The sequence below is a fragment of the Streptomyces sp. NPDC002566 genome (genome assembly GCF_042889585.1).
GTDB lineage: Bacteria > Actinomycetota > Actinomycetes > Streptomycetales > Streptomycetaceae > Streptomyces.
Genome location: NZ_JBIARD010000004.1, coordinates 305,009 through 362,679, shown reverse-complemented (window position 1 = coordinate 362,679; position 57,671 = coordinate 305,009). Strand labels below are relative to the sequence as shown.

Annotated in this window: 39 protein-coding genes and 1 pseudogene (2 of these 40 running past the window's edge); 15 read left to right on the top strand and 25 right to left on the bottom strand. The window is 73.1% G+C overall.

The features are described 5' to 3' along the window. From ACFYXA_RS18765 to ACFYXA_RS18750, 4 genes are all read right to left on the bottom strand, one after another. A protein-coding gene (locus ACFYXA_RS18765) for an amino acid adenylation domain-containing protein (RefSeq protein ID WP_389034036.1) crosses the window boundary here: on the bottom strand, window positions 1-3,588 show its 5' portion. The gene continues 372 nt to the left of window position 1, outside the view; only the first 3,588 of its 3,960 coding nucleotides appear in the window; the start codon lies at window positions 3,586-3,588; its stop codon lies beyond the left edge, outside the window. 78 nt (window positions 3,589-3,666) lie between these two features. Then, entirely contained in the window at window positions 3,667-3,942 is a 276-nt protein-coding gene (locus ACFYXA_RS18760) for a chorismate mutase (RefSeq protein ID WP_351097881.1), read from the bottom strand. Between the two features lie 2 nt (window positions 3,943-3,944). Then, the gene (locus ACFYXA_RS18755; RefSeq protein ID WP_352246736.1) at window positions 3,945-4,151 is read right to left on the bottom strand and encodes a hypothetical protein; all 207 of its coding nucleotides are present in this window, start codon (window positions 4,149-4,151) and stop codon (window positions 3,945-3,947) included. A gap of 83 nt (window positions 4,152-4,234) precedes the next feature. Then, window positions 4,235-4,585 (bottom strand): hypothetical protein, encoded by a 351-nt coding sequence (locus ACFYXA_RS18750; protein ID WP_352246735.1) that lies wholly within the window; start codon window positions 4,583-4,585, stop codon window positions 4,235-4,237. A gap of 140 nt (window positions 4,586-4,725) precedes the next feature. Here ACFYXA_RS18750 and ACFYXA_RS18745 point away from each other — a divergent pair, with 140 nt between their 5' ends. Continuing rightward, a complete protein-coding gene (locus ACFYXA_RS18745) occupies window positions 4,726-5,799 on the top strand; it encodes a LuxR C-terminal-related transcriptional regulator (RefSeq protein ID WP_389034029.1) in 1,074 nt (357 codons plus the stop codon). A gap of 137 nt (window positions 5,800-5,936) precedes the next feature. Here ACFYXA_RS18745 and ACFYXA_RS18740 read toward each other — a convergent pair. The 12 genes and pseudogenes from ACFYXA_RS18740 to ACFYXA_RS18685 form a co-directional block, all read right to left on the bottom strand. Next, window positions 5,937-6,881, bottom strand: a pseudogene (locus ACFYXA_RS18740) (hydroxyacid dehydrogenase); the annotation flags it as partial. Beyond that, a complete protein-coding gene (locus ACFYXA_RS18735; RefSeq protein ID WP_389034026.1) occupies window positions 6,878-7,684 on the bottom strand; it encodes a 4'-phosphopantetheinyl transferase family protein in 807 nt (268 codons plus the stop codon). The gene ACFYXA_RS18735 and the pseudogene ACFYXA_RS18740, both read right to left, overlap by 4 nt. Then, window positions 7,681-8,433: a 3-oxoacyl-[acyl-carrier-protein] reductase gene (gene fabG, locus ACFYXA_RS18730; protein WP_352246732.1), complete on the bottom strand. Its 753-nt coding sequence runs from the start codon at window positions 8,431-8,433 to the stop codon at window positions 7,681-7,683. Before fabG ends, ACFYXA_RS18735 begins: the two co-directional genes overlap by 4 nt. Then, the gene (locus ACFYXA_RS18725) at window positions 8,430-9,503 is read right to left on the bottom strand and encodes a beta-ketoacyl synthase N-terminal-like domain-containing protein (protein WP_389034021.1); all 1,074 of its coding nucleotides are present in this window, start codon (window positions 9,501-9,503) and stop codon (window positions 8,430-8,432) included. The genes fabG and ACFYXA_RS18725 overlap by 4 nt, the downstream gene beginning before the upstream one ends. Then, a complete protein-coding gene (locus tag ACFYXA_RS18720; protein WP_389034018.1) occupies window positions 9,500-10,768 on the bottom strand; it encodes a beta-ketoacyl-[acyl-carrier-protein] synthase family protein in 1,269 nt (422 codons plus the stop codon). The genes ACFYXA_RS18725 and ACFYXA_RS18720 overlap by 4 nt, the downstream gene beginning before the upstream one ends. Further along, window positions 10,765-11,022 (bottom strand): acyl carrier protein, encoded by a 258-nt coding sequence (locus ACFYXA_RS18715; RefSeq protein WP_352246729.1) that lies wholly within the window; start codon window positions 11,020-11,022, stop codon window positions 10,765-10,767. Before ACFYXA_RS18715 ends, ACFYXA_RS18720 begins: the two co-directional genes overlap by 4 nt. A gap of 34 nt (window positions 11,023-11,056) precedes the next feature. After that, on the bottom strand, window positions 11,057-11,266 hold the full coding sequence (locus ACFYXA_RS18710; RefSeq protein WP_351097890.1) for an MbtH family protein: 210 nt from the start codon (window positions 11,264-11,266) through the stop codon (window positions 11,057-11,059). 151 nt (window positions 11,267-11,417) lie between these two features. Next, a complete protein-coding gene (locus ACFYXA_RS18705) occupies window positions 11,418-19,877 on the bottom strand; it encodes an amino acid adenylation domain-containing protein (RefSeq protein ID WP_389034013.1) in 8,460 nt (2,819 codons plus the stop codon). Further along, complete coding sequence (locus tag ACFYXA_RS18700; protein WP_389034010.1) at window positions 19,874-27,601, bottom strand: amino acid adenylation domain-containing protein; 7,728 nt, start codon at window positions 27,599-27,601, stop codon at window positions 19,874-19,876. The genes ACFYXA_RS18705 and ACFYXA_RS18700 overlap by 4 nt, the downstream gene beginning before the upstream one ends. Beyond that, complete coding sequence (sbnA, locus tag ACFYXA_RS18695; RefSeq protein ID WP_352246726.1) at window positions 27,598-28,578, bottom strand: 2,3-diaminopropionate biosynthesis protein SbnA; 981 nt, start codon at window positions 28,576-28,578, stop codon at window positions 27,598-27,600. The genes ACFYXA_RS18700 and sbnA overlap by 4 nt, the downstream gene beginning before the upstream one ends. 21 nt (window positions 28,579-28,599) lie before the next feature. Next, complete coding sequence (locus ACFYXA_RS18690) at window positions 28,600-29,403, bottom strand: ABC transporter permease (RefSeq protein ID WP_352246725.1); 804 nt, start codon at window positions 29,401-29,403, stop codon at window positions 28,600-28,602. Next, window positions 29,400-30,386, bottom strand: a complete 987-nt coding sequence (locus ACFYXA_RS18685) for an ATP-binding cassette domain-containing protein (protein ID WP_352246724.1) — start codon at window positions 30,384-30,386, stop codon at window positions 29,400-29,402. The genes ACFYXA_RS18690 and ACFYXA_RS18685 overlap by 4 nt, the downstream gene beginning before the upstream one ends. Window positions 30,387-30,757: 371 nt before the next feature. Here ACFYXA_RS18685 and ACFYXA_RS18680 point away from each other — a divergent pair, with 371 nt between their 5' ends. Then, complete coding sequence (locus tag ACFYXA_RS18680) at window positions 30,758-33,010, top strand: MMPL family transporter (RefSeq protein ID WP_389034004.1); 2,253 nt, start codon at window positions 30,758-30,760, stop codon at window positions 33,008-33,010. 84 nt (window positions 33,011-33,094) lie between these two features. Next, entirely contained in the window at window positions 33,095-34,102 is a 1,008-nt protein-coding gene (gene sbnB / locus ACFYXA_RS18675) for a 2,3-diaminopropionate biosynthesis protein SbnB (protein ID WP_389034001.1), read from the top strand. A gap of 128 nt (window positions 34,103-34,230) precedes the next feature. On the opposite strand, the gene ACFYXA_RS18670 is transcribed toward sbnB, so the two are convergent. Further along, window positions 34,231-36,171, bottom strand: a complete 1,941-nt coding sequence (locus ACFYXA_RS18670; RefSeq protein ID WP_389033998.1) for a serine hydrolase domain-containing protein — start codon at window positions 36,169-36,171, stop codon at window positions 34,231-34,233. A 176-nt stretch (window positions 36,172-36,347) separates the two neighbouring features. On the opposite strand from ACFYXA_RS18670, the gene ACFYXA_RS18665 reads away from it, so the two are divergent. The 3 genes from ACFYXA_RS18665 (at window position 36,348) to ACFYXA_RS18655 (ending at window position 38,474) form a co-directional block, all read left to right on the top strand. Then, a complete protein-coding gene (locus ACFYXA_RS18665; RefSeq protein WP_352246720.1) occupies window positions 36,348-37,595 on the top strand; it encodes a sensor domain-containing protein in 1,248 nt (415 codons plus the stop codon). After that, the gene (locus tag ACFYXA_RS18660; protein ID WP_130443895.1) at window positions 37,580-38,224 is read left to right on the top strand and encodes a response regulator transcription factor; all 645 of its coding nucleotides are present in this window, start codon (window positions 37,580-37,582) and stop codon (window positions 38,222-38,224) included. The genes ACFYXA_RS18665 and ACFYXA_RS18660 overlap by 16 nt, the downstream gene beginning before the upstream one ends. A gap of 61 nt (window positions 38,225-38,285) precedes the next feature. Next, window positions 38,286-38,474 (top strand): DUF397 domain-containing protein, encoded by a 189-nt coding sequence (locus tag ACFYXA_RS18655; protein WP_389033993.1) that lies wholly within the window; start codon window positions 38,286-38,288, stop codon window positions 38,472-38,474. Here ACFYXA_RS18655 and ACFYXA_RS18650 read toward each other — a convergent pair. Together ACFYXA_RS18650 and ACFYXA_RS18645 are read right to left on the bottom strand one after the other, a co-directional pair. Further along, entirely contained in the window at window positions 38,455-39,084 is a 630-nt protein-coding gene (locus tag ACFYXA_RS18650; protein ID WP_389033990.1) for a hypothetical protein, read from the bottom strand. The genes ACFYXA_RS18655 and ACFYXA_RS18650 overlap by 20 nt on opposite strands. 36 nt (window positions 39,085-39,120) lie before the next feature. Next, complete coding sequence (locus tag ACFYXA_RS18645) at window positions 39,121-39,708, bottom strand: Uma2 family endonuclease (RefSeq protein ID WP_389033987.1); 588 nt, start codon at window positions 39,706-39,708, stop codon at window positions 39,121-39,123. A 266-nt stretch (window positions 39,709-39,974) separates the two neighbouring features. Between ACFYXA_RS18645 and ACFYXA_RS18640 the strand changes: the two genes are divergently transcribed. From ACFYXA_RS18640 to ACFYXA_RS18630, 3 genes are all read left to right on the top strand, one after another. Beyond that, window positions 39,975-41,270 (top strand): DUF4190 domain-containing protein, encoded by a 1,296-nt coding sequence (locus ACFYXA_RS18640; protein WP_389033984.1) that lies wholly within the window; start codon window positions 39,975-39,977, stop codon window positions 41,268-41,270. Between the two features lie 147 nt (window positions 41,271-41,417). Beyond that, window positions 41,418-42,170: a GntR family transcriptional regulator gene (locus ACFYXA_RS18635; RefSeq protein ID WP_352246715.1), complete on the top strand. Its 753-nt coding sequence runs from the start codon at window positions 41,418-41,420 to the stop codon at window positions 42,168-42,170. A 360-nt stretch (window positions 42,171-42,530) separates the two neighbouring features. Further along, window positions 42,531-42,725 (top strand): SPOR domain-containing protein, encoded by a 195-nt coding sequence (locus tag ACFYXA_RS18630; RefSeq protein ID WP_352246714.1) that lies wholly within the window; start codon window positions 42,531-42,533, stop codon window positions 42,723-42,725. 25 nt (window positions 42,726-42,750) lie between these two features. Here the strand turns inward: ACFYXA_RS18630 and ACFYXA_RS18625 are convergent, their stop codons facing one another. Next, a complete protein-coding gene (locus ACFYXA_RS18625) occupies window positions 42,751-44,136 on the bottom strand; it encodes an MATE family efflux transporter (protein WP_389033979.1) in 1,386 nt (461 codons plus the stop codon). Window positions 44,137-44,248: 112 nt separating this feature from the next. Here ACFYXA_RS18625 and ACFYXA_RS18620 point away from each other — a divergent pair, with 112 nt between their 5' ends. The 5 genes from ACFYXA_RS18620 to ACFYXA_RS18600 all read left to right on the top strand — a co-directional run bounded on the left by ACFYXA_RS18620 (window position 44,249) and on the right by ACFYXA_RS18600 (window position 50,535). Then, the gene (locus ACFYXA_RS18620; protein WP_389033975.1) at window positions 44,249-44,773 is read left to right on the top strand and encodes a PadR family transcriptional regulator; all 525 of its coding nucleotides are present in this window, start codon (window positions 44,249-44,251) and stop codon (window positions 44,771-44,773) included. Between the two features lie 74 nt (window positions 44,774-44,847). After that, the gene (locus tag ACFYXA_RS18615; protein WP_389033972.1) at window positions 44,848-45,249 is read left to right on the top strand and encodes an NUDIX domain-containing protein; all 402 of its coding nucleotides are present in this window, start codon (window positions 44,848-44,850) and stop codon (window positions 45,247-45,249) included. 332 nt (window positions 45,250-45,581) lie between these two features. Continuing rightward, entirely contained in the window at window positions 45,582-45,989 is a 408-nt protein-coding gene (locus ACFYXA_RS18610) for an ATP-binding protein (protein WP_352246710.1), read from the top strand. 330 nt (window positions 45,990-46,319) lie between these two features. After that, window positions 46,320-49,193 (top strand): SpoIIE family protein phosphatase, encoded by a 2,874-nt coding sequence (locus tag ACFYXA_RS18605; RefSeq protein WP_389033967.1) that lies wholly within the window; start codon window positions 46,320-46,322, stop codon window positions 49,191-49,193. 142 nt (window positions 49,194-49,335) lie between these two features. Continuing rightward, complete coding sequence (locus tag ACFYXA_RS18600) at window positions 49,336-50,535, top strand: hypothetical protein (protein WP_389033964.1); 1,200 nt, start codon at window positions 49,336-49,338, stop codon at window positions 50,533-50,535. Between the two features lie 173 nt (window positions 50,536-50,708). Here ACFYXA_RS18600 and ACFYXA_RS18595 read toward each other — a convergent pair whose 3' ends face one another. The 5 genes from ACFYXA_RS18595 to ACFYXA_RS18575 all read right to left on the bottom strand — a co-directional run bounded on the left by ACFYXA_RS18595 (window position 50,709) and on the right by ACFYXA_RS18575 (window position 55,689). After that, the gene (locus ACFYXA_RS18595; protein WP_389033961.1) at window positions 50,709-51,665 is read right to left on the bottom strand and encodes an IS481 family transposase; all 957 of its coding nucleotides are present in this window, start codon (window positions 51,663-51,665) and stop codon (window positions 50,709-50,711) included. 120 nt (window positions 51,666-51,785) lie between these two features. Further along, window positions 51,786-52,553: a succinate dehydrogenase/fumarate reductase iron-sulfur subunit gene (locus ACFYXA_RS18590; protein WP_352246707.1), complete on the bottom strand. Its 768-nt coding sequence runs from the start codon at window positions 52,551-52,553 to the stop codon at window positions 51,786-51,788. Then, on the bottom strand, window positions 52,550-54,481 hold the full coding sequence (locus tag ACFYXA_RS18585) for a fumarate reductase/succinate dehydrogenase flavoprotein subunit (protein ID WP_389033956.1): 1,932 nt from the start codon (window positions 54,479-54,481) through the stop codon (window positions 52,550-52,552). Before ACFYXA_RS18585 ends, ACFYXA_RS18590 begins: the two co-directional genes overlap by 4 nt. A gap of 17 nt (window positions 54,482-54,498) precedes the next feature. Next, entirely contained in the window at window positions 54,499-55,317 is an 819-nt protein-coding gene (locus ACFYXA_RS18580) for a hypothetical protein (protein WP_389033953.1), read from the bottom strand. An 84-nt stretch (window positions 55,318-55,401) separates the two neighbouring features. After that, a complete protein-coding gene (locus tag ACFYXA_RS18575; RefSeq protein WP_352246704.1) occupies window positions 55,402-55,689 on the bottom strand; it encodes a hypothetical protein in 288 nt (95 codons plus the stop codon). A 331-nt stretch (window positions 55,690-56,020) separates the two neighbouring features. Here ACFYXA_RS18575 and ACFYXA_RS18570 point away from each other — a divergent pair, with 331 nt between their 5' ends. Beyond that, on the top strand, window positions 56,021-57,671 hold the 5' portion of the coding sequence (locus ACFYXA_RS18570) for an ABC transporter family substrate-binding protein (protein WP_389033948.1). Its footprint extends 473 nt past the window's final position; 1,651 of the gene's 2,124 nt are visible here — the first part of the coding sequence; the start codon lies at window positions 56,021-56,023; its stop codon lies beyond the right edge, outside the window.

The following is a 57,671-nucleotide window of genomic DNA, read 5'->3' as shown; positions in this document are numbered from 1 at the left end:
GTCCGCGGGCCAGTCCCGGGCGCGCTCCAGTTCCGGCACGGGAGCGGTGGACGGCAGCGCGGCGCCGATGAACACGGCGGCCGGCCGCCGGCCCTGCCGCTCCACGCGCTGCGCGACCGCGACGGCGAGGGCCGAGCCGGCGCAGTGGCCGTACACGGCGAAGGGGCCGTCGATCGCGTCGAGGATCTCCGCGGCGATGAGGTCGGCCGTCTCGTCCAGGCCGAGGAGGGGTTCGCCGGCGTGCGTCGGGTCGTGGCCGGGCAGCGCGGCGCTCCAGGTCGCGATCCCGGGGGCCAGTTCGGCGGCGAGGCGGTGGTAGGCCGCCGCGGTGCCGCCGCCGTAGGGGACGCAGACGAGGGTCGGGGTCCGCTCTGTCGTGGCGTCCCCGACTTTGGTCAGGGGCCGCAGGAGGCGTCGCCCTCCGGTGTCGTGGAGCTCCTGGACCCGGCGGGCCAGCCGCTGCGGCGTCGGGTGCTGGAAGACGTCGAGGACCTCGGTGCCCCGGCCGACGGCGCGGGCCACCCGTACGGCCTTGAAGGAGTCGCCGCCCAGGTCGAAGAAGTCGTCGCGGACCGAGAGGTCCGCCACCCCGAGGACGCTCCGGAAGGCGTCCAGGACGATCCGCTCGGTGGGTGTCGCCGCCGTGTCGTCCCGGCCGCCGGTGACGACCGGGTCCGGCAGGGCGCGCCGGTCGAGCTTCCCGTTGGAGGTGAGGGGGATCCGGTCGATCGCCGTCACGGTGGCCGGCACCATGTGGGAGGGGAGCCGGCGGGCGAGGCGGCGGCGCAGGCCGGCCGTGTCGGGATCCGCCGGACCGGTGGGCACGACGTACGCGGCGAGCACGCTGTCGCCGACCGCGTCCCTCCGGACGACGACGCGGCAGTCCGCGACCGCCGGGCAGGCCCGCAGCTCGGCCTCGATCTCGCCGAGCTCGATGCGGAAGCCGCGCACCTTCACCTGGTCGTCGGCGCGGCCCTCGTACCGCAGGAGGCCCTCGGCGGTGCGGCGGGCGAGGTCGCCGGACCGGTACATGCGGGAGCCCGGCGGCCCGAACGGGTCGGCGACGAAGCGCGCGGCGGTGAGCCCCGGGAGGTTCAGGTACCCGCGGGCGAGCTGCGCGCCGGCCACGTAGACCTCGCCCGTGACCCCGGGGGGAACGGGGCGCAGCCGCTCGTCGAGGACGTACAGCGCGAGGCCCGGCAGGCTGCGCCCGATCAGGCTCCCGGTCCGGCCGGCGGTGCGGGACCGGTCGAGCGCCAGATGGCTGGCGTGGACCGTGGTCTCGGTGATCCCGTACATGTTGACCAGCACCGGCTCGTCGCCTGGATGCAGCGCGTACCACTGCGCCGGCTGCCGGAAGTCGAGCGCCTCACCGCCGAAGACGACGTAGCGCAGAGCCAGTCGCCGGCCCAGCGGCGGATCGTCCGCGTACGCCTGGAGGAGCTGCCGGAACGCCGAGGGCGTCTGGCTCAGGACGGTGACGGCCTCGTCCACCAGGAGCCGGAGGAAGCGCTCCGGCGCGCGGCGGACGGCCGGGGGCACCAGGACGAGCCGGCCCCCGTGCAGGAGGGGACCCCACAGTTCCCAGACGGAGAAGTCGAAGGAGAAGGAGTGGGCCATCGACCACACGTCGTCCGCGCGCAGGTCGAAGAGTTCACGGCTCGCGGAGAACAGGTCGAGCACGTTGCCGTGCGGGACGACCACGCCCTTGGGGCGCCCGGTGGAGCCCGAGGTGTGGATGACGTAGGCGGCGTCGTCCCGGGTGAGGCGACGGCCGAGCTCCTCGGGGCGCAGGTCGTCCGGGGGGAGGGCGGCCAGGGTCGCGAGGGTGTCCCCGGCGTCGGTCGCCAGAACTGCCGGACCGGGGAGCGGTGTGGACGGTGCCGCGTGGGCGGTGGCGTCGATCAGCAGCGAGGGCTTCGCGTCCGCGAGCAGGGACTCGACGCGCTCCGGTGGGTACTCCGGGTCGACGGGAACGTACGCGGCGCCCGCCTTGAGGACGGCCAGGAGCGCCACCACGAGGCCGGCGGAGGGCGGCAGCCGGACGGCGACCAGCCGGTCGGGGCCGCAGCCGCGCCGCAGGAGCAGACGGGCCAGCCGGTTGGCCCGCGCGTTCAGCTCCCCGTACGTCAGGGCCTCGCCCTCGCACGTCACGGCGGTGGCGGCCGGGGCGAGGCGGGCCCGCTCCTCGAACGCGGCGACGAGGGTGGGGGGTCCGCCGGACGACTCCGGCCGGCGCGGGCGCACCCGCAGGAGGGCGCGCCGCTCCTCGTCGCCGAGGACGCCGATCTCGCCGAGGGGACGGCCGGCCCCCGTGAGGACCTGCCGGAGGAACGCGTCGAACCGCGTCCGGTGAGCGGCGAGTTCGGCGGTCTCGTAGAGGCCCGGGTTGGCGTCCAGGGTGAACGTCAGTTCTTCGGGCGTCGCGTACACGCCCAGCATGAAGTCCTCGATCGGGCCCGGCGCGAGGTTGCCCAGCCGGGCGGGGCATCCGTCGAACGACAGCGGCGTGCCGAGCGACATGACGTTGGCCGTGGGGCCGAAGACGCGGGCGGTCCCGCGCCGGGTGCGCAGGTCGCGCCGGATGTCCTCGAACCGGTGCCGGCGGTGGGCACGCGTCTCGTCGATCGTCGCGCTGACGCGGGCGAGCAGGTCCAGGAAGCTGTCCTGCGGGGAGCAGGCGACCCGCAGCGGGACGATGTTGGAGACCATGCCGGGGGTCGTCGCGGCCGCGTCCGTGTGCCGGTTGGAGACCGGGAGCCCCAGGACGGCCTCGGACGCGCCGGTGACCAGGGCGGTGTACGCGGCGAACGCGGCGACCATCGCGCGCGGCCACTTCACGCCGTGGGCGCGGGTGAAGGCGGCGAGCAGCTCCCGGAGCGCGGGGTCCGCGTACCAGGTCTCTCTGAGCGCGACGCCCGTCGGCGGCAGGGACGCGTCGGAGAACGCCGGTACGCGGTCGAGGTCGTCGAACACGCCGAGCCAGTAGCGGCGGTCCTCCTGGAAGCCGGCCGAGGCACGGTAGAGCCGGTCCTCCTCTACCAGGGCGGCGAGGGGACCGAAGGGGGTGGCGGCCGGTGCCCGGCCGGCGGCCAGCGCGCCGTGGACCTCCGCGGCGCGCCGGACCAGGAGCAGCGAGCCCACACCGTCGGAGACGATGTGGTGCAGCTGCCAGAACCACAGGTGCCGCTCCGGTGAGAGGCGGAGCACCGCGGTGCGCAGGACCTCGCCCCCGGCGGGGTCGAGCGGGGAGTGGACGCGTGCGCGCATCCACTTCCGCGCCGCCCGCCACGGGTCCGCCTCGTCGGTCAGGTCGACGAGCGGCACGGGATGGTCCGGTACGGCCCCGACCCGCTGCCACGGTCCGTCCGCGTCCTCGCCGAAGGACACCGACAGCGCCTCCGCCTCGGCGAAGGTCCTGCGGACGGCCTCCCGGAGGAGCTCCGGGTCGAGTGGCCCCTCGATGTCCAGGAACTCGGCGTAGGCGTAGGCGAGTTTCGAGGCGTCCAGCCGCTGGCCGTACCAGATCCCGGCCTGGCCTTCGGTGAGCGGAAGCCGGGACGGGAAGCCGGCGGGTGAACCAGACACGTCGGAGCCCTCTCGTGTGAGGAGGGCCGGACGACCCGGCCCTCCCGTGCGGTGCTGCTGCGTGTGGGGGGTGTACGGCTACCGGGAAGTGGCACCGGTGCCGCGACAGATCTCCAGAAGCGCCATCGCGATGGCCGTTCCCTGCCGTCCGTACGCCTCGGCGTAGGGGGAGATGACGCGCATCTCGCGGGTGAGGTCGGTACGGGTGCCGCCGGCGGCCTGGCGGATGCGCTGGATCTCGCGGGAGAGCTCGCGGCGGCGTTCCACCAGGGCTCGGATCTCCGCGTCCACGACGTCGAGGTCGGCGCGGAGGGCGGACACGTCCGCGAGTGCGGTCGACCGGGTCTGCGGCATGGTCAGTTGCCCCAGGTGTGGCCGAGAGGGCCGAGCAGGTTCACGACCGTCTCGGTCAGCTCCGCCGTGGCCGAGATCGTCCCGCCGGCGGGGGACTCCTCCGCGGCCGTGGCCGAGGGGGCCGCCGCGAGGGCCGCGAGAGCGACTAAGGCCACGGTGGCGGCTCTGCGGGTGGCCGGCTTGGCGGTGCTGCGGGTGATGATGCGCATGGGTGTCGTCTCCAACATTCATGTCGGTGGGGTGGTCGTTCTCGGTGATGCGATCCTCACACTCACCGCGAGTCCCGTCAGCACTACGCAATGTCAGGGTCCTGTGATGGCAACTCCCTGTCAGGCAACCTGTTTTGGGCACCCACGCCGAGCTCTTCCAGGGCGCTGACGAGTGGCCGGGCCGGCGCCCAGCCGAGCTGCGCGCCGACCGCCGTGGGCAGCGCCCTCGTCACCAGACGGGCGGCCGCCCGCTCGGTCTCCCCGCTGTCGGCATGGCCGAGGAACAGCGTCAGGTGCGTCCCGCCGTCGGGGGCGCGCAGTACGTGGACGTGCTCCAGATGGTCCTCGGGGCGTGCCACACGGCGGATCCGGTCGATGAGCGGGGGCTCGCCGGGCAGCGCTCCGGCGGGCACGGTCGTCGTCACCAGGTACATGAGTTGCCCCTCCGCGAATATTCCGTGAACCGACTCCTGTACCCCTGCGTAAGGTTGCCCTGACTCGGAGTGGGCTGGGATGATCGGGGGGACTGTGGTCTGCTTCGTGCAGTCGGCGGGGGAACTTCGGGGGGAGTCGAGTGACGGGACAATTGGGTCTTGATGCGGACGCCGAGGCGGTGTACCGCATCCTTCTGAAGCGGCCCAGGGCGGGCGTGGCGGAGATCGCCGAGGGGCTCGACTGGCCCGTGGAGCGCGCCGAGCGCACCTTGGACAGGCTGGCCGAGCTCACCCTCGTACGGAACTCCTCCGAGGAACTGGGCAAGGTCCGCCTGGTCAACCCGGAGTTCGGGCTCGCCGGCCTCCTGCAGCGGCAGGAGCGGGAGCTGGCCCAGCATCAGCAGGCCGTCGCCGCCACCCGTCTGGCCATCACTCAGATGCTCACCGAGTACGGCGACGACACCGAGGCGCAGACCGACGAGGTCCGCCGCTACACCGGCCTGGACGCCATCAACTCCCAGATCGAGCGGCTGTCGCAGGGCGCCGAGAGCAGCGTCGAGGTGTTCGCGCCCGGCGGCGCCCAGACGGAGGCCGCCCTGGAGGCCGCCCGGCCCCTCGACAAGGCCACCGTCGAGCGCGGCGTCCGGGTCCGCTACATCTACCTGGACTCGGTGCGCAACGACCCGGCCACGCTGAACTACGCGCGCTGGCTGAACGAGATCGGCGGGGAGGTGCGCGTGCTGCCCCAGCTGCCGCCCCGCATGATCATCTTCGACCGCCGGGCCGCCATCGTGCCCATCGATCCCGAGGCCGCCGCCCGCGGCGTGCTGATCCTGCGGGGCGCCGGCGTCGTCACCGCCCTGGTCTCGCTCTTCCACGAGACCTGGACGCGCGCCCAGCCGCTCTGCGGGAACCGGACGACCACGGCGGACCCGGACGGGCTCACCCGGCAGGAACAGGCCGTCCTCGACCTGCTCTTCGAGGGCCACACCGACGACGTCGTCGCCCGCAAGCTCGGCGTGTCCGTGCGCACCGGCCGCCGTATCACCGCCGACCTGATGGCCCGTCTGGGGGCGCGCAGCCGCTATCAGGCGGGAGCGCTGGCCATGGAGCGCGGCTGGCTCGGCAGGAGCGCCCGCACCGGCGAGATCCATGTCGGGGACGGCGGCGGGACGCCCGCCGCGACGGTCGCGGACACGCCCGCCGGCGACTGAGACCGCCCCGCGCGCGGCGCCGTTCGACGACCTCATCGCGTGTGCACGGGCGACGGGAGCGGAGCGTCGACCGCGTCGGGCACGCAGGACGTACGGGCGGTGTCGACCGGGTCGGGCACGCAGGGCGGACGGGGCGCGTTGACCGCGTCGGGCACGGGCATGCCGGTGAGCGCGAGCAGCACCGACTCGGCCGCCTGGGTGCCGGCCCGCTCCTGCGCCTCGGGCGTGCTCGCGCCCAGGTGCGGTGTGGCGATCACGTTGTCCAGCTCGAACAGCGGGGAGTCCGTGCAGGGTTCCTGCGCGTACACGTCCAGGGCGGCGCCGGCGATCCGGCCCTCCTTGAGCGCCGCGTACAGCTCCTGCTCGTCGACGATGCCGCCGCGCGCCGCGTTCACGATCCGCAGGTCGGGGCGGACGCGCTGGAGGGCGTCGAAGCCGATCAGCCCGGCCGTCGCCTCGGTCAGCGGCAGGTGGACCGTGAGGAACTGGGCCCGGGCGAGGAGCTCGTCAAGGCCGGTCAGCCGCACGCCGAGGGCCCGGGCGTGCTCCTCGTCCGCGTACGGGTCGTACGCGATCACCTCCATGTCGAACGCGGCGAACCGGCGCGCCACCAGCGAGCCGATCCGGCCGAGGCCCAGGACGCCGAGCGTCTTGCCCGCGAGCTCCACGCCCGTGAACGAACTCCGCGCCCAGCGGCCGTCCTTGAGCGCGGCGGACGCCTGCGGGACGTGCCGGGCGAGGGCCAGGAGCAGGGCGACGGCGTGCTCGGCGGCGCTGACGACGTTGGACGCGGGGGCGTTGGCGACGAGCACGCCTGCGGCGGTGGCCGCCGTGACGTCCACGTTGTCGAGGCCGACCCCGGCCCGGGCCACGACCTTGAGCCGCGGCGCCGCGGCGAGGGCCTCGGCGTCGATGCGGGTGGCGGAGCGCACCAGCACCGCGTCGGCCCCGGCGAGCGCGGCGAGCAGCGCCGGCCGGTCGGTGCCGTCGACGTGCCGCACCTCGACGGAGCCGTCCCGGGTGAGGACCTCCGCGGCCTGCGGGCTGAGCGCGTCGGCGATGAGGACGACGTACTGACTCATGGGGCGACCGGCCTTTCCGATGTGTGAGGAGTGAGGACACGGGGCGTCGCGGAGCCCTGTGCCGCCGCGACGGCCGCGGCGAGCAGCGCGGACCCGTCGTGCGCGGTCGGGCGCACCGGGGCGCCCACGGAGGCGAGCGCGGCCAGATGGCCGGCGCCGGCGTCCAGGTCGTACAGGTGCAGGGGGAACCCGGGCTGCTCCGGGCCCGACCAGGACAGCAGCAGGGGCCAGGCGTCGGGCCCGGTGACGTGCAGCAGCTCGGGGGATACGGAGAGCCCGTCGCCGGTCGCCTTGAGCAGGGCCTCCTTGCGCGTCCAGTAGCGCACGAAGCCGGCCGGGCGGCGGGGTTCGGGGAGCGCCGCGAGGACCGTGCGCTCCGGCCCGCGAAGCACCCGCTCCGCGGTCTCCGGGGCGTACGGGGCGATCCGCTCCACGTCCACGCCGACCTCTATGCCGAGCGTCACGGCGACCACCACCCGGTCGCCGGAGTGCGACCAGGACAGCCCGAGCGGCCCCGGCGGGCGGGGTTTCCCGTGCGGGCCGCCGCACCGCTTGCAGGTGGCGGTCAGTGTCAACTCACCGGCGGGAACGCCGAGATGGGCGGCGGCCACGGTGCGGGCGAGCGCGTGCGCGGTGACGTGGAGCGCCCGCGCGGCCGGCTGCCGCAGCCGGCGGGCGCGGGCGCGTCCGTCCTCGTCGAGGAGACCGCGCAGCGCCGGGTGGGCGTCGCGGGACGACGCCCACCACAGCTGGCAGACACCGGGCCGGAGCGCCGGCACCGGTTCCGCGGCCCCGGCCGTCACAGCCCGCCGTCCACGGGCAGCACCGCGCCGGTGACGTACGAGGCGCGGCCCGAGGCCAGGAAGGCCACGGCCTCGGCGACCTCCGCCGCGAGCCCGGTCCTGCCCAGCGCGGTGCGCTCGGCGACCTGCGCCCTGACCTGGTCGTCGAGCACGGCCGACATGTCGGTGTCGATCAGGCCCGGCGCCACCGCGTTGACGCGGATGCCGCGCCGGCCGACCTCCTTCGCGAGGGAGCGCGAGAAGGCGATGATCCCGGCCTTGGACGCCGCGTAGTTGGTCTGCCCCGCATTGCCGTACAGACCGGAGACGGAGGCGACGGTCACGATGCTGCCGGCCCGCCGCTTCATCATGGGGAAGACCACCGCCCGGCAGACGTGGTAGACGCCGTCCAGGTTGGTGTCCACGACCTCGTGCCAGTCGCTGTCGCCCATCATCAGCAGGGGCTTGTCCCGGGTGATGCCGGCCGAGGTGACGGCGACCGCCACCGGTCCGAAGTCCCGTTCGGTTGCCTCCACCCAGTCCCGCACGGACTGCGCGTCGGCGACGTCGACCCGCCGCGCCAGCGCCCGGGCGCCGAGGCCGTTCAGCTCCTTCTCCACGTTGGCGGCGGCCTGTTCGTCGCCGCGGAAGCAGAAGGAGACGTCGTACCCGTCCCGCGCCAGCCGCAGGGCGACGGCCCGGCCGATGCCGCGCGAGCCGCCGCTGATCAGGGCGACCGGCCGGTCGCCCGCCGTCCCCCCGCCGCTCACGCGTCCGCCCCGTCCGTCAGCAGCCGCAGCACCGCGCACCCCACGGGACCGTCCGGGTCCGTGGTGGTGACCAGGGCGACGCGGCCCGGCTCGCCCGGCTCCGACAGCAGCGCCGCGAGCTGGTACGCCCCGGTGGCCGCGGCCGTCTCGCCGAGCAGCGCGACGGACGCCGCGCGGCCGCGGACCCGTGCCGGGAACAGCTCCTCGTGCACCCGCAGCTCCTGCTCGCCCGCCGCACCGGGGGCCTGCGAGGGCACCGCCGCCCAGACCGCGCCGGCTGCGACGCCCGCCTCGGCGAGCGCGGCGCGCACCGCCGCCGTGAGCGCCCCGGCGAAGTCGCCGTCCGCCGCCACCCGGTGGTGGACCGCGAGCACCTCGGCCAGCGGCTCGCCGGTCGCGGCGTCGCCGGACTCCAGGAGCACCATGACGCAGCCCTCGCCCAGCACCACGTCGGCGCCGTGCGCGGCGTGCGTGAGGTGGGCGCGGGTCGCCGAGTACTCCTCGGCCGAACCGGCCAGTACCCGCTCCGCGCGCCCGTCGGCGAGGAGCCGGCGCGCCTGGTCCAGGGCGACGAGACCGGAGAGCCGGCCGGCCGCCACGGTGGTGTTGGGGCCCTTGAGGCGGTGGCGGATCGCGCTGGCCGAAGCGGCCCTGTTCATCGCCATGTTGGGGATCTTCGACGGTGACACGTCGATGGGGCTGGCCCCTTCGAGGGAGGACTTGGTGAACTCCATGAACCCCTGGACGCTTCCGGAGCCGATGCCGAGCACCAGACCGGTGCCGAGCTCGGCGTGCTCGCCGTCCGGGCCGGTGCCGGACAGCAGCTCCCGGACGGTCACCGCGGTGAGGCCCGTCAGCCGGTCCATGCCCCGGGTGCCGGCCTTCCCCAGCGCGTCGCGGACCTCGAAGCCGGGCACGACACGGGCGGTCGCCCCCGGGTCCGCGGTCCACTCCTCGGGCCCGGCGGACGCGGGCGCCTCGGTGCGGGCGCGCAGCCCCGCCGCGAGCGGGTCGCGGCCCGTGCCGTACGGCGACACGGCCGACCATGCGGTGATGACCGCGGTACTCATCGGACGTACTCCCCTCGGGGGCTCTCGTGGCGGCCGAGCAGGACGACGGCGTTGTTGCCGCCGAACGCGAGGCCGTTGTTCTGCACGATCCGCACGTCGGCGTCGACGGACGTGTTCGGCACCACGTCGACGGGGCAGTCCGGGTCGGTGGTGCGGTGGTTGGCCGTCGGCGGGACGAAGCCGTGCCGGACGGCGAGCGCGGACGCGATGGCGCCCAGGGCGCTGGCGGCCCCCATGGTGTGCCCGATCATCGCCTTGACGCCGACGGTGCGCGGCGGCCGGTCCCCGTAGACCTGGCGGATGGCCGCGACCTCGGTGGTGTCGTTGGTCGGCGTGCCGGTGCCGTGCGCGGAGATCAGGTCGACCTCCTCCGGCTTGACGGAGGCGTTCTCCAGGGCGAGGCGGATGCAGCGGGCGACGCTGTCCTCTTCGGGCGCGGTGGGGTGCGAGGCGTCGCAGTTGACGCCGTAGCCGAGGACCTCGGCGTAGATCTCCGCGCCGCGGGCGAGCGCGGACTCCTCGCTTTCCAGCAGCAGCAGGCCCGCGCCCTCGCCGGTGAGCAGGCCCGTCCGCCCGGTGTCGAACGGACGGCACTCGTCGGGCGCGATGAGGCCGAGCCGGGCGAAGCCCGCGAAGGTCTTCCGGTTCAACGCGTCCGCCCCGCCGACCAGGGCCCATTCGGAGCGGCCGCTGCGGATGGCGTCGAACCCGGCGCCGATCGCGTAGTTGCCGGCGGCGCAGGCGGTGGCGACCGTGGAGGTCTCCACGTCGGACAGGCCCAGTTCGCGGACGACGCCGAGCGCGAGGCCGCCGGTGGCGGTCCGGCCCAGGCTCGCGCCGGTGAAGGCGGCGAGCCCGAGGGTGAGCGCGGACTCGGTCAGCAGGTCGAGCTCGCCGACCTCGCCGTCGGTGGTGCCGACGACGACGGTGCCGCGCCGCTCGCGCAGCCAGGCCTCGTCGAGGCCGGCGTCGTCGAGCGCCATCCGGGCGGCGGCGGCCGCGAACCGCGTCGCCCTGCCGGTCGCTTCGGGCGGCACCCGGCGGAGCACGGCGGCGGCGTCGAAGTCGCGCACCTGGTGGCCGCGGCCGCTGGGGAAGCCGGTGGTGTCGAAGACGGTGATGTCCCCGGTGCCGACCCGGCCGGCCCGCAGGCCCTCGGTGAACTCGGCGATCCCGTTGCCGATGCTGGACAGTGCGCCGCAGCCGGTGAGGACGACGCGGCGCGGCCGCGCGGCGGGGCCGTCCGTTCTCCGGGGGGCGCTCACGGCCGGCGCCTTTCCGCGCCGGCGAGGACGGCGAGGACGGCGTCCAGGTTGACCAGCTTGACCAGGTCGTCCTGCGGGATGACGACGCCGAGCTCCTTCTCGATGCGGGAGAGGATCTCGATGGCGCCCAGCGAGTCCGCGCCGTGGTCCTCGATGAACAGGCTGGTGCCCGTCAGCTCGTCGTCCTCGAGCTCGAGGGTGTCGACGATGATGGCCCGGACGGCCGTGACGTCCACGGAAATGTTCACAGTCATGGCAGCTGCCTCTCGGATCTGGATGGCCTGCGTGTCAGGCGGCGGAGCGGATCAGGGACTTCGGACGCATGTCGGTCCAGGTGCGCTCGATGTGCTCGAGCGCGGCCTCGCGGGGACCGGCGGGCAGGACGGTGGTCCAGCCGGCCGGGACGGCCGCGAACTCGGGCCAGAGGCAGTGCTGCCCCTCGTCGTTGACCAGCACCAGGAAGGTGCCGTTGTCGTCGTCGAACGGGTTGTTCTTCATGGTTTCCCTTCCTCGGGGAGTACGTCCGGATTTCGCGTTCGGAGTCGTCCGGGAAGCTTCCGGAGTTTCTTCGTGAATTCTCTCGGTGAGGCGCGGGGGTATGCGTCGGAATCTCGCGTGAGCGGGATCCCTGCGAATTCCCCCGCGCGTTTCACCGCAGTCGTTCGAGGTGGGCGGCGATGATCCGGCCGATCGCCCGCTGCGGTTCGGGCCGCATCATCCCGTCGTGGTCCGAGTCGATGCCGTGGTGCGTGACGCTGCCGCCGATGTACGGCTCCCACACCGCGACCGTCGGGGAGTCCTCGCCGGCGCCCCGCTCGGCCGAGAGGAAGAGCACGTCCCCGCCGAAGCGGTCCGGGACGAACTCGGCGCTGAGGACCGCGTGGTTGCGCACGATCCGCAGCAGCCGGGCCAACTGCCCCTCGTTCAGGCCGGCCAGCGGGTTGGCGTCCCGCCGGAACAGCTCCAGGACCTCGGAGAGCGTGGGCTCGCCGCCGGCGAACGCCGCCGCGTCGTAGCCGCAGTACTCCAGGATCTTGGCGATCAGGGCCCGGTCGTCCGGGATGCCGTCCGGCTCGGGCACCGGATAGCTGTCCAGGTTCGCGAGGAGCGCGACGCGGTGCCCGAGCCCTTCCAGGCGGGTGGCCGCCGCGTGGGCGAGGAGTCCGCCGAAAGACCAGCCGAGAAGATGGTAAGGCCCCTCCGGCTGAATTTCCAGAATTCTGCGGACGTATTCCCCGGCCATTTCCTGCACCGACCCCGGAAGCGGAGCTTCCGCGATGATTCCGGACGCCTGGAAACCGTAGACGGGGAATTCCTCGGCCAGGTGCTCGGCCAGTCCGAGGTAGGGCCAGCTGAGCCCCACTCCGCCGTGCAGGAAGAACAGCGGCTCACGGGTGCCGTCGGGCCGGATGGGCAGCAGGGTCTCGAACGCCTCGGTGAGCAGCGCGGGCCGCCGCCCGCCCGCCCCGCCGGTCCCCGAGGGGCCGGTCGCGGCGAGTTCGCCGGCCCTGCGGGACAGGGTGCGCAGCGCGCGGAACCAGCCCTCGGCCAGTGCCCCGGCATCGTCCGGTTCCAGCAGCCGGCCCGCCCACGTCCAGTTGGCGATCAGGACGGGCCCGTCGGGGCCGTCCTCGACCAGCGCGTCCACCTCGACGGTGTGGCCCAGCGGCATGCCGCCGGCCGTCGCCGCGAACGCCTCCCGCGCCTCTGGCGCGGCCGCCCAGCCGCCGTCGTACGACTCCACCGCGGCGAAGCGGCCGAGGTAGTTGAAGCCGAGCTGCGGGTCGACCGCGGGCAGCGGGGCGGTTCCGTCGCCGAGGTGACGCAGGATGCCGTGGCCGAGCCCGTGGTCGGGGAGCGCGGCGAGCTGCTCGCGCATCTCCTTCACCGCCTGCTCCGCGCCGAGCGCCGCCGCCCTCAGCAGCACCGGGTGGGTGCCGGTGAACCAGCCGACGGTACGGGAGAGATCGACGCCCTCGCGCACCTGCTCGCGCCCGTGGGTCTCGACCTCGACGAGCAGGCTCCGGCCGCGCCACTCGGCGACCGCGAGGCCGAGGCCGGCGAGCAGCACGTCGTTGATCTCCGCCTGGAAGGCGGCGGGGCCGTGCTCCAGGAGCGGGCCGGTGTGCTCGGCCGGCAGGACCAGGCGCAGCGTCCGGGCCGTCGCGTACGTGTCCCGGGCCGGGTCCAGCGCCCGCGCGCCGACCGGCTGCTCCTCGTGCGACAGCAGCTTCGTCCAGTACGGCACTTCCCCGGTGCGAGACGCGGCCTGCTCCCGGAGGAGGCCGGACCAGTGGCGCAGCGAGGTGCCGACCGGGTCGAGGGCCGCGTCGGGCCGCTCGTACGCGGTGAGCAGGTCGGGAAGCAGCACGCGCCAGGAGACGCCGTCCACGACGAGGTGGTGCAACATCAGGACCAGCCGGCCGGGGCGGTCAGCCCCGCGGTCGATCCACACGGCCTGGAGCGTGACCCCGTCGCGCGGGGCGAGCCGGTCGCGCGCCGCCTCCGACTGGGCGGCCACCGCCCGCCGCAGCAGCGCCTCGTCCTCGTACGCCCGGTGGCCCGCGTCGATACGGGTCACCAGCGGCGCGACCCGCACGGTCCCCGGCTCGGCGATCACGAGCCGCCAGTCGCCGGGACCCCGGCCCGTCAGGCGCAGCCGCAGGGCGTCGTGGTGGTCGACGACCCGCTGGAGCGCCCGGGTGAGCCGCTCCAGGTCCAGATCGGCGGGAGCGGTCAGGACGACGGACTGGTTGAACCCGTCGATCGGGCCGCCCTCTTCGAGGAGCCGCAGCATGACCGGCAGGGGCGCCAGCTCGCCCACGCCGTCGTCGGTGCCGACGATCTCGGCCGGCTCGGCGTCGCCGACGGCGGCGGCCAGCGCGGCCACCGTCTTGTGGGTGAACACGTCGGCCGCGGTGACCCGCAGCCCGGCCCGCCGGGCGCCGGCGACCACCTCGATGGAGCGGATGCTGTCGCCGCCCAGGTCGAAGAAGCTGTCGTCGATGCCGACGGACGGCAGCCCGAGCACGGCCGCGAAGACCTCGCAGAGGGCGCGCTCGGTGTCTGTACGGGGCTCCCGCGCGGGACCCTGCACATGGGCCGAGGGGTCGGGTGCGGGAAGGGCCTTGCGGTCGATCTTGCCGTTGGGGGTGAGGGGGAGCGCGTCGAGGGTGAGGAAGGCGCTGGGCACCATGTAGTCCGGAAGCACACTCGCGAGCGTCGTCCTGGGCTCGTCGGTGGTGCCGATGAGGTAGGCGACCAGGCGTCCGTGGTGGACGGCTGCGGCGGCGTCGGTGATGCCGGGGAGGTCGCGGAGTGCGGTTTCGATCTCGCCGAGTTCGATGCGGTGGCCGCGGATCTTGACTTGGTGGTCGGTGCGTTCGAGGAACTCGAGTTGTCCGTCGGGGCGTTGGCGGACGCGGTCGCCGGTGCGGTACATGCGGGCGCCGGCTTCAGCTGCATACGGGTCGGCGGTGAAGGTGGTGGCGGTTTTGGCGGGGTTGTCGAGGTAGCCGTGTCCGACGCCGGTGCCGGCGACGTAGAGCTCGCCGGGGGTGCCGGGGGGTACGGGCTGGAGGTGGCTGTCCAGCACGTACAGGCGGGTGTTGCGGACCGGGTGGCCGATGGGAGCGCGGGATCCGATGTCGCTTGCGGTGCGGATGACGGCGTGGGTGACGTCGTCGGAGCACTCGGTGGGCCCGTAGGCGTTGACGAGCGGGATGTCAGGAGCCAGCGCCAGCCATTCCCGTGCCAGGTCGGCGGGGAGCGTCTCGCCCGTCACCAACAGATGTGTGAGGGGGGTGAGTTTGGGTCGGGGGAGTCCGTTGTTCCAGGCGTCGAGGGCGGCGCGCAGGAGGGAGGGGACGACTTCGAGGACGGTGACGCCGTCGGTGGTGATGCGGCCGAAGAGCTCCTGCGGGTCGGCGGCGGTGTCGCGGTCGACGACGACGAGGCGTGCGCCGGTGATGAGGGGGGCGAGCATCTGCCAGACGGAGATGTCGAAGGTGACGGGTGCGTTGTGGACGACGACGTCGTCTGCGGTGAGGTTCAGGTCGTCGACCTTGGCGAGGAGGTGGTTGACCATTCCGGCGCGGTGGACCATGGCGCCTTTGGGGCGGCCGGTGGAGCCGGAGGTGAAGATGATGTAGGCGAGGTCGTCGCCGCCTCCGACCGGTGGGGCGGGTTCGGTGTCGTGGCTGTCGTTCCAGGTGATGACGGCAGGGGTGCTGGAGGCGGCACCGAGCAGTTGTGCGGCCGTCTGGTCGAGTGCGGGGCCGGTGTAGAGGGCGTCGGGTCGGGAGTCGTCCAGGAGTGAGGCGGTGCGGGTGAGGGGTGCGCGCAGGTCGAGGGGTATCCAGGCGGCTCCGGCGCCGAGGATGGCGAGGATGCCGGTGACGAAGGGGATGCCTGGCTCGCACAGCATGGCCACCCGTGAGCCGGGGCCCACCCCGGCCGCGACCAGACGACGAGTCAACGCCGAGGCCAGACCCACCAGTTCGGCATAGGTGGCAGTCCCGGTCGGGTCCTGCACCGCGAGCCGGTCCGGGCACGCGGCGGCGTGCGCCCGCACCCGCTCCACGACCCCGGTGTACGCCTCCTCGACCGTCGTCGCCGCCCAGCCCGCGCGCACCGCGGCGGACTCGGCCGGCAGCAGCGCCCCGGCCTCGCGGACCGGCCGGTCCGGCGCCGCCACGAGCACGCCCAGCAGGTGCGCGAGCCGGTCGGCGAAGGACCGGGCGGTCGCCTCGTCGAACAGGTCGCTGCTGTACTCCAGGACCGCGTCGATCCCGTCGGCCGCACCCTCCTCCGTACGCCGCTCGAACAGCTCGAAGGCCAGGTCCGCCTTGGCGGTCCCCGTGCCGAGGAGCAGCGGCTCCGACTCCAGGCCCGCCAGCCGCACCGCCGACTCCGGCGTGTTGTGCAGGGTGAGCATCGTCTGGAACAGCGGGTGCCGGGACAGCGACCGGGTCGGCGCGAGCGCGTCGACCAGGGCCTCGAAGGGCAGGTCCTGGTGCGCGTAGGCGGCCAGGTCCGTGGCGCGGACGCGGTCGAGCAGTTCGAGGAAGGTCGGGTCGCCCGACAGGTCGGTGCGCAGCACCAGGGTGTTCACGAACAGGCCGACCAGCTCGTCGAGCACCGGGTCCGTGCGGCCCGCGACGGGCGAGCCGAGCGGGATGTCGTCGCCCGCGCCCAGCTTGGACAGCAGGGCGGCCAGCGCCGCCTGGAGCACCATGAACGTGCTCACGCCGCGCGAGCGGGCCAGCTCGCCGACCGCCGCGTGCAGCGCCCGGTCGATGCGGAACTCCACCTGCCCGCCCCGGTGCGTGGGGACGGCGGGCCGCGGCCGGTCGGTCGGCAGCTCGAGCTCCTCGGGGAGGTCCTTCAGCGCCTCCCGCCAGTGGCCGAGCTGCTCGTCCGACACCGCCGCGAGCAGCTCCCGCTGCCACAGCGTGTAGTCCGCGTACTGCACGGGCAGCGGCGCCCAGGCCGGCGCCCCGCCCGCGCGGCGCGCCTCGTAGGCCGTCGCGAGGTCGGCGCCCAGCGGGCCCACCGACCAGCCGTCGGCCGCGATGTGGTGCACGACGAGCAGCAGCACGTGCTCCTCGTCCGAGGCCCGGAACAGCTCCGCCCGCAGCGGCAGGTCGGCCGCCAGGTCGAAGCCGCGCCGCGCCGCCTGCCGTACGGCGTCCTCGCTCATCGGGGTCACCGGCAGGTCGATGCGCACCGCCTCCGCGTCCACGACCTCCTGGCGGGCGCGCCCGTCGGTGTCCGGGAAGCGGGTGCGCAGCGCCTCGTGGCGCACGACGACATCGCGCACCGCCGCGCGCAGGGCGGCCACGTCGAGGGCGCCCTTCAGCCGGACGGCGACCGGGATGTTGTACGCGGGGTTGTCCGTCTCCAGCCGGCCGAGGAACCAGAGCCGCTGCTGGGCGGGGGAGAGCGGCAGCACCTCCGGGCGTACGGCCGGCGCGGGGGCGGGCCGGGCCTCCCCAGCGTCCGCGACGCGGGCCGCGAGGGCCGCCGGGGTCGGCGCGTCGAAGACCGCGCGGACCGGCAGGTCTGCGCCGAGCGCCGTCCGGATGCGGCCGGTGAGCCGGGTCGCGAGCAGCGAGTGTCCGCCGAGCTCGAAGAACGAGTCGTCCGGACCGGCGGGCGCGGGCAGCCCGAGCACCTCGCCGAACACCTCGCACAGCAGCTGCTCCTGCGGGGTGCGCGGCGCGCGGGCCGCGGTGCGCGGGCCCTGGGCGGGCGCCGGCAGCAGCTTGCGGTCGACCTTGCCGTTGGCGGTGAGCGGCAGCGCGTCCATCGCCACGAACAGGGCGGGCACCATGTGCGCGGGCAGGCTCTCGGCCAGGTGCGCGCGCAGCGCGGCCGGAGCGGCCGTGCCGACGGTGTAGCCCACCAGTTGCGTGCCGCCCGGCAGGTCCTCGCGGGCCACGACCGTCGCCTGGGACACCTCGGGGTGGGCGGCGAGCGTCGACTCGATCTCGCCGAGCTCGATGCGGAAGCCGCGGATCTTGACCTGGTGGTCGGCCCGTCCGATGTACTCGATCTGCCCGTCGGCGCCCCAGCGCACGACGTCGCCGGTCCGGTACATCCGGCTGCCGGGCGGACCGAACGGGTCCGGCACGAAGCGGGTCGCGGTCAGCGACGGGCGCCCGTGGTAGCCGCGGGCCACGCCGTCGCCGGCGATGAACAGCTCGCCGACCGCCCCCGCTGGAGCGGGCCGCAGCGCGTCGTCGAGGACGTACACCTGGGTGTTGGCGATGGGGCGGCCGATCGGCGGGACGCCGCCCCGCTCGCCGTCCAGGACGGCCGCGGTCGACCAGATCGTCGTCTCGGTGGGCCCGTAGACGTTGGTGACCTCGCGGGAGGCGGCGCGCAGCGCGTCGGCGAGCGGTTCGCCGACGGCCTCGCCGCCGATCAGGACGCGCAGCCCGGCCAGGCTCTCCGGGTGCTCGGTGACCAGGGCGTGCCACAGCGTCGGGGTGGCCTGCATGACGGTCGCGTCGCTGCCGGTGATCAGGGCGGCGAGGGCGGCCGGGTCGCGCACCGTGTCGCGCTCGGCGAGGACGAGTTCGGCGCCGGTGAGCAGCGGGACGAGGATCTCCAGGTTGGAGATGTCGAAACCGAAGGTGGTGACCGACAGGAAGCGGTCCCCGCCCGTGACGCCGAAGCGCTCGCCCATGTCGTGCACGAGGTTGATCAGCGCGCCCTGGGGCACGACCACGCCCTTGGGCCGGCCGGTGGAGCCCGAGGTGTAGATCGTGTACGCGGTCTCCAGCGGGTCCGGGTCGGGGGTGCCCACCGGGCCGGCGGGCCGCTCGGCGAGGAGCGCCGCCGCCGTGTCCAGGGTCAGGTGCGGGCGCTCGGTGACGGCGGACAGCGTGGCGGCGACCCCGGTCGTGGTGACCACGAGGGCGGGCGCCGCGTCGTCGAGCATGTAGCCGATGCGGTCGGCCGGGTAGTCGGGGTCGAGCGGCAGATAGCCGGCGCCCGCCTTGACGACGGCGAGCGTCGCGACGATCAGCTCCGTCGACCGGGGCAGCGCGAGCGCCACCAGGGCGCCCGGGCGCGCGCCGCGCGCCACCAGCTCATGGGCGAGCCGGTCGGCGCGGGCGTGCAGCTCGGCGTAGGTGAGCCGCTCGGCGCCGCAGCGCAGCGCGGGCGCGTCCGGGGCGGCGGCGGCCCGCGCCGCGAGCTGCTCGCGCAGGGCATGGCGCGGGTAGGAGCGGGCGGTGGCGTTGTACGAGCCGAGCAGCGTCGTCCGCTCCTCCTCGCCCAGCAGCTCCAGCCGGGAGAGCGGCAGGTCGGCCGCGTCGGGAAGGGCGGCGAGGAGCCGCAGCACCCGTCCGGACAGCGCGGCGGCCTCCGCGGCGCTGACCAGGTCGGGCGCGTGGTCGAGCCGCAGCGTCAGCTCCTCGCCGGGCAGCACGAGCAGCGACACCGGATAGTGCGTGGCGTCGCGGCCCTTGACGCCGGTGACCGTCAGACCGGGGACGGCCGAGCGCAGGGCGTCCGGGTCCAGCGGATAGTTCTCGAAGATCAGGACGGTGTCGAACAGCTCGCCGTGGCCCGCGTCCCGCTGGATGCGGGACAGGCCCAGGTGCTGGTGCGGCAGGAGCGCGGTGTGCTGCTCCTGCGCCGACTCCACGACCTCCGCGAGGGTCCGCGAGGCGCCGGTGCGCAGCCGCACGGGCAGCGTGTTGATGAAGAGGCCGACCATCGACTCGACGCCCGGCAGCTCCGGCGGCCGCCCCGACGTCGTGGTGCCGAACACCACGTCGTCGCGGCCGGTCAGCGCCCCGAGGACGACGGCCCACACGCCCTGCAGGACGCTGGACAGGGTGACGCCCCGCGCCCGCGCCCACTCGGTCAGGCGCGCCGTCGCCGCGGCGTCCAGCCGGGCGATGTGCTGCTCGGGCAGCACCGGGGCGCGGCCGGGCGGCGCCGGCACGAGCCGGGTGGGCTCCTCCAGGCCGTCGAGCAGCTCCCCGTAGGCCGCTGCGGCGGCCCGGCCGTCCTGCCGGTTCAGCCAGGACAGGTAGCTCTTGTACGAGGTGACGGCGGGCAGCGCCGAGGCGTCGCCGCCCGCCGCGTACGCGGCGAACAGCTCGGACAGCAGCAGCGGCATCGACCAGCCGTCGAGCAGGATGTGGTGGCAGGTGACGAGGAGCCGGTGGCGGTCCGGGCCGGTGACGGCCAGGGTGAAGCGGATCAGCGGCGGCCGGCCCACGTCGAACGGCTCGGTGCGGTCCCGGTCGGTCAGCGCCTCCACATCGCCCGGCTCCGTCACCTCCCGCCACGGCACGGGCACCTGGCGGGGGATCAGCTGGACCGGCTGACCGTTCTTGCGGTAGCGGAAGCCCGCCCGCAGGTTCGGGTGCCGGGCCAGGACGCCCGCCGCGGCCGCCCTCAGCGCGCCCCGGTCGAGCGGCCCCTCCAGGTCGAGGACGAGCTGGACCGCGTACACGTCGAGTTCCCGCCGGTCGTACACGGCGTGGAAGAGCAGCCCCTCCTGGAGCGGGGTGAGCGGCAGTACGTCGCTCAGTCCGCCCGACGCCCGCGGCGCCCCGGGTCCCTTCCCCTGTGCGGTCGTGCTCATCCTTCGTCCCCCCACTCGTCTGCGAACTCGTTCTCGAACTCGTCGATCTCGTCCTGGCCGAGCCCTTCGACGAGCCCAAGGTCCGAGGGTGTGAAGCCCCCGGCGTCGGGCCGTGCGGCGTGTGCGGCCAGCGCCTCCAGCGCCCGGAACCAGCCGCGTGCGATCGCCTCCGCGTCCGCGTCGGCGACCGTCCGCCCCGCCCACGTCCACTCGGCGACCAGGCGCGGTCCGTCGGGCAGGTCCTCGGTGCGTGCGTTGACGCCGAGCGCGTGCGGCAGCGGCATCTGCTCGTCGGTGCCGGCCGCGACGTCCAGCGACTCCGGCACGACCTGCCAGTCGCCGGGTTCCGACAACGCCATCCGGCCCAGGTAGTTGAAGCCCAGCTGCGGCGCCGGGCGGCCGCCGAGCACGGCCGCCGAAGCGGCGTCGAGCCGGCTCAGCAGACCGTGACCGATGCCGTGGTCCGGTATCCGGCGCAGCTGCTCCTTGACCTCCTTGAGCGCCTGGCCGAGCGCGGGCCCGCCCGCCCACACCTCGTCGAAGTCGCACAGGCCCACGTCGAGGCGCACCGGGTGCGTGCTGGTGAACCAGCCCACCGTGCGGGCCAGGTCGACGCCCGGCACGACCGCCTGGCGCCCGTGCCCCTCCAGGTCCACGAGGACGTCCTGCCGCTCGCCGCGCCCGCGGCGCCAGTCGGCGACCGCGAGGGCGAGGGCGGTCAGCAGCACGTCGTTGATCTCGGCGTGGAACGCGGCAGGCACGGTCGTCAGCAGCTCCGCCGTGGCCGCGGCGGGCAGTTCCAGCCGCCGTCGGCGGGCGGTCGCCGCGGTGTCCTGCCCGGGGTCGAGCGGCCGGGCGCCGAGCGGCGGGTCGCCGCCGTCCGCGATCTCCCGCCACAGCGGCAGTTCGGCCCGGCGCTCCTCCCGCGCGGCCTCCTCGTGGAGCAGCAGCGCCCACTGCCGGAAGGAGGTTCCCACCGGGGCGAGGGGCCGCTCGGGGTGCTCGTACGCCTGGGCCAGGTCGGGCAGCAGGATGCGCCAGGAGACGCCGTCCACCACCAGGTGGTGCAGGGTCAGCAGCAGCCTGCCGGGCCGTGCGGCGCCGGCGTCGATCCACACCGCGCGCACCACGTCGCCCCGGGCGGGCGCCAGTTCGCCGCGGGCTGCGGCGGCCTCCTCGCGGACGAGGGCGGCAAGGTCGCCGGAACCGGCCTCGACCCGGCGCAGCACGTCCCCGGCCCGGACCGCGCCGGCCTCCAGGATCTCGTCGCCCCGCCGGCGCAGGGCGTCGTGGTGGTCGAGCAGCGTCTGCAGCGCGGCCTCGATCCGCTCGTACGAGGCGCCCGCGGGCGTCCGGACGACGGCCGCCTGGTGGAAGCCGCCGGTCGGCCCGTCGATCGCGTCGAACCAGGCGGTGATCGGCGTGGCAGGCACCGGTCCGGTGCCGTCGCCGGCGCCCACGGTCCCGGTCCGTCCGGCGGCCTGGGCGGCGAGCGCAAGGCCCTGCGGGGTGCGGTGCACGAAGACGTCCTGCGCGGTGATCGCCAGGCCGGCCTCCCGCGCCTTGCCGACGAGCTGGATCGAGCTGATGCTGTCGCCGCCGAGGTCGAAGAAGCCGGCCTCGGCGCCGACCGACTCCAGTCCGAGCACCTCCGCGAACGCCCGGCACAGCGCCGCCTCCCGCTCGTTCGCGGGAGCCCGCCCCTCGGCGGCCCGCGTGAGGTCGGGCGCGGGCAGGGCCCGGCGGTCCAGCTTGCCGTTGCCGGTGAGCGGCAGCGCGTCGAGGGCGACGACCGCACTCGGCACCATGTGCTCGGGCAGTTCGGCGGCCAGGCGCGCGCGGATCTCCCGCACGTCCACCGGGACGCCCGCGGCGACGACGTACGCGACGAGCCGCTTGTCCCCGGGCCGGTCCTCGCGGACGATCACCGCGGCCCGCGCGACGTCGTCCCGGGCGAGCAGCACGCCCTCGATCTCGCCCGGCTCGATGCGGAAACCGCGCAGCTTCACCTGGTCGTCGACGCGCCCCACGTAGTCGAGGCTGCCGTCGGCGTTCCAGCGCACCAGGTCACCGGAGCGGTACATCCGGCCGCCCGGCGCGGTGGCGTACGGGTCGGCGACGAACCGGCTCGCGGTCAGCTCCGGGCGCCGCAGATAGCCGCGGGCCAGCTGGTCGCCGCCGATGTACAGCTCACCGGTCACACCCGGCGCCACCGGCCGCAGCCGCGCGTCGAGCACGTACAGCCGCGTGTTGTGCAGCGGGAACCCGATGGGCGGCTTGACCGCGCCGGACAGCGGCTCGCTGATGCTCGCGCAGACGGTGGCCTCGGTCGGCCCGTACGCGTTGCGCATCACGCGCCCGCGGGAGAAGCGCTCCACCAGCTCCGGCGGGCAGGCCTCGCCCGCCACGACCAGCTGCACGCCGTCGGGCATCGGCCGGTCGGCCGGCCACGCGGACAGGACCGTCGGCGGCAGGCAGACCATCGTGGTGCCGGTGCGCTCCACCAGCTCCGCGAGCGGCGCGCCTGGACCGCGCTCCTCGGCCGTCGAAAGGATCATCGTCGCGCCCGAGAGCAGCCCGATGGACAGCTCCCAGGTCGCCGCGTCGAAGCTGTACGAGGCGAACTGCAGCCAGCGGGTGGCGGGGCCGATGCCCATGCGGGGGCCCTGGTCGGCCACCATCACGGCGACCGTGCGGTGCTCCACGACGACACCCTTGGGGCGCCCGGTGGAACCGGAGGTGTAGATGACGTACGCGGGGTCGCGCACGGTCAGCGGCCGCGTCCGGTCGGCGTCCGCCGGCGCACGATCCGGCCGGGCCCGCACCGCGGCACTTACGTCAGCGTCGTCCAGCAGCAGCCGGGGCACGTCCGAGTCGCCCAGAGCGGCGGACTCGGCGTCCATCGTCAGAGCGAGCGCCGGCCGCGCGTCGTCGAGCATGTAGCCGATGCGGTCGCGCGGGTAGGCGGCGTCGATCGGCAGGTAGGCGGCGCCCGCCTTGAGGACGGCCAGCAGCGCGACGACCATCTCCGGCGAGCGCGGCAGCAGCAGTGCCACCAGGTCGCCGGGCCCGGTGCCGCGGGCGGCCAGCTCATGGGCGAGCCGGTTCGCGCGGGCGTCCAGCTCCGCGTACGACAGCACCTGCGCGCCGAACTCCAGTGCCGGGTGCGAGGGTTGAGCGGCCGCCCTGGCCGCGTACAGCTCGTGCACCGGGGCCGTCTCGACGTCCTGGACCGGACCGGCCCACTCGCCCAGGATGCGGGCGCGCTCGGAGGGCAGCAGGGCGTCGACCCGGCCCAGCGGCAGGTCGGGGTCGCCGGTCAGCACGCCGATGAGGCGGGCGAACCGGTCCGCCATCGACCGGGCCGTCGCCTCGTCGAACAGGTCGCTGCTGTACTCCAGGACCGCGTCGATCCCGTCCGGCGCCCCGCCCGGCCCGTGCCGCTCCGTCAGCTCGAACGCCAGGTCCAGCTTGGCGGCGCCGCTGCGGACCGGGACCGTCTCGACGTCCAGGCCGGGCAGCGCGAGATCGGCGGCGGCGTTGTTCTGCAGCACCAGCATGGTCTGGAACAGCGGCTGCCGGGACAGCGACCGGCTCGGCGCGAGCGCGTCGACCAGCGTCTCGAAGGGCAGGTCCTGGTGCGCGTACGCCGCCAGGTCGCTCGTGCGCACTCGGTCGAGCAGCTCGCGGAAGGTCGGGTCGCCGGACAGATCCGTGCGCAGCACCAGCGTGTTGACGAAGAAGCCGACCAGCTCGTCGAGGGCCGGATCGGTGCGCCCCGCGACGGGCGTGCCCAGCGGGATGTCCTCGCCCGCGCCGAGGCTCGACAGGAGCGTGGCGAGCGCGGCCTGCAGCACCATGAAGGTGCTCGCGCCCTGCGCCCGGGCCAGCGCCGTGACCGCCGCGTGCACCTCGGCGTCGACACGGAAGCCGACCGTGCCGCCGCGACGGCTGGGGACGGTGGGCCGCGGCCGGTCGGCCGGCAGCTCCAGCTCCTCCGGGATGCCGTCCAGCGCCGCCTTCCAGAAGGCGAGCTGCTCCTCCGCCACCGCCTCCAGGATCTCGTGCTGCCACAGCGTGTAGTCCGCGTACTGCACCGGCAGCGGCGCCCGGTCGGGGACCGCGCCCGCCCGCCGCACCCCGTACGCCTCGGCGAGGTCGCGGGCCAGCGGGGCGACGGACCAGCCGTCGGACGCGATGTGGTGCAGCACGACGAGCAGGACGTGCTCGTCGTCGGAGAGCCGGAACAGCTCGGCGCGCAGCGGCAGCCCGTCCGCCAGGTCGAAGTCGCGGGCGGCCGCGGCGGCCAGCGCCCCGGGCAGCGCCTCGCGGGTCGTCCCGGTGACCGGCAGCGCGGGACGCGCCTCGGCGGGGGAGAGGATCCGCTGGCGCGGCCGGCCCCCGGCGTCGGGGAAGACCGTGCGCAGGCTCTCGTGGCGGGCCACGACGTCACCCAGCGCCGCGCCCAGCGCCTCCGCGTCCAGGTCGCCGCAGAGGCGCACGGCGAACGGCAGGTGGTAGGCGGTCGAACCGTTCTCCAGGTGGTCGAGGAACCACAGCCGCTGCTGGGCGGGGGAGAGCGGCAGCTCGTCCGGGCGCTCGACGGCGGCCAGCGCGGGCCGCACCGGACCGTCCGCCCCGTCCAGGCGAGCGGCGAGCTCGGCGACCGTCGGCGCGTGGAACAGCGTCCGCACGGCGACCTCGACGCCCAGCCGGGCCCGGATCCGGGACACCACCTTGGTGGCGAGCAGCGAGTGCCCGCCGAGGTCGAAGAAGCTGTCGTCGATGCCGACGGCGGGCAGCCCGAGGACCTCGGCGAAGATCTCGCACAGCGCCTGCTCCCGTGCGTCGCGCGCCGGGACCAGCCCGGAGACGGCGGCCGAGGGGTCGGGTGCGGGCAGGGCCTTGCGGTCGATCTTGCCGTTGGGGGTGAGGGGGAGTGCGTCCAGGGTGAGGAAGGTGCTGGGGACCATGTAGCCGGGCAGGACGTCGGCGAGTGCGGCTTTGGGGTGATCGGTGGTGCCGATGAGGTAGGCGACCAGGCGTCCGTGGTGGACGGCTGCGGCGGCGTCGGTGATGCCGGGGAGGTCGCGGAGTGCGGTTTCGATCTCGCCGAGTTCGATGCGGTGGCCGCGGATCTTGACTTGGTGGTCGGTGCGTTCGAGGAACTCGAGTTGTCCGTCGGGGCGTTGGCGGACGCGGTCGCCGGTGCGGTACATGCGGGCGCCGGCTTCAGCTGCATACGGGTCGGCGGTGAAGGTGGTGGCGGTTTTGGCGGGGTTGTCGAGGTAGCCGTGTCCGACGCCGGTGCCGGCGACGTAGAGCTCGCCGGGGGTGCCGGGGGGTACGGGCTGGAGGTGGTGGTCGAGTACGTACAGGCGGGTGTTGCGGACGGGGTGGCCGATGGGGGCGCGGGTGTGCAGGGGGGTGTCGGGGGTGATGACGGCGTGGGTGACGTCGTCGGAGCACTCGGTGGGCCCGTAGGCGTTGACGAGCGGGATGTCAGGAGCCAGCGCCAGCCATTCCCGTGCCAGGTCGGCGGGGAGTGTCTCGCCGGTGACCATGAGGTGGGTGAGGGGGGTGAGTTGGGGTCGGGGGAGTCCGTTGTTCCAGGCGTCGAGTGCGGCGCGCAGGAGGGAGGGGACGACTTCGAGGACGGTGACGTGGTCGGTGGTGATGCGGCCGAAGAGCTCCTGCGGGTCGGCGGCGGTGTCGCGGTCGACGACGAGGAGGCGTGCGCCGGTGATGAGGGGGGCGAGCATCTGCCAGACGGAGATGTCGAAGGTGACGGGTGCGTTGTGGACGACGACGTCGTCGCCGGTGAGGTTCAGGTCGTCGACCTTGGCGAGGAGGTGGTTGACCATGCCGGCGCGGTGGACCATGGCGCCTTTGGGGCGGCCGGTGGAGCCGGAGGTGAAGATGATGTAGGCGAGGTCGTCGCCGCCTCCGACCGGTGGGGCGAGTTCGGTGTCGTGGCTGCCGTTCCAGGTGACGACGGCAGGGGCGCTGGAGGCGGTGTGGAGGAGTTCGGTGGTGGTCTGGTCGAGTGCGGGGCCGGTGTAGAGGGCGTCGGGTCGGGAGTCGTCCAGGAGTGAGGCGGTGCGGGTGAGGGGTGCGCGCAGGTCGAGGGGGATCCAGGCGGCTCCGGCGCCGAGGATGGCGAGGATGCCGGTGACGAAGGGGATGCCGGGCTCGCACAGCATGGCCACCCGTGAGCCGGGGCCCACCCCGGCCGCGACCAGACGACGAGTCAACGCCGAGGCCAGACCGACCAGTTCACCGTACGAAACAGAACCCTGCGGATCCTGGACAGCGGTCCTTTCGGGATCGTCGGCAGCCACTGCCCGGACACGCTCCACCACCCCGGTGTAGGCCGTCTCGATCGCGGTGGCGCCCCAGCCCGCCCGCACCGCGGCGGACTCCTCCGGCAGCAGGACGTCGAGCAGGTCGACGCGCGCGTCGGGTCCCGCCTCGGCGAGCGTCCCCAGCCAGGCGAACAACCGGCGCTGGTGCAGGTCCAGTTCCTCGGGCGTGTAGCGCGAGGGGTTGGCGTCGAGGCGGACCGCGTACCCCTCCTCGGCCGCGTCGAGATAGATGATCTGCATGTCCTCGACCGGGCCGGTCGACAAGTTGTGCAGCAGACCGGTGCACGCGCCGAACGCGTAGTCGAAGCCCGACTCCAGGACGTTGACGGTCGGGCCGAGCGAGCGGCCCGCGTCCCCGGCGAAGCCGAGGTCGCGGCGGATCCGGTCGCCCCGGTAGTTCTGGTGCCGCAGCGTGGCGCGCAGCTCGCCCGCGCTGTCGCGCAGGAAGTCCGCGACCGTACGGCCGGGCAGCACCCGCACCGGGTGCGGCACGAAGTTGGCGCGCATCCCCGGGACCGCGCGGGCGGCCGCCGTGGCCCGGGCCGGCACCGCGAGGGTGAGCAGCGCGCGGTCCACGCCGGCGGCCCGCTGCACGTACGCGCCGGTCGCGGCGATCAGCAGCGTCTGCCAGGTGACGCGGGCGTCCCAGGCCAGCGACCGCAGCCGCTCGACCGTCGCGGCGGGCAGCACGGCCTCGCACCGCAGCGAGCCGCGGGCGGGGCCGCCGGGGCGCTGCGAGAGGCTCACCGGCTCCGGCTGCTCCTCGAAGCGGCCGCGCCAGAAGGCCTGCTCCTTAAGGTACTTGGGCGTCTCGGCGTAGGCGGCCTCGTCGTCGGTGAGCGTGCGCGGGTCGGGGAACGCGCCCTCGGCCTCCGGGTCCGCGTACAGCGCGGCGAGCCGGTTGTAGATGAGGACGCGGCTGAACCCGTCGACCAGGATGTGGTTGACCCGGATGTAGAACAGCAGGTGCTCCGGGCCGAGCCGCAGCAGGACCGACCGCAGCGTGCCCGCGGTCAGGTCCGGCGGCACCAGCAGGTCCTGCCGCATGAACGCCTCGGCGGCGTCACGCGGCCGCGGCTTTCCGGACAGGTCGAGCGTCTCGACGGGGAAGTCCCCGGCGTCGGCCAGCTCCTGGAGCGGCTCGCCGTCGCGCTCGGTGAACAGGGCGCGGAGGGTTCCGGCCTCCCGCAGCACCCCCTGCCACGCGGCCGTGAACCGGGCGGTGTCCAGGGGGCCGCGCAGTTCCAGGAAGTCGCCCATGGTGAAGACGGGGTTGCCCGGGTCGGCCTGCTGCCCGTACCACATCTCGCGCTGAGCGGCGGAGAGCGGCAGCTGCCGGGCGGGAGGTGTGGAGGTCATGACTGCGTCGCTCCCGTGGGAAGTTCGGTCGGTTCGATGCCGTACACCTCGCGCACCCAGCTCGGCTGGTAGACGGTGTCCAGATAGCGCTCGCCGAGGTCCGGGGCGATCGCGACCGCCGTTCCGTTCCCGCCGGGACGGTTGTCGGCGAGCCAGCGCAGCGCACCGCTCACCACGGTCCCGGTGGAGCCGCCGAACAGGAATCCGCCGCGGGCCAGGGCGTGGCAGGCGGTCACGGTGTCGGCCTCGGGGACGTGCACCACGTCGTCGATGAACGAGGTGTCGAGGAGCGCGGGGCGCACGCCCGCGCCGAGTCCGGGGATCATGCGCGGACCGGCCGGCCCGCCGAAGGTGACGGAGCCGACGCTGTCGACCGCGACGACCGTCACCGGGCGCGGCAGCTCCTTGAAGTAGCGGGCGCAGCCCATCAGCGTGCCGGTGGTGCCGCTGCCGATGAACAGCAGCTCCACATCGGGGAACTGCTTCTCGATCTGCGGGGCCGTGGTGCGGTAGTGCGCCCGCCAGTTGTCCGGGTTGGCGTGCTGGTTCAGCCACACGACCCGCGGGTCGCCGGCGATCAGCGTGCGGACGTACGCCAGCCGGGCCGCCAGGAACCCGCCCTCCTCGGCCGGCTCCGTGACGGTGTGCACCTCGCTGCCGAGGGCCTCGATGAGCTTGCGCGTCGCGATGTTGGTCCGCGAGTCGACCACGCAGATGAAGTGGTAGCCCTTGGCCGCGGCGATCACGCTGAGCGCGACCCCCAGATTGCCGGAGGACGACTCCACCAGCGTCGAGCCCTTGGTGAGCGCACCGCTGCGCTCGGCCGCCTCGATCATGCTCGCGGCGGCCTTGAGCTTGATGGAACCGGCGAAGTTGAAGCCCTCACATTTGAGGTGCAGTGGGTATCCGTACAACGTCCGGAGATCGACGTAGAGATCTTCGGTGTTGAATTCGTGCGGAGCCGAAATGACCGGCATGATTCCCCCAGAAAGACAAGGCTATCGCGTTGCCGAAATGCGGTACACGCGCAGGCTGAGAGGTATGAGAACGGCGACGAGCACTCCGATGCTGATCGCCGAGACGAGCACCGCGTTCTCCACCGGGAAACTTCCCGACGCGACGGGTCCGGTGTTTCCCCACAATTGCCGGCAGGCCTCGGAGACCGCGCTGACCGGATTCCACTCGGCGACGGTCTGCAGCCAGCCGGGAAGTCCGGAAAGCGGCATGAACGAGCTGGAGAGGAAGGAGAACAGGACCAGGAGCAGGGCGGCCACCCCGCTGATCGCCTCCAGGTTGCGCATCACCATGCCGAGGAGCGCGCCGACCCAGAGCATGGCGTAGGCGAAGCCGAGCAGCAGCAGGAAGCCGGCGGCGTTCTCGACGAACGAGCCGTGCACCCGCCAGCCGACTGCGAGGCCGGTCACCGCGACCAGCGCGATGCTCAGGGCCGCGGCGGCGAGGTCGGCGAGCGTGTGGCTGACCAGGACGGTGGCCCGGCCCATCGGCAGCGAGCGGAACCGGTCGATCAGGCCCTTGCCGAGGTCGCCGGCCACACCGATCGCGGTGATGCCGATGCAGGAGAGCCCGACCTGGGCGAAGACCCCGGCCATGATGTACTCGCGGTAGCTGCCGCCGGTGTTCTTCACCTCGACGACGGTCGCGAACAGGTAGCCCAGGATCACCACCATCGCGACGGGCGTGAGCGCCACGCCGATGATCTTCTCCGGGGTGCGCCGCAGATGGCGCAGGTGCCGGCCGGTGAGGGCCGCGACGTCACCGCCGTGGGCGAGCACCGAACTCATAGGGACGCCTCCGCCTTCGCTGCGTCGGGGTGCGGGGCCGGCGCGCCCGTGAGCTCGCCGGTCAGATGGAAGAACACGTCGTCGAGCGAGGGGCGCCGCAGCGCGAACTCCTCGACGGCGACGTCCGCGTACTCGAGCGCCGTCGCGGCGGACGCCAGCGCGCCCATCCCGTCCGGCAGTTGGACGTGGACGGTGCGCTGCCGCTCGTCCAGCTGCGGCGGGCTCACCGCGAGCGGCGCCAGCACGGCGGCGGCCTGCGCGAGCGCCGGGGCGTCGGCGACGGCCACCTCCAGGCGCTCGCCCCCGACCTTCCGCTTCAGCTCGTCGGAGGTGCCCTCGGCGATCACCCGGCCCCGGTCGACGACCAGGATCCGGTCCGCGAGGAAGTCCGCCTCCTCCAGGTACTGCGTGGTCAGCAGGACGGTGACACCCTGGTCGACCTGGTCCCGCACCATCCGCCACAGCGTGGCCCGGCTGGCCGGGTCGAGGCCGGTGGTGGGCTCGTCGAGGAAGAGCACCTCGGGCGAGGCGATCAGACTGGCGGCCAGGTCCAGGCGGCGCCGCATACCGCCCGAGTACTCCTTGGCGGGCTTGTCGGCGGCGGCCTCCAGCTCGAACCGCGCCAGCAGTTCGGCGGCCCGGACGGCGGCGCCCTTGCGGCCGAGCCGCAGCAGCCGGCCGAGCAGCACGAGGTTCTCACGCCCGGTCAGCAGCTCGTCGACGGCGGCGTACTGACCGGCGAGACCGATCCGGCGGCGCACCTCGCGCCGCTGCCGCACGATGTCGAAGCCCGCGACGCGAGCCGTGCCGGCATCGGGTTCGAGCAGGGTGGCGAGCGTGCGGACCGTGGTGGTCTTGCCCGCTCCGTTGGGCCCGAGCAGGCCGAGCACGGTGCCCGCCTCGACCGACAGGTCCACGCCGTCCAGGGCGCGGTGGCCGCCGTACTGCTTCGTCAGGCCGGCCGCCTCGATCGCGATGTTCACGGAATTCCCCCTTTCACGCCTCAGGTGAATTGGTTGGCTGGTTGTGGACTGGGGATTGCAGCAGTGATGTGGGTAAATGCAGAGCGGGGCTCCGGGTGAATGGATGACGGCCGGTGGACGCATCGCGGTCCACGCCGTCCGGACAACTCCCGACGAGAAGGAACCTAACCGGCGCGATGGCCGGATCACGCCGCTCCAGCTGGCCACAGGCTGCCGCTGCAGCATGCTGCAGACCCCGCCGCAGGCCGGCTGGCAGGATGCTGCAGCGGCATTCAACTGCCAAAAACACAAGGGAGGAAAAAGGCCACGGATATCTACAGTGAGTGACGTCGCTCATCAAAGGTCCCGCTGACGTCCCACTGGGAGAGGTAATGGCAAGGCAACGAAATCTGGCGGCTTCACTGGGCGCCTGGAGCGCCCGGCACCGCAAGACCGCACTTTTCGGATGGCTCTTCGCCGTCATCGCGCTCACGGTCCTCGGCGGCATGGCGGGGCAGCAGAGCCTGACCGAGGCCGACTACGGCACCGGGGAGTCGGGCCGCGCCGCCCGCGTCCTCGTCGACGCCGGCATCAAGACCCCGGCGCCCGAGATGGTCCTCGTCCACAGCGGCGACCTCACCGCCGCCGACCCCGAGTTCAAGAAGGCCGTCGCCGACGCCATCACCGCCGTGGACGGCACCGGCCTCGCACAGAACATCGGCGACCCGTACAAGACCGGCGCGGTCTCCGAGGACAAGCACGACGCGCTGATCCAGTTCGCGGTCAAGGGCGACCCGGACACGGCCGCCGACCGCATCCAGCCCGTCGTCGACGCGCTGGCGAAGGCCGACGAGGCCCACCCCGCCGTCACCCTCGGCCAGTACGGCGCCGCCAGCGGCCTCAAGGGCATCAACGACTCCCTCGGCGAGGACTTCACCCGCGCCGAGTACACCGCCGTGCCCGTCGCCCTCGGCATCCTGCTCGTCGTGTTCGGCGCGCTCCTCGCCGCCGTCCTGCCGCTGGTCCTCGCCATCACCGCGTGCGTCGCCGCCATGGGCCTGCTCGCGCTCTCCAGCCAGCTCGTCCCGGTCGACGCCATGACCAACTCGGTGCTGCTCCTGATGGGCCTCGCCGTCGGCGTCGACTACTGCCTCTTCTACATCCGCCGCGAGCGCGAGGAGCGCGCCGCCGGCCGCGACAAGGAGAGCGCGCTGCGCATCGCCGCCGCGACCTCGGGCCGCTCGGTACTGATCTCCGGCATCACCGTGGCCGTCGCCATGGCCGGCATGTTCCTCTCCGGTCTCACGGTCTTCGAGGGCTTCGCCATCGCGACCATCGAGGTCGTCCTCATCGCGGTGCTCGGCTCCATGACGGTGCTGCCCGCCGTGATGGCGATGCTCGGCGACAAGATCGACGCCGGCCGGATCCCGGGCCTGCGCCGCAAGGCCGTCGTCCGCACCGCGGGCGAGAAGCCGGGTCGGCTGCTCGGCGCGGTCCTGAAGGCGCCCGCCGTCTTCGCCGTCCTCGGCGTCGTGTTCCTGCTCGCCCTCGCCTCGCCGGCGCTGTCCATGAAGACCGAGAAGCTCGGCTTCGACCAGCTGCTGCCCGCCGACAACGTCACCGCCGAGACCGCCCGGCGGATCGAGAACGTCTTCCCCGGCGCCCCGGCACCGGCCCAGATCGTCTTCAAGACCGCCGACGTCACCTCCCCCGGAGCCACCTCCGCCATCGCCGGCTTCAAGCAGCGCGCCCTCGCCTCCGGCCACGTCAAGAACCCCGTCGAGGTCAGCGTCCACAAGGACGAGGACATCGCGGTGATCAGCGCGCCGCTCGCCGGCGACGGCCGCAACGCCACCTCCGTCCGCGCCCTGGAGGCGCTCCGCGGCGACATCATCCCCGCCACCCTGACGAAGGACGCGGCGGACCAGGCGCTGGTCGGCGGCGACCTCGCCTTCTCGACCGACTACAACGACCAGCTCAAGTCGTCGATCGTGCCCGTCTTCGCCTTCGTGATGGGCGTCAGCTTCCTGCTGATGCTGCTCTGCTTCCGCTCCCCGGTCATCGCCACCACCTCGATCGTCCTCAACCTCCTGTCCGTGCTCGCCGCCTACGGCGTGATGACCGCGGTCTTCCAGAAGGGCTGGGGCGACGAACTGGTCGGCACGACAGCCGTCGGCGCGATCGAGTCCTGGATGCCGCTCTTCGTCTTCGTCGTCCTCTTCGGCCTGTCGATGGACTACCACGTCTTCGTGGTCTCCCGGATCCGCGAGGCCTACGACCAGGGCGTCGGCAACCGCGCCGCCGTCGCCCACGGCATCCGCTCCACCGCCGGCGTCGTCACCAGCGCCGGACTCATCATGGTCGCCGTCTTCGCGGTCTTCGGCACCCTGTCCATGCAGGACTTCAAGCAGCTCGGCGTCGGCCTCGCCGTCGCGGTCCTGCTCGACGCCACCCTCGTGCGCGCCGTCCTGCTGCCCGCCGTCATGGCCCTGCTCGGCCGGTCCAACTGGTGGCTGCCCTCCTGGCTGAAGTGGCTCCCCGAGCTCTCGCACGGCGAGGAGGCGCCGGCCCCGGCCCCGAAGCACGCCGCGTCCTCCGCGCACCGGCAGACCGCGTCGGACGAGCACACCCTCGCGGGCCGCTGAGCCGGGCGAGCACACCCTCGCGGGCCGCCGAGCGACGGCGGCCCGCACCCTTCCATCCGCTCACGATCTCAAGGACCTTCTTCCATGTACGAGTTCAGCGTCGTCGGCGGCAAGACCGCGCGGGAGATCATCTCGGCCTCCCGCCAGGACATCGTCGACGTCGTCCGCGACACCTACCTCGCCCACCACGCGGGCGACTCGGTGAACCCCGACAGCTACTTCCTTCGCTTCCCCGAGAAGCCCGACGCCCGCATCATCGCGCTCCCCGCGCACCTGGGCGCCGGCGCCGACGTCTCCGGCATCAAGTGGATCAGCAGCTTCCCCGCCAACATCGAGCGCGGCATACCGCGCGCCTCGGCGGCCCTGCTGCTCAACGACCACGAGACCGGCTACCCCTTCGCCTGCCTGGAGGCCTCGCAGATCAGCGCCGCCCGCACGGCCGCCTCCGCGGTCCTCGCCGCGGAGCGGCTCACCGGCGGGCGCACCGCCGGGAAGCTGACCGTCGTCGGCGCGGGCATCATCGCCCGCAACATCCTGGAGTTCTTCGCCTCCCGCGACTGGCAGGTGGCCTCGGTCACCGTCCACGACAAGAACGCGGAGTACGGCGCCGCGCTCGCCGCCCACGCGACGGACGCCCTCGGCTACCCGGCCGGCACCGAGTCCGACCTCTCCGCCGCCCTCACCGGCGCCGACGTGATCGTCCTCGCCACCACCGCCGCCGAGCCGTACATCACCGACCCGGGCGCCTTCGCGCCCGGCCAGGTCGTCCTCAACATCTCGCTCCGGGACATCGGCCCGGAGCTGATCGAGGGGGCGTACAACATCCTCGACGACGTCGAGCACTGCCTGAAGGCCAACACCTCGCCGCACCTCGCGGAACAGAAGTACGGCGACCGGCACTTCGTCACCGGCACGCTCGCCCAGTTCATCCAGGGCGAGGTGACCACCGGCGACGACAAGCCGGTCATCTTCTCGCCGTTCGGCCTCGGCGTCCTCGACCTCGCCGTCGGCCTGCACGTCTTCCGCGCGGCGCGCGAGGCGGGCGAGGCCGTGGAGATCGCGGACTTCTTCGGCGAGACCAGCCGCTGGTAGTCCACCACCCCCACGCACGACGGGGCCCGGGCGGGTTCTCCCGCCCGGGCCCTCCCGCGTCCGAGGAAGGAGCGACCATGACCACCCCCCGCCCCGGCCCCCACGGGCGGACGTCGCCTGCCGCGGCCCTAGCCCACCATCCGGTAGGAGGCGGCCACGCCGAGGAAGACCAGCGCCGCCAGCGTGCTGCACGTGTAGTGCACCCGGCCGGTCACCCGCCACCAGCGCCGCCGCCAGGCGAGGAACGCGCATACGACCATGGCGCCCGTGGTCGCCAGCGCGACGCCGGTCAGCGCGGGGACCGCGGTCAGCAGCGGCGAGTCGCCGACGATGATCGTGCGGTTGAGGGCGTTGGGATCGGCGGCCAGCAGCATGAAGCAGACCGTGGCCGCGATGATCAGCGCACCGGACGTCCACAGCAGCAGCTTGGCGGCGCGTGCCCCGGCCGGCGCGCCCGGCGAGCGGCGGCGCACCAGGGCGAGCACCGGCAGCGCCAGCACTGTCAGGGCGAGGAAGCCGAGCGAGCCGAGCAGCACCCGCTGGTGCAGCGCGGGGGAGAGGTACCAGGGCAGCCGCTCGTAGGTGACGGAGGCGTCGGAGGCGACCGAGAGGCGCCCGTCGCGGAAGGCGATCCGGTCCTGGCCGCCCCGCTCCTGGAAGAGCCCCGGGCTCAGCTGCACCCAGTGCCGCTCGGTCACGTCGGGGTTGCGGGACAGTCCCGTCGTGGTCAGCGTCGCGCCCTCGCCCGCGCTCACCCGGACCGAGCCGATCAGGGCGCTCACCCGGGTCAGCTCCGAGGCACTCGTACGCGTCGAGCGGTACTCGCCCTCGTACGGCGTGACGTCGGCCTTCGAGACGGAGCGGCGGGCGGCGGCCGCGGTGCCGAAGTGGTCGGCGAAGCGGTCCACGACCTCCTGCCCCGCATAGGCGGCGACGCCGTTCTCGCCGTCGCCGTCGTAGACGACGTACACCGCCGCGTCCCGGTCCGGCAGCAGGGCCAGGTTGCCGTGGAAGCCGGGCAGGTCGCCGTCCTTGACCAGCATCCGCATCCCGTCCCGTTCCCGCTCCTCCAGGATGTAACCGAGGCCGGGCAGCCGGTCGTCGTTCCCGAACTGGCGCTTCATCAGGGCGTCGGCCGAGCGCCGGGTGAGCACCGGACCGCCGCCGTCGAGCAGCGCGCCGAGCAGCCGGCCCATGTCGGCCGCCGTGGTGACCGCGCCCGCGCCGGTCGGGGACCAGTCGCCGTACTGCCCGTCCTGGACCCGCTGGTGGCCGCCCTCCGGGCGGTGGCCGCGGGCGAGGTCCGCCGCGATCGCAGCGGAGTGCGGCTGGGCGAAGCTGGTCCGCGTCATCCCGAGCGGCCGCAGCACCGACCGGTCCAGATAGGTGGCGAACGGCGTGCCCGTCACCGTCTCGACCAGGTAACCGGCCAGCGCCACACCGTAGTTGTCGTAGCTGGCGATCTCACCCGGCGGACGCACCCGGCGCGGCTGGTGCGCGGCGAGGCTCTCGCCGAGCGGGCGCACGTCCTCGGGCCGGGTGGCGGCCCGCCCGATGATGTTGTTGTCGAAGCCCGCCGTGTGCGTGAGGAGATCGCGTACCGTCACGGGGTGCCCCGGATACGTGTCCTTCACCTTGAAGGTGGTGAGGTAGCGGTTGACGTCGGCCGACAGATCGAGGCGACCGCGCTCCACCTGCTGCAGGACCGCGACGGCCGTGAACAGCTTGGCGTCGGAGGCCAGGAAGAACCCGGTGCGCCGGGGGTCCACCGGGGTCCCCGAGGCCGCGTCGGCGACGCCGTACCCCTTCGTGAGGACCGGCCGCCCGTGCTCGACGACCACCACCGACGCACCGGGGATCCGGTAGTCGGCGAGCTGCTTGCGTACGAGCGCGTCGACCGCCCCCGTGAGACCGGCGGGCCCGGAGGCCGCGGGGAGTTCGGACGAGGCGCGGGTCTCCGCCCGGACCGCCGGCGTCGCGGCGGCGGTGCCGGCGCCACCCGCCAGCAGCAGCGGCACGCAGAGCGGGAGGAGCAGGTGCCGCAGTCGCAGTCGCAGTCGCTTCGTCATGGATACAGCCAAGCCGTCACGACGAGTACGGGACAGCCACCCCGGTGGCGTTCCGGGGTGTACCTGGGTACACCGTCGCGGACGGGACCCACGTCCCCTGCGCACGGTGTCCACAGGGAGAAGACTCAGGGCATCATCACGGCAGGGAGCCGTGCACAGAGGGGAACGGGACGACCGTGGACAACCTGAACATCCGCACCGGCCTCCGCGCCGTGGGCAAAGGACTGACCGTCCTCGGTCTCGCGATCGCGGAACTCGTCCTCTTATGCCTCTTCCTGACGGCGGTCTCGCTCATCGGCATCGGCCTGGGCGTCCTGCTCGTCCCGGCGCTCGCTGTCGCCGTACGGGCCGTCGCCGACGCCTCCCGCAGAACCGCGGAAAGCTGGTCGGGCCGCGCGATCGAGAATCCGTACCTCCCCGCGCCCGCCGCCGGACGGGGCCTCAAGGGGCAGTGGCAGCGCACCCACTGGGTGCTCACCGACCCGGCGACCTGGCGCGACCTGGCCTGGATGCTGGTCAACCCAGTGGTCGGCGTGGTCGTCGCCCTGATGCCCCTCGCCCTCGTCGCCGCAGGGATCGGCGGCCTCCTGATGCCCGTCATCTACCGCCCCATCGCCGACGCCGGCACCAACTACTACCTGTGGATCGAGATCAGCGACCTGACGTCCGCCTGGTACTGCGCCGCCCTCGGCGCCGTCCTCCTCACCGCAGGTCTCACCACCGGCCCCGCCCTGCTGCGCGCCCACGCCTCCCTCGCCCGCACCCTGCTCGCCCCCACCCGCACCGCCCAGCGCGTCCGCCGCCTCACCGACAGCCGCAGCGACGCCGTCAGCAGCTCCGCGGCCGAACTGCGCCGCATCGAACGGGACCTGCACGACGGGGCGCAGGCCCGGCTGGTGGCCCTCGGCATGAACCTCGGCGTCGCCGAGCAGCTCCTCAGCAAGGACCCGGAGGCCGTCCGCGCCATCCTGGCCGACACCCGCAAGGCCTCCGCCGCCGCCCTGACCGAGCTGCGCGACCTCGTCCGCGGCATCCACCCGCCGGTGCTCGCCGACCGCGGCCTCGCCGACGCGGTGCGCGCCCTCGCCATGGACAGCCCGCTCGACGTCACCGTCAACGCCGACCTGCCCGGTCGCCTCGAGGCGCCCGTCGAGTCCGCCATGTACTTCGCGGTCGCCGAGGCCCTCGCCAACGCCGCCAAGCACGCCGCACCGGACACCGTGAGCATCGACCTCTGGTACGAGGGCGGCGCGTTGCGCGGCCAGGTCATCGACGACGGCCAGGGCGGCGCCGACCCCTCGCGCGGCACCGGGCTGCGCGGCATCGAACGCCGGCTCGCCGCCTTCGACGGCCTCCTCGCCATCAACAGCAAGCCGGGCGGACCGACCACCCTCACCATGGAGCTGCCGTGCGTGTTGTCCTAGCCGAGGACCTCTTCCTGCTGCGGGACGGCCTCGTCCGCCTCCTGGAGTCCTACGACTTCGAGGTGGTCGCCGCCGTGGACACCGGGCCCGGACTGCTCCAGGCCCTCCTGGACCACAAGCCGGACGTCGCCGTCGTCGACGTCCGGCTTCCGCCGACGTTCACGGACGAGGGCCTGCGGGCCGCACTGGAGGCCCGGCGCCAGATCCCCGGCCTGCCGGTCCTGGTCCTCTCCCAGTACGTGGAGCAGCTCTACGCCCGCGAACTCCTCGCCGACGGCAGCGGGGGCATCGGCTACCTCCTCAAGGACCGGGTCTTCGACCCCGACGGCTTCGTGGACGCGGTACGCCGTGTCGCGTCCGGCGGCACCGCGATGGACCCCGACGTCGTCGCCAAGCTCTTCGCCAAGGAGTACCACCGCGACGGCCCGCTCTCCCGCCTCACCCCACGCGAGCGCGAGGTCCTCGGCCTGATGGCGGAGGGCCGCTCGAACGCCGCGATCGCCCAGGAACTGGTCATCACCGAACGCGCGGTGATCAAACACACGTCCAACATCTTCACCAAGCTCGACCTCCCCCCGTCGGAGGCGGACAACCGAAGGGTCCTGGCGGTACTGGCGTACCTCAAGTGAGGCAGGCTGCCGGCGCCTCCCCGGCTTGCTCGATCTCCGCCGACCACCGAAAGGAGCTCCCATGCCGCTTCCCATGACCGGCTGGCGAAAGAGCAGTCACAGCGGCGACTCCGAGGACGCCTGCGTGGAGGCCCGCGCCCATCCGGACCGCGACGGCGTGCTGCTCCGGGATTCAAAGGACCGAGGCCGCCCCGCACTGCCCTTCTCCGCGACCGCCTGGCACGCGTTCCTCAGAGGACGCCTGGGTTGAGGGCACCGACGATCGCAGGGGTGAGGGGATGGCCGGCGAGCACGTGGCGGACGGCGTCGAGGGGGACGGGACGCTCGTAGTAGTCCTCGAAGTGGGCCCGGACCGTTTCCGGTGAGCGGTCGGTGAGGAGGTGGAAGAGGTAGCCGGAGCCGTCCGGGTCCTCGCTGCCGGCGGGGAAACCGATGGCCGAGCCGGTACGCCATGCGGTGTCCCCGGTCTCGCGCCAGATGCAGACGGTGACCCGCGGGACGTCGATGCCCTCGTCACGGAACGCCGGCTCGTCCAGCAGCGGGCGCAGCGCCGCGGGCACCTCGTCGATGACACCCGGCCAGACCTGCTCGTCGTCCGTCCCGTACGGACTCATCTCCGACTCGTGGTCGAAGCCGCGTATGAGCACGCCGGCCGGGGTGAACAGGACGGAGAAGTCGTCCCCCGAGCCGTTCTCCATCAGCGCCGCCTCCTCGCCGGGGCCCCAGGCGGCGTCGAAGGAGTAGGTGCAGAACTGCTGATCGTCCCCGATCGTCGAGTCCAGGACGGCCAGTGCGCGCAGGTGGGCGCGGAGTTGAGCGGGGTCGGGGAGAAGGGCGGCGATCTCGGGCGCGGTGCTCATGACGCCATGGAACCAGGCCCCACTGACAACGCTGCTCTATTCGCTGCCGCCCCGCTGCGGGGTGAGCTTGTCGAGGTCCAGGTCGATCTCGAACGGCACCGGACGCTTGAGGGTGCCCCGGTAGATGCCCGCGGGTGCGTAGGCTCCGGTCGGTTCGTCGAGTTCGTAGACGTGGACGACCGGGGAGCCGCCTTCGTCCTCGATGCACCAGTAGTGCGGGATCTTGGCCTCTGCGTACTTGTGCAGCTTCACGGTGCGATCGCGGTGGGCGGACTCCGGCGAGACGACTTCGACGACGAGTCGGACGTCTTCCGGCGCGTACCACGTGCGTTCTGGGTCGTACGGGGCGGTCGTCACCAGCAGGTCCGGCTCCGGGCGGTTCCGCTTATCAAGGCGGATCGTCATCTCTCGCTCGACCTCGAGGCCGGAGGGCGCCGTGGCCATGAGCGCAGTGGTGAGGGAGGTGACAAGGCGGCCGTGCCAGGACCTCTGCGGCGACATCTTGAAGACGAGGAATCCGTCGCTCAGTTCGGTGTGGCGCGGCGCTTCCGGAAGGTGGTCCAGGTCCTCCGCGAACCAGCCTTCCGCGCGCGGCGGGCGGATCCAGTCGGGCAGTGCGGTCATGGTCCAACCGTAGCGATTCGGCGAGGACCGGACCACGAGATCGTGGGCGGGCCCGCGTCGAAACTGCTGACGGTGATCGTCATGCCCATATCAAGGCTGCTGGACAGCCTTTCGGGGAGAGCCCTTTCCCGCCGGCGCCACACCCCGTCGCGTCGCCTTCGCGCCCCGCACGCCACATCTGTCCGCCGCACGCTTACCATGCGCGCAGTCGTACGTCAGTTCTGTCCGCGTCGCCGACCCGTCCGATCCAGGAGAGCACGGTACCCGTGTCCATACCCCCGCCCCCCGGGCCTCAGCAGCCCCAGGACGACCCGTACCAGCCTCCGCAGGCCCCGAACCCGCACGCCCCCAACCCGCAGGCCTCGAACCCGCAGTACCCGCACCCGCACCCACACGGACAACCCCCGTACCCGCAGGGCCCCTTGCCGCACGCCCCGTACCCCGCCTCCTCCCAAGTGCCCTACGGCGCACCCCCGTACGCGGTCTGGGGGCAGGGGTACGCGCCCCTCAACCGGCCCGCGCCGGTCAACGGGGTCGCCATCGCCGCCCTCGTCCTCGGTGTGCTCTGCTTCCTCCCGGCCGTGGGGCTGATCCTCGGGATCGTCGCGCTGGTGCAGATCAAGAAGCGGGGCGAGCGCGGCAAGGGGATGGCGATCGGGGGCGCGGTGCTGTCCGGCCTCGGCCTCGCGGCGTGGATCCTGCTCCTGGCAACGGGCGGCGGGTCCGCGTTCATGGAGGGGGTCAAGGAGGGGGCGGCCCGCGACACCAGTCTGTCGCTGGTCAAGGGCGACTGCTTCGACGTACCGGGAGCCTCCTTCGACAAGGACGTCTACGACGTCGACAAGGTCCCCTGTGCCGGCGAGCACGACGCCGAGGTGTTCGGGGTCGTCCCGCTGCCCGGCGACGACTACCCCGGCGACAGCAGCGTCTCGGATCAGGCCGAGGGCGAGTGCTGGACGCTCCAGTCCGCATATGCGATGGACTCCTGGTCGCTCACCAAGGACGTCGAGGTGTACCACCTCACGCCGACCCGCGAGAGCTGGCAGTGGGGCGACCGCGAGATCACCTGCGTCTTCGCCCACGCCGGCGAGAAGGGCGCCCTCACCGGCTCCCTGCGCACCGACGGGACCACGCTCGACCCCGACCAGCTGGCGTTCCTGACCGCGATGTCCGCCTTCGACGACGCGCTCCTCCAGGAGCCCGAGGACCTCCCCGAGGACGACCTGGAGGCGAACCGCAACTGGGCGGCCGACATGGGCGACATGACGGGTGAGCAGGCGCAGGTGCTGCGCGGTCACCCCTGGTCCGCCGAGGCCCAGGAACCTCTCGCCGCCCTCGTGACGGACCTTCAGAAAGCGGCCGACGAGTGGACGGCGGCGGCCGAGGCCTCCGACGCCGACACCTTCTACGAGCACTACGAGAACGCGTACGCGTACGTGGACGGCGACGCCACCGTCACCGCGCGCAAAGCTCTGGGGCTGAGCACCACCCGACCCTCCTACGGCGACGGAGGCAGCGGCGGTGCGGGCGGTGGCACCGGCGGGGGCGGCCTCGACGTGTGATCACCTCCATAGTGGGCAGAAAGTGCCTGCGTAAAGCCCCCGGCCGGAGGAAGTCATCACATCGGGTGATTCTCTGGCCTTTGCTTGCATGGCGGAACCCACGGTTGCCAGGCTGTAGCTGTCTGTACAACCTGATGGGAGTGGCCAGTGACATTCGGTGAGCAGCCGGCCTACCTGCGGGTCGCAGGTGATCTCCGTAAGAAGATCGTCGACGGCTCGCTGCCACCGCACACCCGGCTGCCCTCACAGGCCAGAATCCGCCAGGAGTACGGCGTCTCCGACACCGTCGCGCTGGAGGCGCGCAAGGTGCTCATGGCGGAGGGGCTGGTCGAGGGCCGCTCCGGTTCGGGCACGTACGTGCGGGAGCAGCCCGTCCCGCGCCGGATCGCCCGCTCCGGCTACCGCCCGGCGAGCGGCGCGACGCCGTTCCGGCAGGAGCAGTCCGAGGGGTACGCGCGCGGGACGTGGGAGTCCAGCAGCGAGCAGACCGAGGCGAGCCGGGCGGTCGCCGAGCGGCTCGGCATCCAGCCAGGGGACCGGGTGATGTGCACCAAGTACGTCTTCCGGGAGGCCGGTGAGGCGATGATGCTCTCCACCTCCTGGGAGCCCCTGGCACTCACCGGCCGCACCCCGGTGATGCTGCCCGAGGAGGGCCCGCTCGGCGGGATGGGCGTCGTCGAGCGCATGCGCGCGATCGACGTCATCGTCGACAACGTCGCCGAGGAGGTGGGGGCCCGCCCCGGCCTCGCCGACGAACTCCTCGCCCTGGGCGGCGTACCCGGGCACGCGGTGCTGGTCGTCCAGCGCACCTACTACGCCTCCGGCCGCCCGGTCGAGACGGCGGACGTGGTCATCCCGGCGGACCGCTATCGCGTCGCGTACCACCTGCCGGTGCGGTGAGCCTCGGCCGCCGGGCGTGCGGCGCACAACCCCGCGGCAGTTGCCCCTGGAAACCGCCCGCCGTGCGGGCGCTCACAGGCCGTCGTAATCCGGTCGTTTCGCGCTGTTCCCGCAGGTCGCTCCCGGAAAGCCCGGCAACGCGCCGACCGGAGGCGTCATGTCCCGCGCCCGGCGCGTTCGGTCCCGTGCGCCCCCTGCGTCTTGGCTGGTTGCGTACCTGTTTGTGAAAAGCCGTGTTCGCTGCGTAAAGGTAAGGCGTACGCTCGGGCATATGCGGATTGCGGTTTCCTCAGAGGGTGGGGCGCGAAGCGGGCCGCGGACGACATCCAGGCGGACCGCCGAGGGAAGGAGACGCGGGGCGTGACGAACGACAGCACCACCTCTCTGCCGTGGCTCGTCATACGGCAGGACGACAACGGCAACCGCTACCGCGTAGGCCGGTACGCCACGCGCGCGGAGGCCCAGAAGATCGCGGACAGCCTCGACGGCCGCGGACACAAACAGCTCTACTGGGTAGAACGCATAGGCCCCAACGGCACCGCCGTCCGCGCCTGACACCACGCGGCCACCGTCCCGTAGGTCAGGCAAGCCGGTTGTCGGGTGTGGAGTCGCAAGACGCGGCGGAGGTGCCTGGTCGACTGGCGTCGAGGCGGGTGGTCGTCGGGGGTGCTGTACGCCGGTACATCCTGGCGACAGCCGCGCACTGCAGGGCCATGGATGCCGCCATGGCCAAGCAGATGCCGGGCATTCCTGCCCCCGACAGGCCGTACGCGAGCGCCAGTTGAAGCGTCACCCCGCACGTGGTGATCCGCGCGAGCGCGGGACTGTCACCGCTGCCCTCGAACACGCCGCCCACCGCGATGAAACAGGCGAGCAGTACCAAGTACGGTCCCAGGCACCGCAGATAGAGCGTGCCGGCCTCGGCCACGGCGCCTTCACTGCCGAATGCCCGCATGATCCATGGACCGGCGGTGAGCAGCGCCAGCGCGGCCGCGAGCCCCAGCGCCCCGGCGAGAAGCAGCGCCTGCCGCCCGATGGCCCGTCGCTCGTCGTGTCCGGCGCCGAGGCGGTGGGAGGTGCGGATGGCGGCGGCTTGACGTACCGAGTAGAAGGCCATGGTCGCGACGTACATGGCCTTGGTCGCGATTCCGTAGGCGGCGACTTCGGTGACACCGATCCGGGCGACGACGGCTACGAGGGCGAGCGCACCCGTCATCCGCACGACGAAATCGGCTGACATGGGCAGCCCGGTCGCGGCGACCCTGCGGGCATCGGAAGCGAGTGACCCGGTCCCGTACAGGGGCGCCCTGGCTGCCTCCTTCAGGAGGGCGTTGCGGCGCAGCGCGATGAATCCGCAGACAAGCGCGACCGTCCGGCCCAGCACAGTGGCGATCGCGGCCCCGCGGACCCCGAGCCCGCATCCGAGGATGAGCAGCGGATCCAGCGCGAGGATCAGTCCGTTGGCGAGCACGGCGAGCCTCATCGGGGTGCGGGTGTCGCCCGTGCCTTTCAGGATGCCGTCGATGACGTTGGTCGCGAAGAACACCGCGATTCCCGGCAGCGCGATCGTGAAGTAGTCGGTGGCGAGGGGCAGCGAGCTGTCTTCGCCGCCCCCGAGCACGAGTCGGGCGAGTGGCCGGCGGCACAGGAAACCGCCTACGGCGACGACGGGCGTGACGATCGCCCACAGCGTCCAGCCGCCACGAACGGCGGCCCGCATCGCTGCCGGATCCTCCGCGCCTCTGGCCCGTGCGACCAGCACGGTCATGCCCGACCCCGCGACGAGGATGACGCCGAGCAGCAGGTTCTCCAGGTTGGTGGCGACGGCCACCGCGGCGACAGCCTCTCCGCCGAGCCTCGCCACCCAGACCATGTTGATGACCCCGGCGGTGACGCCCGCGAGCAGTTCCAAGTAGACCGGATACGCCAGCGACACCAGCTTGCGCCGGTGCTCTGCTGCCCTCATGACCGCGCCCCCTCTTTTCGTTGTACCTCGATTAGAGGTACAGCGGAAAGAGGTAGCATGGCCGCGCGGGACGGGCAAGCGTCCGGACAGGCGCAGGAAGGGGTTCGGCCGCGTGCTGGAGCTGTCGATTCTGGGTTTCCTCTGCGAGGAGCCCTTGCACGGATACGAGTTGAAGGCCCGCATCCAGGGCCTCAGCGGCCACATCCGCCCAGTCAGTGACGGCGCGCTCTACCCGGCCATCACCCGGCTGGTGAAGGCGGGTCTGGTCGAGCAGCGCACCGAGCCGGGAAGCGGAGCGGCACCCCGACGGATCCTTTCCCTCACCGAGGCGGGCCGCTCCGGCCTCCAGGCCCGGCTCCGGGACCCCAAGGACACCGAAATCACCGATGGGCAGCGCTTCTTCACGCTGCTGGCGTTCTTGCGCCACCTCCCCGACCGGGCGGAGCAGGCCGCCGTCCTCCGTCGTCGACAGGCCTTTCTCGACGCGCCGGCGAGCTTCTTCTACCGCGAGGGCGAGCCGGTCCGGGCCGAGGAGGCGCCGGATCTCTTCCGCCAAGGCATGCTGCGCATCGCCCGCGCGACGGGCGCCGAGGAGAAGCGGTGGCTGGCCGAGGCGATCGCGACCCTGGAGGGCTGAGACGGCCCGGCGGACGCGTGCCCGGCTCGTTAAGGTCCTGACTGACGAGGGTTCCGGATGGCGAAGGCGGAGTGATGACGGTCCTGATCGACACGGTGGCGTGGGTGCTCGTGGAGAACGGCAGGATTCTCTGCGCCAGGCCCCGGGGGAAGGACGTCTTCTACATCCCCGGTGGCAAGCGGGAGGGTGCGGAGAGCGACCTGGAGACCCTGCTGCGTGAGATCAAGGAGGAGCTGACGGTGCTCCTCGATCCGTCCACGGCGGCGCACGTGGGGACATATGAGGCCGAGGTGCCCGGCGCGCCGACCGGCACGGTGGTGCGCATGAGTTGCTACACCGCGCACTACGAAGGGACGCTGTCCGCGAGCAGCGAGATCGAGGAGACCGCCTGGTTCTCGTACGCGGACCGCCCGCTGGTTCCTCCGGTCGACCAGCTGCTGTTCGACGAACTCAAGGCCGGCGGAACATTGCTCTGAAGGTGCGCCGAGCCCGGCTCCCCTCAATCGGCGGTGCTCACGCGTCTCTGATGATCACGCGCTTCCCGGAGAGCTTCGACCAGCCGTCGCGGTCGGAGGTCAGAGCTGGACAGGCCTCGGCGTCCGGTCCTGGGGCGGAGCTCACTGACCAGCTCGGATGGCATCGAGACGGGGATGTTCTCAACCTCGTACCCGGTGCCTGCCTGCTGCCTGCCGTGCGGGAGGCGGCGGCCCGACTCCGGTCGCTCGCGCGGTAAGGCGCAGGCGATATCGGGTATGGGCCCATTAACCCCAAGAAAACGGACAGGGGTGTTCCTCGCCGGGCCCGGGATGTGATCGGCGTGATCGACAGCGGAGGCGAGCGCGCCGAGTGGACCTTCCCCGCGGATCCGGGAGCGGTGCGCACGGCTCGCGGCGCTGTCCGAGGGCAGTTGCGCGGCTGGGGCCTCGAGAGTCTCGGCGACCTCGCCGCCCTGCTGGTCAGCGAACTGGTGACCAACGCGCTGCGGCACGCCACCGGCCCCATCGGCGTCCGGCTGATCCGCCCGGCCGGACTGGACGGCGTCCTGCTGGTGGAGGTCTCCGACCCGCTGCCCGATCCGCCGCACGAGCGCGTCGCCGAGCTGGACGACGAGGGCGGCCGGGGGCTGCAGCTGGTCGCCTCCTCCTCGCGCCGCTGGGGCACCCGCCCCGGAGGCATCGGCAAGACGGTGTGGTTCGAACTGGCCGTGCCCGGTTGAGCCGGAAGCCCACGGGAGCCGGGCCGCGTCTGGAAGGCTGGGGCTCCGGAGGCCCGCGCGCGATGCCTGTCGCGCCGGCGCCCGCCCGTGCGTCGCGCCCCGGCCGGCGGCTCCCGGACGCCTCCCCGGCGACCCGTGCCGGAAGGTGTGGTTCGACCACGGGTCCGCTGGTTAGAAGACTGGCAGTGTTGTCACGGAACGGTCCGGAAAACAGTGGGACCGAGCTGTGATCGTGAACACCGTGCCGCGCGGCGCCGTAGTGCTGGATACTGCGGGCAGCCGCCCCCGGTGACCGGTGCCGGGCGCGGTGAGCTGGAGGGGACGGTTCGCGTGAGCGAGATACCAGCGAAGGCCACGGAGTCCGAGGACCCGTCGGACGGCGCGAGGGCGAAGGCCGCGGGTGAACTCGCCGCCGGCGTCGGTCGCGACGCCGGGCGGGACGCCGGACACGCCGACGTGACCGACGGCGACGGTGAGGGCGAGGGCCGCTGTCGGGAACGCCGGGGCGAAAACGGCGGCCGGAGCGGAAACACCGGAACGAACACCGACCCCGGCATCGACGGAAACTCCGGCACCGACGGAAACCCCGGCACCGACGGAAACCCGGGCCGCGACGAACCCGCCGCTCACACCCCGTTCGGCCACGACGGCCTCGGCGGTCTCGGCGCACTCGGCGGTGAGGCCCAGCCCGCGGACGCCATGTGGCAGAGCAGTCCGCCCGGCTCGATCTACGACTACATCAGGGTCGCCTCGTTCTCGATCGGCCCCGACGGACTCGTCGACCAGTGGAGCCTGCGCGCCGAGCAGATCTTCGGCATCCCCGCCGGGCGGGCCGTCGGCATGGATCCCATCGACGCGTTCATCGACCCCGACCTGCGCGAACACGGCCAGCGCAAGATGGCCGAGATCCTCGACGGCCGCGAGTGGACCGGCGTCGTCCCCTTCCGGATGCCCGACACCGACGACGGCCGGCGCGGCGAGGACGGACTCGCCGAGGTGTACGTCATGCCGACGCGCACCCAGGAGGGCGAGAAGGCCGCCGTCTGCATAGTCGTCGACGTCCGCACCCTGCGCAGCATCGAGACCGACCTCGCCGCCTCGCAGGCGATTTTCGGCCAATCGCCCTTCGGCTTCCTGCTGATCGACCCCGACCTGCGGGTCCGGCGCGCCAACCACCGCTTCGCCTCCCTCTTCGGCGGCACCCCCGACGACCACCGCGGCAAGGGCGTCCACGACTACCTGCCCCGCTCCGAGGCCGAGCGGGTCAGCGCGATCCTGCGCCGGGTGCTGCAGACCGGCGACTCCATCACGGACATGCACGTCACCGGGTTCGTGCCGGACTCCGACGAGCGCCGCCACTGGTCCATCAACCTCTACCGCGTGCACAGCGGTTCGGGCCGGCCGATCGGCATCGCCTGGCTCGGCATCGACATCACCGCCCGCCGCGAGGCCGCCCGCGAGGCCGCCGCCGCCCGGCGCAATCTCGCCCTTCTCAACGACGCGGGGGCCCGCATAGGGAACTCCCTCGACCTGGAGACGACCGCGCGCGAACTCCTCGACGTGGTCGTGCCCGGCTTCTGCGACCTGGCCACCGTCGACCTCTACCAGGGCCTCCTGGTCGGCGACGAGACCCCGCACGGCCTCGCCGACGGCAGCGCCGAACTGCGCCGCGTCGCCTTCGCGTCCGCCGTCTCCGACGCCCCGTTCGCCGCCGGCGGCACCCCCGTCGCCGTCGGCGCGGTCCACCACTACCCCTTCAACTCCCAGTGCGCGGACGCCCTGCGCACCGCACGCCCGCAGTACATCCCCGGCGAGGAGGGCGGGGCCGTGCAGTCCACGCTCGCCGTCCCGATGGTCGCGCACGACACCGTCGTAGGACTCGCGCAGTTCTCGCGGACCAAGGGCAGCGAGCCGTTCGGGGACCGCGACCGGGACCTGGCCGTGGAGCTCGCGGCGCGGGCGGCGGTGTGCATCGACAACGCGCGCCTGTACCGCCGTGAGCACGAGCGGGCGTTGATACTGCAACGGTCCCTGCTGCCGCCCGGCGACCCGGTCGCCTCCGGACTGGACATCGCCTGCCGCTACCTGCCGGGCAGCGTCTCCACCGGCCGCCCCAGCGAGGTCGGCGGCGACTGGTTCGACGTCATCGAACTGCCCGGCCACCGTACGGCGTTGGTCGTCGGCGACGTGATGGGGCGCGGGCTGCGCGCCGCGGTCGCCATGGGTGAACTCCGCACCGCAGTCCGCACGCTGGCGCTGCTCGACCTCGAACCGGCGGAAGTGCTCTCGGCGTTGGACGAGATCGCACGCGGCCTCGGCACCCCCGGCGGGGTCCAGCAGGCGACCCGCGCGGCCCGCCGCCCCCGCGAGGCCGACCTGTCCGAGGTGTACCTCGCGACCTGCGTGTACGCGGTCTACGACTCCGTCACCCGCCGGTGCACCTTCGCCAACGCGGGCCACCTCCCGCCGGTGCTGGTGGAACCCGGCGAGGCGGCGCTGATGCTCGACGTGCCGCCGGGCATGCCGCTCGGCGTCGGGGGCGAGCCCTTCGAGGAGGTGGAGGTCGACCTGCCCGAGGGCGCGCTGCTCGCGCTCTACACGGACGGCCTTGTCGAGTCCCGCGACCATCCGCTCGACGAGGGGCTCCAGGCGTTCGTCGGCGCGCTCACCGACCCGTCCAGGCCGCTGGAGGACGTCTGCGACCACGTCCTCAACACCCTCGACACCCACCACGGCGAGGACGACATCGCCCTGCTGATGGCACGTGTCCAGGGCCTGCCCGTCGACTCGGTCGGCGACTGGACCCTGCCGCGCGAGCCGCGCAGTGTGGGCCGGGCCCGCGAGCACGCGCGCACCCAACTGCTGGCATGGGGCCTCGAACAGCTCGTGGACACCACGGAGTTGCTGGTCAGCGAGCTGGTGACGAACGCGCTGCGGTACGGCGAGGGCGAGATCCGGCTACGGCTGCTGCTCGACCGCACCCTCGTCTGCGAGGTCTGGGACGCCGGTCTTGTCCAGCCGCGCCGCCGTCGCGCCCGCGACACCGACGAGGGCGGCCGGGGCCTCCAACTGGTCGGCCTGCTCTCCGCGGCCTGGGGCTCCCGGCGCACCCCGCGCGGCAAGACCGTCTGGTTCGAACTCCCCCTCCCCGACGGGGAGACGACGCTCACGGACCCCGCGGAGGCGCTGCTCAGCCTGTTCTGACCCGCGGTCCCGCGTGATCGCAACCGGAACACCCGTTCCCCTCGTCCTCTTCGGCAACGTCGGCCACACCGCTCCGGCCGCACCGCCGGGCAGCACGTCGTGCGCCACCCGCACGCACGCGCGCGCCAGAAGGGGGACCGTGATGGACAGCTCGCCGCAGACCGACGAGCCCGCGGCCGAGAAGAGACGACCGGAAGAAGAGGCACAACCGACCGAGGAATCACGACCGACCGAGGAGCCACGACCGACCGAGGAGCCACGACCGACCGAGGAAGCCCAGCCCACCGGGAAAGCACAGCCCACCGAGGAAGCCCAACCCGCCACGCCCCCGCCGAGCAAGCGACGCCGCCTGCTCCGCCGCCTGGCCCTCGCCGTCTCCCTGATCCTTCTCCTCCCCCTCCTCGCCGCCCTCACCGCCCTGCGCGTGAACTACATGGGGGACCCGGCCGACGGCACGTTCACCCGGGGCAAGGACGCCCTCTGGCTCGGCCACGCCTGGGTCGACGGCCGTAAGCAGGACGCCGACGTCACCGCCCTCGCCGCCCGGCTGAAGCGCTCCGGCATCCGCGACCTCTACGTCCACGCAGGCCCTCTGGAGCACGACGGCACACTGCCCGCGTCGGCGTACCCGAACGCCCGCTGGTTCCTGACCGCCGCGCACCGCGAGATGCCCGGGATCAGGGTCCAGGCCTGGCTGGGCGACGTCCTCGCCAGCGAGGGGGCCGGCGGCATGCGGCTGGAGAGCGCCCCGACCCGGGCCGCCGTGGTGCGGTCAACCCGCGAGATCCTCGCCGCCGGCTTCGAGGGCGCCCACTTCGACCTGGAGCCCCTGCACTCCGACGACGCCGACTACCTCACCCTCCTCGACGCCCTGCACGCCGTCACCGCGGCCCGGGGCGTCCCGCTCTCCGTCGCCGCCCACCAGATCGACCCGCTGCCGGGCCTCCACACCGCCCGGGGCACGCTCACCGGCCACCCGAAGTGGTGGTCGCAGCGGTTCTTCGGCCAGGTCGCCCGCCGCGTGGACCAGATCGCGCTCATGTCGTACGACACCATGCAGCCGCTGGAGAGCACGTACGGCGGCTATGTCGCCCAGCAGACCTCCCTGGCCCTGGAGGTCACCCCGGAGACCACCGACCTGCTGATGGGCCTGCCCTTCTACCACCAGAAGGGGTTCGGCCACTGGGAACACGCGGAGACCGTCGCCGGCGCCGTCCGCGGCGTACGCCTCGGCCTGTCCCGCACGGACGCGGACCGGCGCAACTTCGGCGTCGCCGCCTACGTCGACTTCGCCGCACAGGAGAAGGACTGGCAGGCCTACCAGGACGGCTGGGTCCGGTAGGGCGTGTTTCGAAAGTCCCGCCTGCCCGGCGACGCCTGGCACGCACGCTCGCCGCGTTGTCGGGATCGCCCCGATACATCCAGTATCGGGGCGACCCTCCGCCTTGCGATCGCACGCACCAGACGCCGCCGGGCCCGCCCTTCGGGCGGACGACGCTACTTTCGAAACACGCCCTAGTTGTATTGACCCGCAGCGTTGTTCACACGGCTGATGGGTGGCTGGCCTTCGAGTGCGGTGTGGCAGCGATGGTAGTTGTAGCCGTGGAGGAAGTCGTCGAGGGCTGCGGTCCGCTCGTTGTTGCTGGTGTAGGGCCGTAGGTAGGCCCATTCGTCGAGCAGGGTGCGGTTGAAGCGTTCGACCTTGCCGTTGGTCTGCGGCCGGTAGATGCGGGTGAGCTTGCCGGCCGCGCCGAGGTCGGCCAGCGCCTGGCGCCAGGCGAAGCTCTTGCGGTAGGGCCAGGCGTTGTCGGTCAGGACCCGCTCGATGCGGTCGATGCCGCAGGCGGCGAAGAAGTCCGCGGCCCGGCGGAGGAAGCCGGCGCAGGTGGCGGCCTTCTCGTCGCCGTGGATCTCGCTGTATGCCAGGCGGCTGTGGTCGTCGACGGCGGAGTGGACGTAGTCGAAGCCCATCTTGCTGCGGGTGGCTCGGCCCGCTTGGCGGCCCAGTGTCTTGTGGCCGCCGCCGTCCGGGATACGGCCGAGTTTCTTGACGTCGACGTGGATGAGTTCGCCGGGCCGATCACGCTCGTAGCGGCGGATGACCTGGCCGGTGGGCCGGTCCAGGAAGGCCAGGCGGTTCAGGCCGTGGCGGACCAGGATCCGGTGCACCGTCGAGGCCGGCAGGTTCAGCATCGGTCCGAGGCGAGCCGGTCCGAGTTTGCGTGCCTGCCGCAGCATGCAGACCCGGGCCTCGACTGCTGCCGCAGTGCGGTGTGGTGTCGTACGGGGGCGGCTGGAGCGGTCGTGCAGCCCCTGTTCGCCCTCCGCACGCCAGCGGCGGATCCACTTGTGGGCGGTGGCACGGCAGATGCCCATTTCGGCCGCGACGTGCGCGACGGGGCGGCCACCGGAGACACGTTCGACGAGCAGGCGCCTGCCGTGAACGGTCAGCCGGGCATTACGGTGGGACACGAAGACCTCCGTGCGGTGCAGTCCTAGACAGCTCCACCACACCGGAGGTCTTCGCCATGATCAAGCACCGGCGAGTGTCAACAACGCTCATGATCAATACACCTAGGTCCCCGCGGAGCGTCAGCTCCGCCGGCGGATCTTGTCGCCCAGCCACACCAGGGGGTCGTACTTGCGGTCGACGGCACGCTCCTTCAGGGGGATCAGGGCGTTGTCGGTGATCTTGATGCCCTCGGGACAGACCTCCGTGCAGCACTTGGTGATGTTGCAGTAGCCGAGACCGTGGGCGTCCTGGGCGGTCTTCCTGCGGTCGAGGCCGCTCTCCTCGGCCGCGTCCAGCGGGTGCATGTCCAGCTCCGCGATCCGCATCAGGAAGCGGGGCCCCGCGAAGACCGGCTTGTTCTCCTCGTGGTCGCGGACCACATGGCAGGTGTCCTGGCACAGGAAGCACTCGATGCACTTGCGGAACTCCTGCGACCGGTCCACGTCCTCCTGGAACATGCGGTACTCGCCGGGAGCCACCCCCTCCGGCGGCACGAACGACGGGATCTCCCTGGCCTTGCGGTAGTTGAAGCCGACGTCGGTGACCAGGTCGCGGACGACCGGGAAGGCGCGCAGCGGTGTGACGGTGATCGTCTCGTCGCGGCCGAAGACGGACATGCGGGTCATGCACATGAGCCGGGGCCGTCCGTTGACCTCGGCCGAGCAGGAACCGCACTTGCCTGCCTTGCAGTTCCAGCGCACGGCGAGGTCGGGGGCCTGGGTGGCCTGGAGGCGGTGCACGATGTCGAGGACCACCTCGCCCTCGTTGACCTCGACCTCGAAGTCCTTCAGGCCGCCGCCCTCGACGTCGCCGCGCCACACTCTGAAGTGGGCCTGGTAGCCGCTCATCCGTACAGCTCCTCTTCGGCGAAGTACTTGACCAGCTCCTCCTTCTCGAAGAGGGCGAGCAGGTCGGGGCGGACGGGTTCGGTGGTCTCCCGTGACAGGACGATCTGCCCGCGGGACGGGTCGGCGGCGCCCTCCGGTCCGGCGGCCGGCTCGGCGGGCCGGCACAGCAGATTGACGTTGCGCCAGGCGCGTTCCATCGCCGGGTGGTCCTCACGGGTGTGGCCGCCGCGCGACTCGGTGCGTTCCAGCGCGGCCCGCGCCACGCACTCGCTCACCAGCAGCATGTTCCTGAGGTCCAGGGCGAGGTGCCAGCCCGGGTTGAACTGGCGGTGGCCCTCGACGCCGGCCCGCCGGGCCCGTACCCGCAGCTCCGCCAGTTTCTTCAGGGCCTGCTCCATCTCGCCCTGCCGGCGGATGATGCCGACCAGGTCGTTCATCGTCTGCTGGAGTTCCTGGTGGAGGGTGTACGGGTTCTCCGCGGGCGCCCCCGAGGGCTCCTCGGCGGAGAAGGGGCGCAGGGCCTCCGCGGCGGCCAGGTCGACCTGGGTGTCGTCGACCGGGGGGCGGGCCGCGGCGAGGGCCGCCGCGTACTCGGCGGCGTGCAGTCCCGCCCGGCGGCCGAACACCAGCAGGTCGGAGAGGGAGTTGCCGCCGAGCCGGTTGGAGCCGTGCATCCCGCCGGCCACCTCACCGGCCGCGTACAGCCCGAGCACCCCGCGCGCGGCGGCCGTGTCGGAGTCGACGGCGATGCCGCCCATCACGTAGTGGCAGGTCGGGCCGACCTCCATCGCCTCCGCGGTGATGTCGACGTCGGCGAGCTCCTTGAACTGGTGGTACATCGACGGCAGCCGCCGCTTGACGACCTCGGCGGGCATCCGCGTGGACACGTCGAGGAAGACGCCTCCGTGCGGTGAGCCCCGGCCCGCCTTCACCTCGGCGTTGATGGCGCGGGCGACCTCGTCGCGGGGGAGCAGTTCGGGGGGCCGCCGGTTGCGGTCGGGGTCGTCGTACCAGCGGTCGGCCTCGTCCTCGGACTCGGCGTACTTCTCCTTGAACACGTCCGGGATGTAGTCGAACATGAACCGCCGGCCCTCGGAGTTCTTGAGCACCCCGCCGTCGCCGCGCACGGACTCGGTGACGAGGATGCCCTTCACCGACGGCGGCCAGACCATGCCCGTCGGATGGAACTGCACGAACTCCATGTTCAGCAGGGGCGCGCCCGCGAGCAGGGCGAGCGCGTGGCCGTCGCCGGTGTACTCCCAGGAGTTCGACGTCACCTTGAAGGACTTGCCGATGCCGCCGGTCGCGATCACGACGGCGGGGGCTTCGAGGACGAGGAAGCGGCCGCTCTCACGCTCGTAGGCGAAGACCCCGCTGACGCGGGGGCCGTCCTTGAGGATCCGGGTGACCGTGCACTCCTGGAAGACCCTGAGGCGGGACTCGTGGTCGCCGGTCTCCTTGAAGTCCTCCTGCTGGAGGGCGACGATCTTCTGCTGGAGGGTGCGGATCAGCTCCAGGCCGGTGCGGTCTCCGACGTGCGCCAGGCGCGGGTACTCATGGCCGCCGAAGTTGCGCTGGGAGATCCGGCCGTCCGCGGTGCGGTCGAACAGGGCGCCCCAGGTCTCCAGCTCCCACACCCGCTGCGGCGCCTCCCGCGCGTGCAGCTCGGCCATCCGCCACTGGTTGAGGAACTTGCCCCCGCGCATGGTGTCGCGGAAGTGCACCTGCCAGGTGTCGTGCTCGTTGGCGTTGGCCATGGCCGCCGCGATGCCGCCCTCGGCCATCACGGTGTGCGCCTTGCCGAACAGCGACTTGCAGATCACGGCCGTGCGCGCGCCCCGCTCACGCGCCTCGACGGCGGCGCGCAGACCGGCGCCGCCGGCCCCGACCACGACGACGTCCCACTCCTGCCGGTCGACCACGGACATCACAAAGCCCCACTCGTCTAGAAGAAGCGCGGATCGGCGAAGGCGCCCGAGGCGACCAGGTACACGTAGAAGTCGGCGAGCGCGACGCTGACCAGCGACGCCCAGGCCAGCTGCATGTGGCGGGCGTTCAGCCTCCCCGCCCACTGCCACAGCCGGTAGCGCACGGGATGCCTGGAGAAGTGCTTGAGCTTGCCGCCCACGATGTGCCGGCAGGAGTGGCAGGAGAGCGTGTACGCCCAGATCAGCACGATGTTGACCAGGAAGACGAGGGTGCCCAGGCCCATGTGGCCCCACGCGTAGTGCTCGTCGCGGAAGGCGAGCACCGTGTCGTAGGTGAGGATGCCCGCGACGGGGAGCGCCGCGTAGAAGAAGTAGCGGTGGGCGTTCTGCAGGATCAGCGGGAAGCGGGTCTCGCCGGTGTACCGGCGGTGCGGTTCGGCGACCGCGCAGGCCGGCGGGGAGGCCCAGAAGCCCCGGTAGTACGCCTTGCGGTAGTAGTAGCAGGTCAGCCGGAAGCCCAGCGGGAAGATCAGGATGATGATCGCGGGCGAGATGCCCCACCAGCTGCCGAAGATCTCCCAGTTCGGGCCGGCGTGCATCGGCTCGCAGCGCTCGGCCAGACAGGGCGAGTAGAACGGCGAGACGTACGGCGCCGCGTAGTAGTGGGCGTCGGAGAAGGCCCGCCAGGTCGAGTACACGATGAAGGCGAGGAGTCCGGCGGCGGTGACGGCGGGGGCCAGCCACCAGCGGTCGGTGCGCAGATGGGGGGCGGTGATGGCGGCGCGCGTCGGGGTGCGCACGCCGCTCGGGGGACGGGGTTCCGTGCCTGTGGCCAACGTAAGGACGCACCTTTCGGGGATCGGTTCGTCTCCGGAGCGCGGCAGCCGGCGTCGGGCCCGCAGCGGGCCGGCCGGGTCGGATCAGGGCGCGTGCCGGCGCGCGCCGAAGCCCTCGTCGTCGGTGTCCACCCACAGGCTGTCGTCGTAGGGGGTGTCGGAGATGGTGACCAGCGGGGGCCTGTCCGCCGCGCCGGGCGACGCGGCCGCCGCGCGCAGCAGGGCGACGCTCTCCCGCAGATGGTCGGCGTCGGCGCGGACGCGGCGCATCTCCAGCCCGCCGCTGCCGAGCTGCTGCTCCAGACGGCCCACCGAGCGGGACAGGTCGTCGAGGCAGCGCTGTACCGCTGTCAGATCGTCGTGCACGGACATGACGTGACCTCACTTCCGCGGACCCGCGGGCCCTGGACGGCGACGCTCATGCGCCAGCGAGTGTTGCGCGTCACACGGGTGATGTGAAGGCGTGTGCGGCGATTGGCGGATTGTGCGCGCCTTGCCGCACGCCCGTACGCGCTCTGTGTGCGCCGGGAGCGCGCTTTGCTCCGCACGGGTGGGCTTGCGCCCCCGCGCCGCCGTGTCGCCCCCGGCTGAGGAAGCCTTTCCTCTTCAGTGGGCCGTAGATCTGATCAACTCCAAAATACCGCCGAATGTGAACATAACGCACGCGTGTCACGGGCGGCAGCGGCTCCCGGAGGTACCGGACATGTCCTATGACGGCGTCGGCCCGCGCGCGGTCATGCGCTCGGTCGCCTTCCTCACCGCGGGCGTCCTCGCGGTGACCACGCTGACCGCCTGCGGCTCCGAGGACCCGGCCGGAAAGCCGCTCGCCGCGCAGGACATCGCCGCGGCCGCCCGCTCCCAGGTCGCCGACGGCGGCACACTGCGCTGGGCGGTCGACACCGTGCCGGAGACCTTCAACACCTTCCAGGCGGACGCCGACGCCACCACCTCCCGGGTCGCCCAGGCCGTCCTGCCGTCGATGTTCCGGCTCGACGCCGACGGCCGGCCGCGGCTGAACACCGACTACCTGGAGTCCGCCGAGGTCGTCGACACCGAGCCCAAGCAGGTCGTCCTCTACCGGCTCGCCCAGCAGGCCGTGTGGAGCGACGGCCGGGAGATCGGCGCCGCCGACTTCGCCGCCCAGTGGCGCGCCCTGTCCGGCAAGGACAGTGCCTACTGGACCGCCCGCAACGCCGGCTACGACCGGATCGAGAAGGTCGAACGCGGCAAGAACGACCTGGAGGTCAAGGTCACCTTCAGCCGCGCCTACGCCGACTGGCGCTCGCTGTTCACCCCGCTCTACCCGAAGGACGTCATGGGCACCCCCGACTCCTTCAACGACGGGGCGCGCGGCAAGCTCAAGGTGACCGCCGGGCCCTTCGGCATCGAGCAGGTGGACCGCCCCGGCGGCCGCATCCTGCTGACCCGCAACCCGCGCTGGTGGGGCGAGCCCGCGAAGCTCTCCGAGATCGCGCTGACGGCCGTGCCGCGTGAGCGGCGCGCCGACGCCCTCGCCGCCGGCTCCGTCGACCTCGCCGAGATCGACCCGGCCGCCGCCCGCCGCGTCGAGGAGGCCGCCCGGGGCGCGGCGGGACCGCTGAGCACCACCGGCTCCGGACGCACCGCCGCCAAGGCGCCGAACCCCCCTGCACAGGGCGACGCGGCGGACGCGACGCTGGGCGAGTACGAGGTGCGCAAGTCGCTGGAGCCCGCCTACACCCAGCTCGCCCTGAACGGCGCCGACGGCCCGCTCGCCGACGAACGGGTGCGCCGCGCGGTGGCCCGGGCGCTGGACCGGGCGGATCTGGCGAAGGCGGTCCTCGGGCCGCTGGGCCTGCCCGCCGTGCCCGTCGGCAGCCACCTCGCGCTGTCCGGGCAGGAGGCGTACGCCGACGGCAGCGGCGCCCTCGGCGGGCAGGACGCCAAGGAGGCGCGGGCCCTGCTCGCGGACGCCGGCTGGGTGCCGGGCGGCCCGGTGAAGGAGGAGAAGAAGGCCGAGAAGGCGGCCGGCTCCGAGGGCGGCAAGGCCGGCGCGCGCTCCTCGCAGAAGGAGTCCGCGGGCGGCGACGACGGCACGTACATCGTCGGCGAGGACGACAAGGCGGGCCGGGAACAGGGGCACCTGCGCGGCACGGCGGCCGGCGAGGAGGGCGGACGGCAGCTCGCCCAGGACGGCAAGCAGTACGTCAACAAGCACGGCGCGCCCGGCGCGTACGCCCCCCGGGGCACGGCCGCCCCGGCCGGCGCGGCGCACGGCGGCCTCGCCAAGGACGGCAAGGCGCTCACCCTGCGGTTCGTGCTGCCGTCCGGGCCGGGCTCGGCGCCCCTGCACACCGTCGCCGCGCGGATCGTGT

Excerpts from the sequence above, each read along its gene's own strand:
- ACFYXA_RS18625 (WP_389033979.1), bottom strand. The coding sequence starts at position 44,136 with ATGAGGGCAGCAGAGCACCGGCGCAAGCTGGTGTCGCTGGCGTATCCG.
- sbnB (WP_389034001.1), top strand. The coding sequence starts at position 33,095 with ATGTACGAGTTCAGCGTCGTCGGCGGCAAGACCGCGCGGGAGATCATC.
- ACFYXA_RS18600 (WP_389033964.1), top strand. The coding sequence starts at position 49,336 with ATGGACAGCTCGCCGCAGACCGACGAGCCCGCGGCCGAGAAGAGACGA.
- ACFYXA_RS18705 (WP_389034013.1), bottom strand. The coding sequence starts at position 19,877 with ATGAGCACGACCGCACAGGGGAAGGGACCCGGGGCGCCGCGGGCGTCG.
- ACFYXA_RS18725 (WP_389034021.1), bottom strand. The coding sequence starts at position 9,503 with ATGAGTACCGCGGTCATCACCGCATGGTCGGCCGTGTCGCCGTACGGC.
- ACFYXA_RS18585 (WP_389033956.1), bottom strand. The coding sequence starts at position 54,481 with ATGTCCGTGGTCGACCGGCAGGAGTGGGACGTCGTCGTGGTCGGGGCC.
- ACFYXA_RS18655 (WP_389033993.1), top strand. The coding sequence starts at position 38,286 with ATGCCGCTTCCCATGACCGGCTGGCGAAAGAGCAGTCACAGCGGCGAC.
- ACFYXA_RS18575 (WP_352246704.1), bottom strand. The coding sequence starts at position 55,689 with ATGTCCGTGCACGACGATCTGACAGCGGTACAGCGCTGCCTCGACGAC.
- ACFYXA_RS18590 (WP_352246707.1), bottom strand. The coding sequence starts at position 52,553 with ATGAGCGGCTACCAGGCCCACTTCAGAGTGTGGCGCGGCGACGTCGAG.
- sbnA (WP_352246726.1), bottom strand. The coding sequence starts at position 28,578 with ATGCCGGTCATTTCGGCTCCGCACGAATTCAACACCGAAGATCTCTAC.
- ACFYXA_RS18670 (WP_389033998.1), bottom strand. The coding sequence starts at position 36,171 with ATGACGAAGCGACTGCGACTGCGACTGCGGCACCTGCTCCTCCCGCTC.
- ACFYXA_RS18700 (WP_389034010.1), bottom strand. The coding sequence starts at position 27,601 with ATGACCTCCACACCTCCCGCCCGGCAGCTGCCGCTCTCCGCCGCTCAG.
- ACFYXA_RS18615 (WP_389033972.1), top strand. The coding sequence starts at position 44,848 with ATGACGGTCCTGATCGACACGGTGGCGTGGGTGCTCGTGGAGAACGGC.
- ACFYXA_RS18715 (WP_352246729.1), bottom strand. The coding sequence starts at position 11,022 with ATGACTGTGAACATTTCCGTGGACGTCACGGCCGTCCGGGCCATCATC.
- ACFYXA_RS18710 (WP_351097890.1), bottom strand. The coding sequence starts at position 11,266 with ATGAAGAACAACCCGTTCGACGACGACAACGGCACCTTCCTGGTGCTG.
- ACFYXA_RS18760 (WP_351097881.1), bottom strand. The coding sequence starts at position 3,942 with ATGCCGCAGACCCGGTCGACCGCACTCGCGGACGTGTCCGCCCTCCGC.
- ACFYXA_RS18680 (WP_389034004.1), top strand. The coding sequence starts at position 30,758 with ATGGCAAGGCAACGAAATCTGGCGGCTTCACTGGGCGCCTGGAGCGCC.
- ACFYXA_RS18650 (WP_389033990.1), bottom strand. The coding sequence starts at position 39,084 with ATGAGCACCGCGCCCGAGATCGCCGCCCTTCTCCCCGACCCCGCTCAA.
- ACFYXA_RS18755 (WP_352246736.1), bottom strand. The coding sequence starts at position 4,151 with ATGCGCATCATCACCCGCAGCACCGCCAAGCCGGCCACCCGCAGAGCC.
- ACFYXA_RS18750 (WP_352246735.1), bottom strand. The coding sequence starts at position 4,585 with ATGTACCTGGTGACGACGACCGTGCCCGCCGGAGCGCTGCCCGGCGAG.
- ACFYXA_RS18645 (WP_389033987.1), bottom strand. The coding sequence starts at position 39,708 with ATGACCGCACTGCCCGACTGGATCCGCCCGCCGCGCGCGGAAGGCTGG.
- ACFYXA_RS18690 (WP_352246725.1), bottom strand. The coding sequence starts at position 29,403 with ATGAGTTCGGTGCTCGCCCACGGCGGTGACGTCGCGGCCCTCACCGGC.